This window comes from Vibrio makurazakiensis (genome assembly GCF_050337375.1).
GTDB lineage: Bacteria > Pseudomonadota > Gammaproteobacteria > Enterobacterales > Vibrionaceae > Vibrio > Vibrio makurazakiensis.
Genome location: NZ_JAKJSW010000020.1, coordinates 1 through 57671, shown reverse-complemented (window position 1 = coordinate 57671; position 57671 = coordinate 1). Strand labels below are relative to the sequence as shown.

General features: G+C 42.3%; 49 protein-coding genes and 1 other annotated feature (1 of these 50 running past the window's edge). Of the genes, 36 read left to right on the top strand and 13 right to left on the bottom strand.

What is annotated here, in order from left to right; translation table 11 throughout:
* Positions 1 to 2908: the 5' portion of a glutamate synthase large subunit gene (gltB, locus tag L4C33_RS02605; RefSeq protein ID WP_428810908.1), read on the bottom strand. It extends 1640 nt beyond the left edge of the window; the window shows 2908 of its 4548 coding nt (coding positions 1-2908); the start codon lies at positions 2906 to 2908; its stop codon lies off the left edge, out of view.
* A 530-nt stretch (positions 2909 to 3438) separates the two neighbouring features.
* Here gltB and mnmL point away from each other — a divergent pair.
* The 4 genes from mnmL to L4C33_RS02585 all read left to right on the top strand — a co-directional run bounded on the left by mnmL (position 3439) and on the right by L4C33_RS02585 (position 9173).
* A complete protein-coding gene (mnmL, locus tag L4C33_RS02600; RefSeq protein WP_428810907.1) occupies positions 3439 to 4398 on the top strand; it encodes a tRNA modification radical SAM protein MnmL/YtqA in 960 nt (319 codons plus the stop codon).
* Between the two features lie 45 nt (positions 4399 to 4443).
* The gene (locus L4C33_RS02595) at positions 4444 to 6195 is read left to right on the top strand and encodes a GGDEF domain-containing protein (protein ID WP_428810906.1); all 1752 of its coding nucleotides are present in this window, start codon (positions 4444 to 4446) and stop codon (positions 6193 to 6195) included.
* A 130-nt stretch (positions 6196 to 6325) separates the two neighbouring features.
* Positions 6326 to 8728 (top strand): aerobic respiration two-component sensor histidine kinase ArcB, encoded by a 2403-nt coding sequence (arcB, locus tag L4C33_RS02590; RefSeq protein ID WP_428810905.1) that lies wholly within the window; start codon positions 6326 to 6328, stop codon positions 8726 to 8728.
* Between the two features lie 4 nt (positions 8729 to 8732).
* Positions 8733 to 9173 (top strand): hypothetical protein, encoded by a 441-nt coding sequence (locus tag L4C33_RS02585; RefSeq protein ID WP_428810904.1) that lies wholly within the window; start codon positions 8733 to 8735, stop codon positions 9171 to 9173.
* Positions 9174 to 9251: 78 nt separating this feature from the next.
* Here L4C33_RS02585 and arcA read toward each other — a convergent pair whose 3' ends face one another.
* Positions 9252 to 9968, bottom strand: coding sequence for a two-component system response regulator ArcA (gene arcA / locus L4C33_RS02580; RefSeq protein WP_137358329.1), 717 nt, complete (start codon positions 9966 to 9968; stop codon positions 9252 to 9254).
* Positions 9969 to 10295: 327 nt separating this feature from the next.
* On the opposite strand from arcA, the gene L4C33_RS02575 reads away from it, so the two are divergent.
* A complete protein-coding gene (locus L4C33_RS02575; RefSeq protein ID WP_428810903.1) occupies positions 10296 to 10697 on the top strand; it encodes a DUF3293 domain-containing protein in 402 nt (133 codons plus the stop codon).
* Between the two features lie 94 nt (positions 10698 to 10791).
* Entirely contained in the window at positions 10792 to 11274 is a 483-nt protein-coding gene (locus L4C33_RS02570; RefSeq protein WP_428810902.1) for a putative 4-hydroxy-4-methyl-2-oxoglutarate aldolase, read from the top strand.
* On the opposite strand, the gene L4C33_RS02565 is transcribed toward L4C33_RS02570, so the two are convergent.
* A complete protein-coding gene (locus tag L4C33_RS02565; protein WP_428810901.1) occupies positions 11271 to 11735 on the bottom strand; it encodes a ribonuclease regulator in 465 nt (154 codons plus the stop codon). The two genes, L4C33_RS02570 and L4C33_RS02565, sit on opposite strands and share 4 nt — an antisense overlap.
* 334 nt (positions 11736 to 12069) lie before the next feature.
* Positions 12070 to 12188, top strand: a sequence feature (Thr leader region).
* A 30-nt stretch (positions 12189 to 12218) separates the two neighbouring features.
* Between L4C33_RS02565 and thrA the strand changes: the two genes are divergently transcribed.
* From thrA to thrC, 3 genes are read left to right on the top strand one after another with little or no spacing between them, the layout of a single operon-like run.
* Positions 12219 to 14678: a bifunctional aspartate kinase/homoserine dehydrogenase I gene (thrA, locus tag L4C33_RS02560; RefSeq protein ID WP_428810900.1), complete on the top strand. Its 2460-nt coding sequence runs from the start codon at positions 12219 to 12221 to the stop codon at positions 14676 to 14678.
* Positions 14679 to 14696: 18 nt separating this feature from the next.
* Positions 14697 to 15653, top strand: a complete 957-nt coding sequence (thrB, locus tag L4C33_RS02555; RefSeq protein ID WP_428810920.1) for a homoserine kinase — start codon at positions 14697 to 14699, stop codon at positions 15651 to 15653.
* Positions 15650 to 16933 carry a threonine synthase gene (gene thrC / locus L4C33_RS02550; protein ID WP_428810899.1) on the top strand — a complete coding sequence of 428 codons (1284 nt, stop codon included), beginning with the start codon at positions 15650 to 15652 and terminating at the stop codon, positions 16931 to 16933. The genes thrB and thrC overlap by 4 nt, the downstream gene beginning before the upstream one ends.
* A gap of 125 nt (positions 16934 to 17058) precedes the next feature.
* On the opposite strand, the gene grcA is transcribed toward thrC, so the two are convergent.
* Positions 17059 to 17436 (bottom strand): autonomous glycyl radical cofactor GrcA, encoded by a 378-nt coding sequence (grcA, locus tag L4C33_RS02545; RefSeq protein WP_428810898.1) that lies wholly within the window; start codon positions 17434 to 17436, stop codon positions 17059 to 17061.
* 326 nt (positions 17437 to 17762) lie between these two features.
* On the opposite strand from grcA, the gene nfo reads away from it, so the two are divergent.
* The 3 genes from nfo (at position 17763) to L4C33_RS02530 (ending at position 20260) form a co-directional block, all read left to right on the top strand.
* A complete protein-coding gene (gene nfo, locus L4C33_RS02540; RefSeq protein WP_428810897.1) occupies positions 17763 to 18644 on the top strand; it encodes a deoxyribonuclease IV in 882 nt (293 codons plus the stop codon).
* A 299-nt stretch (positions 18645 to 18943) separates the two neighbouring features.
* Positions 18944 to 19627, top strand: coding sequence for a uracil-DNA glycosylase (gene ung, locus L4C33_RS02535; protein WP_428810896.1), 684 nt, complete (start codon positions 18944 to 18946; stop codon positions 19625 to 19627).
* Between the two features lie 81 nt (positions 19628 to 19708).
* On the top strand, positions 19709 to 20260 hold the full coding sequence (locus tag L4C33_RS02530; protein WP_428810895.1) for a hemerythrin domain-containing protein: 552 nt from the start codon (positions 19709 to 19711) through the stop codon (positions 20258 to 20260).
* A gap of 98 nt (positions 20261 to 20358) precedes the next feature.
* Here the strand turns inward: L4C33_RS02530 and L4C33_RS02525 are convergent, their stop codons facing one another.
* Positions 20359 to 20544, bottom strand: a complete 186-nt coding sequence (locus L4C33_RS02525) for a DUF3545 family protein (protein ID WP_428810894.1) — start codon at positions 20542 to 20544, stop codon at positions 20359 to 20361.
* 712 nt (positions 20545 to 21256) lie between these two features.
* On the opposite strand from L4C33_RS02525, the gene L4C33_RS02520 reads away from it, so the two are divergent.
* Together L4C33_RS02520 and yaaA are read left to right on the top strand one after the other, a co-directional pair.
* Positions 21257 to 22684, top strand: coding sequence for an alanine/glycine:cation symporter family protein (locus L4C33_RS02520; RefSeq protein ID WP_428810893.1), 1428 nt, complete (start codon positions 21257 to 21259; stop codon positions 22682 to 22684).
* Positions 22685 to 22881: 197 nt separating this feature from the next.
* The gene (gene yaaA, locus L4C33_RS02515; protein ID WP_428810892.1) at positions 22882 to 23658 is read left to right on the top strand and encodes a peroxide stress protein YaaA; all 777 of its coding nucleotides are present in this window, start codon (positions 22882 to 22884) and stop codon (positions 23656 to 23658) included.
* Between the two features lie 155 nt (positions 23659 to 23813).
* Here the strand turns inward: yaaA and srmB are convergent, their stop codons facing one another.
* Both srmB and L4C33_RS02505 read right to left on the bottom strand, forming a co-directional pair.
* Positions 23814 to 25079, bottom strand: coding sequence for an ATP-dependent RNA helicase SrmB (srmB, locus tag L4C33_RS02510; protein ID WP_428810891.1), 1266 nt, complete (start codon positions 25077 to 25079; stop codon positions 23814 to 23816).
* Between the two features lie 107 nt (positions 25080 to 25186).
* Entirely contained in the window at positions 25187 to 25930 is a 744-nt protein-coding gene (locus tag L4C33_RS02505; protein ID WP_428810919.1) for a tRNA1(Val) (adenine(37)-N6)-methyltransferase, read from the bottom strand.
* A 292-nt stretch (positions 25931 to 26222) separates the two neighbouring features.
* Here L4C33_RS02505 and brnQ point away from each other — a divergent pair, with 292 nt between their 5' ends.
* Positions 26223 to 27536 (top strand): branched-chain amino acid transport system II carrier protein, encoded by a 1314-nt coding sequence (gene brnQ / locus L4C33_RS02500; protein ID WP_428810890.1) that lies wholly within the window; start codon positions 26223 to 26225, stop codon positions 27534 to 27536.
* A 106-nt stretch (positions 27537 to 27642) separates the two neighbouring features.
* Here brnQ and fldB read toward each other — a convergent pair whose 3' ends face one another.
* A complete protein-coding gene (gene fldB, locus L4C33_RS02495) occupies positions 27643 to 28164 on the bottom strand; it encodes a flavodoxin FldB (RefSeq protein WP_428810889.1) in 522 nt (173 codons plus the stop codon).
* A gap of 152 nt (positions 28165 to 28316) precedes the next feature.
* Here fldB and xerD point away from each other — a divergent pair, with 152 nt between their 5' ends.
* From xerD to L4C33_RS02455, 8 genes are all read left to right on the top strand, one after another.
* Positions 28317 to 29234, top strand: coding sequence for a site-specific tyrosine recombinase XerD (gene xerD / locus L4C33_RS02490; protein WP_428810888.1), 918 nt, complete (start codon positions 28317 to 28319; stop codon positions 29232 to 29234).
* Positions 29235 to 29259: 25 nt separating this feature from the next.
* Positions 29260 to 30090, top strand: a complete 831-nt coding sequence (locus tag L4C33_RS02485) for a thioredoxin fold domain-containing protein (protein ID WP_428810887.1) — start codon at positions 29260 to 29262, stop codon at positions 30088 to 30090.
* Positions 30091 to 30148: 58 nt separating this feature from the next.
* Positions 30149 to 31885, top strand: a complete 1737-nt coding sequence (gene recJ, locus L4C33_RS02480) for a single-stranded-DNA-specific exonuclease RecJ (protein ID WP_428810886.1) — start codon at positions 30149 to 30151, stop codon at positions 31883 to 31885.
* Positions 31886 to 32118: 233 nt separating this feature from the next.
* Positions 32119 to 33217 (top strand): peptide chain release factor 2 gene (gene prfB / locus L4C33_RS02475; protein ID WP_428810885.1). Its coding sequence is split into 2 segments (ribosomal slippage): positions 32119 to 32193 and positions 32195 to 33217, totalling 1098 coding nucleotides; the frame shifts between segments, so codons are not numbered across the junction.
* A gap of 81 nt (positions 33218 to 33298) precedes the next feature.
* Positions 33299 to 34831 (top strand): lysine--tRNA ligase, encoded by a 1533-nt coding sequence (gene lysS, locus L4C33_RS02470; protein WP_428810884.1) that lies wholly within the window; start codon positions 33299 to 33301, stop codon positions 34829 to 34831.
* Positions 34832 to 35173: 342 nt separating this feature from the next.
* On the top strand, positions 35174 to 36499 hold the full coding sequence (gene vpsR, locus L4C33_RS02465; RefSeq protein ID WP_428810883.1) for a cyclic-di-GMP-binding transcriptional regulator VpsR: 1326 nt from the start codon (positions 35174 to 35176) through the stop codon (positions 36497 to 36499).
* 510 nt (positions 36500 to 37009) lie between these two features.
* Complete coding sequence (locus L4C33_RS02460) at positions 37010 to 37261, top strand: DUF1127 domain-containing protein (protein WP_428810882.1); 252 nt, start codon at positions 37010 to 37012, stop codon at positions 37259 to 37261.
* Between the two features lie 224 nt (positions 37262 to 37485).
* A complete protein-coding gene (locus L4C33_RS02455; protein ID WP_428810881.1) occupies positions 37486 to 37797 on the top strand; it encodes a DUF6482 family protein in 312 nt (103 codons plus the stop codon).
* 33 nt (positions 37798 to 37830) lie between these two features.
* Here L4C33_RS02455 and mutH read toward each other — a convergent pair whose 3' ends face one another.
* Entirely contained in the window at positions 37831 to 38496 is a 666-nt protein-coding gene (mutH, locus tag L4C33_RS02450; protein WP_428810880.1) for a DNA mismatch repair endonuclease MutH, read from the bottom strand.
* Positions 38497 to 39111: 615 nt separating this feature from the next.
* Here mutH and rppH point away from each other — a divergent pair.
* From rppH to L4C33_RS02425, 5 genes are read left to right on the top strand one after another with little or no spacing between them, the layout of a single operon-like run.
* Positions 39112 to 39630, top strand: a complete 519-nt coding sequence (rppH, locus tag L4C33_RS02445; protein ID WP_167494704.1) for an RNA pyrophosphohydrolase — start codon at positions 39112 to 39114, stop codon at positions 39628 to 39630.
* 2 nt (positions 39631 to 39632) lie between these two features.
* Entirely contained in the window at positions 39633 to 41882 is a 2250-nt protein-coding gene (gene ptsP / locus L4C33_RS02440) for a phosphoenolpyruvate--protein phosphotransferase (RefSeq protein ID WP_428810879.1), read from the top strand.
* 39 nt (positions 41883 to 41921) lie between these two features.
* Positions 41922 to 42683, top strand: a complete 762-nt coding sequence (locus L4C33_RS02435) for a sulfite exporter TauE/SafE family protein (protein ID WP_428810918.1) — start codon at positions 41922 to 41924, stop codon at positions 42681 to 42683.
* A gap of 24 nt (positions 42684 to 42707) precedes the next feature.
* Positions 42708 to 43529, top strand: a complete 822-nt coding sequence (lgt, locus tag L4C33_RS02430) for a prolipoprotein diacylglyceryl transferase (protein WP_428810878.1) — start codon at positions 42708 to 42710, stop codon at positions 43527 to 43529.
* A 9-nt stretch (positions 43530 to 43538) separates the two neighbouring features.
* Positions 43539 to 44390 (top strand): thymidylate synthase, encoded by an 852-nt coding sequence (locus L4C33_RS02425; protein ID WP_428810877.1) that lies wholly within the window; start codon positions 43539 to 43541, stop codon positions 44388 to 44390.
* Between the two features lie 470 nt (positions 44391 to 44860).
* On the opposite strand, the gene L4C33_RS02420 is transcribed toward L4C33_RS02425, so the two are convergent.
* Positions 44861 to 46006, bottom strand: coding sequence for a Na/Pi symporter (locus L4C33_RS02420; protein ID WP_428810876.1), 1146 nt, complete (start codon positions 46004 to 46006; stop codon positions 44861 to 44863).
* A 384-nt stretch (positions 46007 to 46390) separates the two neighbouring features.
* Here L4C33_RS02420 and nhaR point away from each other — a divergent pair, with 384 nt between their 5' ends.
* Both nhaR and L4C33_RS02410 read left to right on the top strand, forming a co-directional pair.
* On the top strand, positions 46391 to 47281 hold the full coding sequence (nhaR, locus tag L4C33_RS02415) for a transcriptional activator NhaR (RefSeq protein ID WP_428810875.1): 891 nt from the start codon (positions 46391 to 46393) through the stop codon (positions 47279 to 47281).
* Between the two features lie 120 nt (positions 47282 to 47401).
* Entirely contained in the window at positions 47402 to 47695 is a 294-nt protein-coding gene (locus tag L4C33_RS02410; RefSeq protein ID WP_137358295.1) for an ArsR/SmtB family transcription factor, read from the top strand.
* A 121-nt stretch (positions 47696 to 47816) separates the two neighbouring features.
* Here L4C33_RS02410 and rpsT read toward each other — a convergent pair whose 3' ends face one another.
* Positions 47817 to 48077, bottom strand: coding sequence for a 30S ribosomal protein S20 (gene rpsT, locus L4C33_RS02405; protein ID WP_017035465.1), 261 nt, complete (start codon positions 48075 to 48077; stop codon positions 47817 to 47819).
* A 249-nt stretch (positions 48078 to 48326) separates the two neighbouring features.
* Here rpsT and murJ point away from each other — a divergent pair, with 249 nt between their 5' ends.
* The 6 genes from murJ to ispH all read left to right on the top strand — a co-directional run bounded on the left by murJ (position 48327) and on the right by ispH (position 56106).
* Complete coding sequence (gene murJ, locus L4C33_RS02400; RefSeq protein ID WP_428810917.1) at positions 48327 to 49889, top strand: murein biosynthesis integral membrane protein MurJ; 1563 nt, start codon at positions 48327 to 48329, stop codon at positions 49887 to 49889.
* A gap of 70 nt (positions 49890 to 49959) precedes the next feature.
* The gene (gene ribF, locus L4C33_RS02395; protein ID WP_428810874.1) at positions 49960 to 50895 is read left to right on the top strand and encodes a bifunctional riboflavin kinase/FAD synthetase; all 936 of its coding nucleotides are present in this window, start codon (positions 49960 to 49962) and stop codon (positions 50893 to 50895) included.
* Positions 50896 to 50958: 63 nt separating this feature from the next.
* Positions 50959 to 53799: an isoleucine--tRNA ligase gene (gene ileS / locus L4C33_RS02390; protein WP_428810873.1), complete on the top strand. Its 2841-nt coding sequence runs from the start codon at positions 50959 to 50961 to the stop codon at positions 53797 to 53799.
* Positions 53800 to 53928: 129 nt separating this feature from the next.
* The gene (lspA, locus tag L4C33_RS02385) at positions 53929 to 54435 is read left to right on the top strand and encodes a signal peptidase II (RefSeq protein WP_428810872.1); all 507 of its coding nucleotides are present in this window, start codon (positions 53929 to 53931) and stop codon (positions 54433 to 54435) included.
* A 146-nt stretch (positions 54436 to 54581) separates the two neighbouring features.
* The gene (fkpB, locus tag L4C33_RS02380; protein ID WP_428810871.1) at positions 54582 to 55013 is read left to right on the top strand and encodes an FKBP-type peptidyl-prolyl cis-trans isomerase; all 432 of its coding nucleotides are present in this window, start codon (positions 54582 to 54584) and stop codon (positions 55011 to 55013) included.
* A 136-nt stretch (positions 55014 to 55149) separates the two neighbouring features.
* A complete protein-coding gene (ispH, locus tag L4C33_RS02375) occupies positions 55150 to 56106 on the top strand; it encodes a 4-hydroxy-3-methylbut-2-enyl diphosphate reductase (RefSeq protein WP_428810870.1) in 957 nt (318 codons plus the stop codon).
* Between the two features lie 71 nt (positions 56107 to 56177).
* Here ispH and btsR read toward each other — a convergent pair whose 3' ends face one another.
* Together btsR and L4C33_RS02365 are read right to left on the bottom strand one after the other, a co-directional pair.
* On the bottom strand, positions 56178 to 56906 hold the full coding sequence (gene btsR, locus L4C33_RS02370) for a two-component system response regulator BtsR (protein WP_428810869.1): 729 nt from the start codon (positions 56904 to 56906) through the stop codon (positions 56178 to 56180).
* Between the two features lie 49 nt (positions 56907 to 56955).
* A partial coding sequence (locus L4C33_RS02365) for a sensor histidine kinase (protein ID WP_428810868.1) occupies positions 56956 to 57671 on the bottom strand: 716 nt, incomplete at its 5' end.

The following is a 57671-nucleotide window of genomic DNA, read 5'->3' as shown; positions in this document are numbered from 1 at the left end:
CTGGCTTAGCACCTTGTGCCATCTTAATCTGAAGTTCATCAGCATTAGATAGGTAGTAAGAGGTAACACCAAAACGACCTGAAGCTACTTGTTTGATTGCTGAACGTTCCCAATCGCCATTTTCTTTACGCTCGAAACGAACTGGGTCTTCACCACCTTCGCCTGAGTTAGATTTAGCGCCGATACGGTTCATTGCAACAGCAAGTGTTGAGTGAGCTTCGTGTGAGATAGAGCCAAAGCTCATCGCACCGGTAGCAAAACGCTTAAGAATATTCTCAATCGGTTCTACTTCCGCTAGAGGAATAGAGCCTGCCGGGTTTTTAATGAATGCTAGTTGGCTACGCAATGTTGCTGCGTTATCGCCTTGGTCATCAACTGCTTTAGCGTACTTCTTGAACTGTGCGTAATCTTTGTTACGAGTTGATTCTTGAAGTAGAGAAATAGTTTCAGGGTTGAATAAGTGTTTTTCACCGCGTTGTTTCCACTGGTAAACACCACCAACATCAAGAACTTGTACTGGGATCTCACGTGTCGGGTAACCAACACGGTGACGAACTAGCACTTCTTTTGCAATGTCATCAATCGTCAAACCTTGGATACGTGAAACTGTACCTGTGAAGTACTTTTCTACAACAGATTTGCTGATACCTAGTGCTTCGAAGATTTGAGCACCGTGGTAAGACTGAAGCGTAGAGATACCCATCTTAGAGAAGATCTTAAGAAGACCGCCGTTAACACCTTTACGGTAGTTATCGAATAGCTCATCAGAAGATAGTGTTGGATCTAGTTTCTTGGTGCGCTGTAGATCAATGATCGTTTCAGTCACTAGGTATGGGTTTACAGCGTTAGCACCGTAACCTACTAGAGTCGCAAAGTGATGTGTTTCACGTGCGTCACCTGTTTCAACTACGATGTCACACTTCGCACGTAAGCCTTTACGGATTAGGTGGTGGTGAACCGCGCCAACAGCCAGCATTGCTGGAATAGCAGCGTGGTTAGAGTTAACCGCACGGTCAGTTAGAAGGATGATCGAGTAACCATCGATTACAGCATCTTCTGCATACTGACAAACACGTTTAAGAGCACGTTCAAGTTTGCCTTCTTCTTCACTTGCGCGGAATACGATGTCTAGCGTCTTAGCTTGTAAGTGCTCGTTATCGATAGCGCGAAGTTTTTCAAGTTCAGCATTTGAAAGTACTGGAGATTCTAATTCTACTTTTTGACAATGCTCTGGTGTTTCAGCAAGTAAGTTCTGATCTTTACCTAGGTAAGTGTTCAGAGACATAACCATGCGCTCACGAATCGGGTCGATAGGCGGGTTAGTTACTTGAGCAAATAACTGCTTGAAGTAGTTAGATAGATGTTGTGATTGATGCGAAAGAATCGCTAACGGCCAATCGGCACCCATTGCAGAAAGTGGCTCGTAGCCAGTTTTAGCAAGAGGAACGATGATTTCATTTACTTCTTCAGAACTTACACCAAACGCTTGCTGGTGGTGCATTAGTCGTTCTGGAGAAGGTTGGCTGTGTGCGTTATCTGCTTCAGGCAACTCTTTTAGGCTTAGTAGGTTGTCTTTAACCCATTGCTCGTATGGCTGACCGTTGGCGATGCCATCTTTCACTTCTTCATCAGAAATGATGCGACCTTGCTCTAGATCGGCAACGAAAATACGACCTGGCTGTAGACGACCACGGAACTCAACGTTTTCTGGTTCGATTTCAACAACACCAGATTCAGAAGCCATTACTAGGAAGTCATCTTTCGTCACTGTATAGCGAGAAGGGCGCAGGCCGTTACGGTCAAGAGTTGCACCTACTTGAACACCGTCGGTGAAACATACTGATGCTGGGCCATCCCATGGTTCCATTACGTTTGCGTGATACTGATAGAACGCGCGACGAGTTGGATCCATGTTTTTGTTTTCTTGCCATGCTTCAGGGATCATCATCATTAACGCATGTGGCAGGCTGCGACCAGATAGAACTAGGAGCTCAAGTGCCATATCGAAGTTTGATGAATCCGAGCTGCCTTCCTGACAAATAGGAAGAAGCATGTCGATTTCAGCTTGAGTGAAAAGATCAGATTCAATGATCGCTTCACGTGCTTTCATCCAGTTCAAGTTACCACGAACCGTATTGATTTCGCCGTTATGAGCGATGTAACGGAATGGTTGAGCTAGACGCCAGCGAGGGAATGTATTGGTTGAGAAACGAGAGTGAACTAATGCAAGAGCCGTTACCATCGTTGGGTTTTGCAGGTCCAAGAAGTACTGAGGAACTTGCTCAGTTGTTAATTGACCTTTGTATACCAAAGTCTTGTAAGACATTGAGTTGATGTAAAAATCATCGCCAATGTTTGATACGCTTTCAAGACACACACGAACGGTATAGTTACGTAGAACGTAAAGTTTACGTTCTAGTTCTTCAGGGGTTGTGCTTGGGCCACCTGAAATAAATACATGTTCAAATTGAGGCTCAGTGCTTAACGGGTCAGCACCAATCATTGAGTTATCTGTTGGCAACTCACGGTAACCTAAAACTTCTAGCTCAAGACGCTGAGCGTTACGTTCTAGAATATCGCGACATTGTGCACGTTTGTGTTCATCTTTAGGGAAAAGTACTACACCTACACCGTATTTCTCGAAAGAAGGTAGCTTGATACCAAGCGACACTGATTCTTCAAGTAAAAATTCATGAGGTTTTTGTAGCAAGATACCAGCACCATCACCTGAGCAAGGATCACAACCTTGACCACCACGGTGTTCCATACGCGCTAGCATATCGAGTGCTTGAGTTACTACATCATGAGATTTACGGTTTTTGAGGTGAGCAACAAAACCGATACCACATGCATCATGCTCCAATTCCGGAGTATACATGCCCTGTGCACTCTGCTCTCTATCTACCATAGATACATCCTTCCAGTTCATTCTAGGTACAACTCGCCTAAGCCGTTGTGCCTTGTCCTTTTATAGTTATGAATCTAAACCAGCCCTAGGTGAGCCAGTTTGAGTCCTTTCCGTATCTCGCAGGAAAAATTTTGCGAGAAAAACAATCCATAGTGTTATTCGTCTTTTTTTAACCACAAACTAGTGGTTTATATAGGTTGGATTTGAATAACACCGATTTATCTACAATCCGTTATTGTAACTAAAGTCACAAAAAATGCAGATATGTGTAAGTATCCTACAATTTTGTACTGGGTAATTCCAACGAAACTTGCCTCATGTAGACCATTTTTTTCGCACTCGCATGAATAGTTTGTATAACAAATGCGCAACATTAGGCAAATAGTACCGATTTTTTGCATGTTTATTGATATTTGATAGGTTGCTCGCAAATCTATTTGAGTATTGTGTTTGGCTATTTTTTGCAGGGGTGTAATTAATTTTCAGAAATGGACTGAGATACATTCTTATTTAGTGGGCTTGYTTTATATATGCAGTTACATGAGTTGGTTAATACCATCGGTCAGGACTTACAACGTAGATACGGTGAGAAAGTTCATAAATTAACCTTACATGGTGGCTTTAGCTGCCCAAACCGTGACGGTACGATTGGGCGCGGAGGCTGCACCTTTTGTAATGTGGCTTCATTTGCTGATGAGCAAACTCAGGTAAAAAGCATCGTTGAACAATTAACTGACCGAGCCGGTGAGATAAAGCGAGCTAACAAGTATCTGGCGTATTTTCAGGCATACACTAGTACTTATGCTGAAGTTCAAGTCTTGAAAAACATGTATGAGGAAGCACTTAAAGCGGCGGACATCGTTGGCTTATGTGTTGGCACTCGACCTGATTGTGTGCCGGATGCAGTTTTAGAACTACTCTCTGACTATGTTAATCAAGGCTACGAAATTTGGCTGGAGTTGGGGCTCCAAACAGCAAATGATCAAACACTGAAGCATATTAACCGAGGCCATGACTTTGCTATTTATGAGTCAATTACTCAGCGTGCTCGTGCTCTGGGAATTAAAGTTTGTACTCATTTGATCGTTGGACTGCCACGTGAAACTCAGCAAGATAACTTAGAGACTTTGAATAAAGTTCTTAAAGTAGGTACTGACGGTATTAAATTGCACGGTCTACACATTGTTGAAGGCAGTACTATGGCAAAAGCTTGGAAGGCGGGGAGGTTAGAAGCCCCCAGCTTAGAAGAGTATGTAAAGATTGCAACGGATATGATTCAGAAAACCCCCAGTCATATCATTTTCCACCGTGTCTCCTCTGCTGCGCGTCGGCCAACACTATTGTCGCCACTTTGGTGTGAAAACCGTTGGCTAGCCATGACGGAAATTGGACGTTCGCTTGATCAAACTGGTGCTCAAGGATCTCAAATAAACGATGCTTTTCAGTATACGTTACCAATATTGCCTGCAGATAATATGAGCATTAAATGAWATATTTAGTAGTTATTAGGCAGGTAATTTGTATTTAGAGGTTCAATGGCGCAAATTTTTGATTGGTTATGGAACGTCGTTGCTTCGTATGGCGTTGATATTGCCTTCGCTCTAGTTTGTATTTCCATTTGTTGGTTGGTTTACTTTCGTTATCAAAGACACTTAGAAGACTTACTTTTGGATAGCCCTTCTGCGCTGTGTATTCTCGACCAAAAAAGTGGTGAGATTATTCATGCTAATCGACAGGCGATGCAGCTGCTTGGTATTCGAAGTATTGGTAGTGCCTACCGCTACCCGAAAGGAACGAACGCGGAATCTCTATTTCAGCTACTGACAAACCAATCTGAATCTCACTTCTCTGATGTTGATCTATCTTGGTCACTTTCTACTTTTGATGCTCTCCACTTATCTTTAACTGGCCGCCGAGTTATTTTCCGTGGTCAACGTGCTTGGCTGATGTTTGCCACCCAGAAACAAGCTTCTGATGACGAGCTACAAGCTGAAATAAAAGCACTAGGGATTGCTAAGACGGCTTTAGACTCTCTATCTGAACTTATTTATGTAAAAGATAATCAAGGTCAGGTGATTGCTTCAAACCGAGCGTTTAAAAAATTCTGGTACGGGCGCGAAGAAGAAGGGATGTTAGGTATTTCTGAGGGACCTTTAAAAGGCCGAGTGAGTCAACGTTCTTGGACTATAGATCATGAAGGGCGCAGCTGTCTGCTCGAAACTTATCAAGATGTCTTACTGTCCGATCAAGGAGAGAAGAACGGAGTCCTCTCTATCAGCCATAACGTTACAGATTGGCATGATACTCAGCAGCAGCTTCGTAATGAAATGGAGCGCCGAAAAGACACTGAAGTTGCCTTGGCCCAGCGTGACACTATCTTGCAGAATATTCTAGAAGCGAGCCCTGACTCTATAGGCATCTTCAATGAAAACATGGTTTATCAGGCGTGTAACCAACCATTCGTTAGTGCGTTAGGTATTAGTGATGTAAGTGAGTTGATGGGGAAACGACTTCAAGATGTATTGCCCGACAATATGTACGCACGTCTTTCAGAGACAGATAGTCAGGTTCTTCATCAGAATAAATCACTGCGCTATATTGATAAAACCATCTCTAGTGATGGCTCTTTCACTTGGTACGACGTAGTGAAATCACCTTTTAGAGACCCTGCGTCTGGAACTAACGGTGTGTTAATTATGGCCCGTGATGTTACAGAACGTTATCTAGCAGAACAAAAACTTGAGGCAGCCAATCTAGAGTTAGAGCGCTTAAGCTTTATGGATAGCTTGACTCAAGTTTCTAACCGTCGTCGCTTTGACGAACAGTTAACGACGCTTTGGCATCATCATGTACGCGAAAACTTACCTATCACTGTCATTCTATGTGATATCGATTTCTTCAAAGGTTATAACGACTTTTATGGACATCAACATGGTGATGAAGCCTTAGTGCAAGTATCACAAGCATTCCTTAGAGTTTTAAACCGTTCATCTGACTGTGTCGCCCGTTATGGTGGTGAAGAGTTTGCGTTTATTTTACCTAATACAACGGCGAGTGGTGCGGAGCTTGTTGCTGAGCGAATTCATGCAGAGATCGCAGCGTTGGAATTACACCATGAAACTTCGACTGTCTCTGAATTTGTCACGGTGAGTCTAGGCATCATTGCCTGTAAGCCAGTACCGGGTGACCTTATGGAATCGGCTGTTGCATTGGCTGATAGTGCGCTTTATCAGGCGAAAGCCGATGGTAGAAGCCAAACTTGTGTCCACCCATCATCAATTATGTAATCAGAACTGTGGCGATTTAGTTAGATATCCCACAGATTAGCGTTTCTTCGCGCTGACATGTGATTAAGCAAGTTACCTGCTGTAACTAAACAGGTTAGAATATTGCTAGTCCTATCGCATGGAGCGCTAAATGAAACCCATGAAAAACCTCGCCCAGTATTATGTCGATTTGCTCGTCAAACTGGGTATCGTCCGATTCTCTATTCTTCTGGCTTTAGCGCTTGTCGCTTTGGCTGTCGTCGTTCAAGTTGGTATTACACTGGCGCTCAAGGGCAATGTTGATGATATCGATATTGTTCGCTCGGTTTTCTTCGGCCTCGTAATTACCCCTTGGGCGGTATATTTCCTTTCCGTGGTTGTTGATCAACTCGAAGAGTCTCGTCAGCGTTTAGCTAAATTGGTTTCTAAGCTTGGTGATATGCGCTCTAGAGACCAAGAATTGAATACGCAGCTCCAGCTCAATATCGAAAAACTTAATCAAGAAATTGAAGAACGTGAGAAAGCTGAAGAAGCTCGCGAAGAAGCAATGAAAGATCTTGAAAATGAAGTTTTTCAAAGAGAGAGAACACAGCTCGAATTAGCTGAGCGTACCGCTTTACTTCGCTCCTTTATTGATGCCTCCCCAGACCTGATTTACTACAGAAATGAAGATGGTGTCTTTTCTGGCTGTAACCGAGCTGTGGAAGAATTGACGGGTAAAAAAGAGAAAGAACTCGTCGGTCTTACACCTTGGGATGTTTATAGCAAAGAAGTCGCTCAACAGGTTGTTGAGACGGATGAAAGAGTATTTGCTGATAATCAGGCTCTGACTTATGAGCAATGGCTAGAGTACCCAGACGGTCGTCAAAATTACTTTGAATTACGTAAAGTGCCTTTCTATAGCAAAGATGGTCGCCACTTAGGTTTAGTTGGCTTTGGGCGTGATATTACGGAACGTAAAGAACACCAAGAGTCATTAGAAAAAGCCAGTCGTGATAAGACGACTTTCATTTCTACTATTAGTCATGAATTGAAAACGCCTCTTAATGGGATCATTGGTTTGAGTCGAATGTTGCTTGATAGTCAACTGACTCAAGAGCAACGTAAACACATGCAAACCATCAAAGTGAGTGCGGTAACTTTAGGCAATATCTTCAACGATATTATCGATATGGATAAGTTTGACCGTAACAAGCTTGAGCTATTCCCAACACCATTAAACTTTGAAGACTTTGTCGCTGAAATGGAAAGTATTTCAGCATTGATGGCTGATCAAAAAGGGCTTCGTTTTGATTTAGAACGCTTATCTGAGTTACCAGGGGTCATTGAGGCGGATGGTACGCGTTTAAGGCAGGTTCTTTGGAACTTAATCAGTAATGCGATGAAGTTTACGAAAGATGGCGGCGTGGTGATGACTGTGAGTGCTGACGTTGAAGGTGACTTTGCGAACATTACAATGGAAGTTGAAGACACTGGTATTGGCATTCCTGACGGTGAGGTCGAAAAGATCTTTGCTATGTATTACCAAGTTAAATCAGGTAAAGACAACCTGCATGCGGTAGGTACTGGGATAGGGTTGGCGGTATCTAAACAGCTGATCAATATGATGGATGGCGATATCTTCGTCAGCAGTGAACAAGGGTTTGGTAGTACGTTCACCGTTTCGATTCGCGTTCCGGTTATTCAAGATCGCCAAGTGTTGAATAAAGTGATCCTAAAGCAACCAAAGCTTAAGATTTTCATGGTTGAAGATATCGAGCTTAATGTAACTGTTGCACGCTCTCTACTCGAAAGCTTAGGCCATGAAGTGACTGTCGCCATGACAGGTCAAGACGCACAAGTTGAGTTTGTTCCTGAGCTTTACGACTTAGTGCTACTGGATATTCAATTGCCCGACATGACTGGCTTTGATGTTGCGCACTATTACCGCGATAAATACGCGGAGCTTCCTCCACTTGTAGCGTTAACAGCGAATGTACTGAACAATAAGCAAGAGTATATTGAAAATGGAATGGATGAAGCTATTAGTAAGCCGCTATCAGTAAAAGCGATTCAGGGTGTGATTGCAGAGTTGATTGGCGGAGAAGTTGTTCAATCTTCATCTAGCCAAGGTGATGATAAGAAAACTCGCTCTATTGAATCCCAGTCATCGGCTACGCTAGATCCAAAAGTATCGACACCGAAAATTAAATCTGAAGTCTCGGTCGATACGTCATTACTCGACCTTGAGATGCTGGAGTCATATATTGATATCGTAGGTTCGAAGCCTGTATTCGACAGCATTACAATGTTTGAAGATATGATGCCTGACTATATGTCGATTCTAAATGCACATATGACAGCAAAAGATAAAAAGAACATTGTTTCTGAAGCCCATAAAATTAAAGGCGCTGCAGGATCTATTGGTTTGAAACGCATTCAACAAGTCGCTCAAAAAGCGCAATCGCCAGATCTACCTGACTGGTGGGAAAATGTGGCAGACTGGGTTAGCGAAATAAATAATAAATATCAGAATGATATCGAAGTTCTGAAAAGTTGGTTAAATCAAAGGTAATCGAATGAAAAAAATAGCATTAGTTTGTGCGCTTGCTTTAGCGGGCTGCGCGACAACCAACGTGAGTTGGGACCAAGATAGTCAAATTGAAGTGGCTCAATCGACAGTCACGCTGAAAAGTAATTTATGGTTGAACAAGATGCCAACGATTGGTGAGGCTTCGGAGCATAACTTACACGGTGCTCTGAATTTAGCTTCAACTGCAGATCTTCCTGCCGATTTAACCGTGAATAATGTTTCAATTAAGCAAGGTGAAAATACTTGGTTAATTGATGGCGACGATCTAGATTTACGAACTCATAATGAGAGTCAGTGGGAAGTGGCATTCACGTGGCAGCTAGGTGTTGATGTCGAGCAAACTGTCGACGTAGCTTTGGAAGTGGAACAAGCTGGAAAAACTCAATGGTTAGTTGAGAAAGACGTTAAGATTGACGCTGTTTACTAATCTCGCAGATTAATAACAGGCAATAAAAAAGGTGATGTTTGCACATCACCTTTTTTAATTTTACTTCGGTCTAAAAGGTTACTCTTCTAGATCACCACAGAAGCGGTAGCCTTCACCGTGGATCGTAGCAATGATCTCTGGCGTACCAGATACAGATTCAAAGTGCTTACGAATACGACGGATAGTTACGTCTACAGTACGATCGTGTGGCTTAAGCTCACGGCCTGTCATCTTCTTAAGAAGGTCTGCACGAGTTTGAATTTTGCCTGGGTTTTCACAGAAGTGAAGCAAAGCACGGAATTCAGAACGTGGTAGTTTGTAACCTTCACCATCAGGGCTAACAAGAGAGCGACTGTTAATATCTAATATCCAACCGTTGAACTCGTACTTTTCTACGCTACGCTTCTCTTCCGTTACGGCACTTGTGCTCATCGAACGGTTAAGAAGGTTACGTGCACGAATAGTCAGTTCACGTGGGTTAAATGGTTTGGTGATGTAATCATCCGCACCGATTTCAAGACCTAAGATCTTGTCAACTTCGTTATCGCGGCCAGTTAAGAACATTAGCGCTACATTTGCTTGTTCACGTAGCTCACGTGCAAGCAGTAAGCCGTTCTTACCAGGAAGGTTGATGTCCATAATCACCAAGTTAACTTGGTTGTCAGAAAGCACTTGGTGCATCTCTTCACCATCGCTAGCCTCAAAAACAGCATATCCCTCTGCTTCAAAAATACTCTTAAGAGTGTTACGAGTTACTTGCTCATCTTCTACGATAAGAATCTGCGGGGTTTGCATTTGGCGGTACCTAAATTTGTGACGAAACTGTGCTAATAGAATAAATTCTAGGCAAAAACATAACATACAGGTAATGTAATTTTGATAATAACTCAAAGTTTTCAAAAAAACACTTACTTCAGCTATCCGCCATCCTTGAAGCCTTGCCTGAAAACGTATTTCCGAGTACGTCGTTCATTATTCTTCTAGTAATTGCAGTGGATTCTATAATCTTAACAGCTTGCTAACAATGCGTGAATGTTAATTCCATTCACTTTGTTGATTTATATCAATTGCTGAAATGTAACAAACACTAATAGTATAAATACAAATATAACGGGTACTGCTGTGAGTATAGACTCGAATCTTTGGCATGCTTATGCATCATCGTTTTTTGATTTCGAACGGCTACCAAATCAACTAAGTTTCATAATAGTTACGGCTTGGAACCCAAGAAGTGCCATACTGTCTATAGATAAGAACGAAGAAAGAAATCAACAGCTTGTTAGAGACTTAGCTGGATACGAGTTCACTTCGGGACGTGTAGGTGATAAGGCCTTTAATTGGTATGAGAAAAGCATCGCCGTAGCGATAGACTTACCAAAAGCCATCGCGCTGGCTAACAAGTATCAGCAGAATGCTATTTATCAGGTATCTGGACAGCGATTATTTTTGCAGTCTTGCTTAGTCGATATGAAGCGAGAGTGCTTAGGCAATTTTGATTCATGGAGAGTCAAACGCTCTACGTGAATATTCGTAAACTAGCGAATAAAGGATTTTAAACAATATAGAGATGCATTAAGGGAAGCTGTCATTTGCAGTCCCCTTATCTCATGGAGGAAATATGCAAGATATAACACCAGACTTATGTGACCAGTTTGAAGAGCAAGTTACGTTGCTCAAACTACCTTTACAAACATTTGGTCATAAGGGCGCTTTTTGGGGAGAGATCGTAACGGTTCGTTGTTACCACGATAACTCAAAGGTCCGAGAAGTATTAGAAGGCGATGGTAAAGGTAAAGTATTGGTCGTTGATGGACACGGTTCCTGTCAGAAAGCACTACTTGGTGACCAACTCGCGATCTTAGCTATCGAAAATGGTTGGGAAGGTATTATCGTAAATGGTGCAGTTCGTGATGTAGGGATTATGTCGCAAATGGAGTTGGGTGTTCAGGCTTTAGGTGCGAGTCCATTTAAAACTGAAAAGCGCGGGGCAGGGGATATTAATGTCACATTATCGATTCATAATCAGCCAGTTCAACCTGGAGATTATATTTATGCTGACTGGAATGGAGTTTTGCTTTCAGCGCACCAGCTTATAGATTAGAAACGAAACCCTAATCCAAACTCAATACCTTGTTGCCACTCTTCATAATCAAGAGTGGCATGTATGTTTAGATTGTCGGTGAGCTGCATTTGGCTAGATACCTCAGCTGCAACCGTGCTGCTATTGTCGTTGTCCTCGTCATTTACATAGGTATGCAAGGTACTTTTTACTGAGATCTTATCGGATACCTGATAGCTCACTCCACTCAAGAAACCGTTATCATTCCCTTGAATTGAGTTATCAACTCGTGCCCCTACATAGAGATCGACACTCTTAAATACATTGTAAGAGTAGCCACCATCGACTTTCCAAATATCAAAGCTGTCTTCTGAGGGAGCGCTTTGACTAGAAACAAAAAACTTATGTGCGGATGGTTTTGTGTGGGATGGAAGCTCTGGAAGTGTATTGGCCTGACAAATTGCGGGCACAACCAAGGACAAAAAAAACAGCTGTTTTCTCATTTACCACTCCTTGGTTTCTTAAAATTATTATTGTATTACGTGACTAATTAAAGCATACAAATAAGCTTGCTGCAGAAAGATTAGCCGCCTAAGTTGCATAATGAGATAGGCATCTAGGTTCTTATTTGGTAAGTGGTTGAGTCGGAAAGAAGTTTATTTCTTCATCAAAAGTGAAAAAAACTCGAACTTTTCACGATTAATGGCGCTTAACTCCTAAAATTGGCCTGAATACGAAAAAAAACCAACTTTTCATTGACGTGACCTAATAAAAATTGGTACACGTAGAGATAAGCAAACGCAAAGAATTGATTGAATATTGATATGCAGACTATGAGCCACCTAGTAATGACCACAACCATTATTATTACCGACATTACAATTGTTGGGGCAGGCTGCTAAGTAACGGATTTAAAAGAAAAGGCCTGTATCCCACAAGATACAGGCCTTTTTTTGTACCAAATTTTACGATTTATGGAGGAAGGGATGCGAGTTCTTAAATTTGGAGGCTCATCATTAGCTGATGCAGACCGTTTTTTACGAGCGGCAGATATCATTGCTAATAATGCTCAGCAAGAAGAAGTGGCAGTAGTTCTATCTGCGCCAGGTAAGACAACTAACAAATTAGTCGCAGTTATTGACGGTGCGCTAAAAAATGGTGAAGCAGAGCTGCAAATCGGTGACTTAGAGTCATCATTTCAAGAGCTATTTGCTGGAATTAAAGCAGTATTGCCAAATGTTGACGGTTCTGCTTTTGATAACCAAGTAAAAACGTCGCTTTCACAATTGCGTCAGTTTGTTCACGGTATTAATTTATTGGGTATGTGCCCTAATAACGTGAATGCTCGCATCATCAGTAAAGGTGAGCGTGTTTCTATTCAACTGATGAAAGCAGTATTAGAAGCAAAAGGCCAACCAGCTAGCCTGATTGATCCAATCCAATACTTATATGCTCAAGGTGATCACCTAGAAGCGATGGTTGATGTTGAAGTTTCAACACAAAACTTCCGTCAATCACCACTGCCTGTCGGCCATGTCAATATTATGCCTGGCTTCACTGCCGGTAACGATAAAGGCGAGTTAGTGACACTTGGTCGTAACGGGTCTGATTACTCTGCAGCGGTACTTGCGGCGTGTTTACGTGCAGACTGTTGTGAGATTTGGACTGACGTAGACGGTGTCTATAATTGTGATCCTCGTTTGGTTGATGATGCACGTCTTCTTAAATCATTAAGCTACCAAGAAGCAATGGAACTGTCTTATTTCGGTGCATCTGTATTACACCCTAAGACTATTGCTCCTATCGCACAATTCCATATCCCTTGCCTGATTAAAAACAGCTTTAACCCGCAGGGGGCAGGCACTCTGATTGGTCAAGATACTGGTGAAGATAACCTAGCCATTAAAGGTATTACGACATTAAGTGACCTAACAATGGTTAACGTGTCTGGACCTGGTATGAAAGGTATGGTTGGTATGGCTAGTCGCGTATTTGGCGCTATGTCATCAGCGGGTGTTTCTATTGTCTTAATCACTCAGTCTTCTTCAGAGTACAGCATCAGTTTCTGTATTGAATCTGCAGACAAAGCTCAAGCTCAGCAAGTATTGTCAGAAACGTTTGAACTAGAACTTAAAGATGGTCTGTTAGAGCCCGTTGAGTTTATGAATGACGTAGCCATCGTAACGCTGGTGGGTGATGGTATGCGTACTTCACGTGGTGTCGCTTCTCAATTTTTCGCTTCTTTAGCTGAAGTGAACGTTAACATTGTGGCTATTGCACAAGGTTCTTCAGAGCGTGCAATTTCTGCGGTTATCCCAGAAGACAAGATATCTGAAGCTATTAAAGCATGTCATGAAAACCTATTTAACTCTAAGCACTTCCTTGATGTGTTTGTTGTCGGTGTTGGTGGTGTTGGTGGCGAGTTGGTCGACCAAATTAAGCGCCAACAGGTCAAACTGGCGGAGAAAGGGATAGTTATCCGCGTATGTGGTTTAGCGAACAGCAAGGGCTTACTACTAGATAGCGAAGGTCTTCCACTAGATCAGTGGCGTGACCGTATGTCTGATGCGTCTGAAGACTTTAGTCTCGCGCGCCTAGTCGCTCTGGTTCAGCGTAACCATATTATTAACCCAGTATTGGTTGATTGTACGTCGAGCGAATCTATTGCAAATCAATACGCTGACTTCTTAGCGGCTGGTTTCCACGTTGTTACGCCAAACAAAAAAGCGAACACATCAAGCATGGCTTACTACCATCAACTACGTGAAGTTGCGCGTAGCTCTCGTCGTAAGTTGATGTACGAAACAACGGTAGGTGCTGGTCTGCCAGTTATTGAAAACCTACAGAACCTAATTTCAGCGGGTGATGAACTAGAGAAATTCAACGGTATTTTATCAGGCTCTCTTTCTTACATCTTTGGTAAATTAGATGAAGGCATGACATTAAGCCAAGCAACAAATATTGCCAAAGACAATGGATTTACTGAACCTGACCCACGTGATGATTTATCAGGTATGGACGTTGCACGTAAGCTACTTATCTTGGCGCGTGAAGCGGGTATGGCATTAGAACTAGAAGACGTAGAAGTAGATCAAGCGCTTCCACCAGGTTTTGACGACTCAGGTAGTGTTGATGAGTTTATGGTTCGCCTTCCTGAAGCGGATGCTTACTTCCAAGAGCAATCAGCGATTGCAGCAGAAGAAGGTAAAGTTCTTCGCTATGTTGGTGAAATTGCAGACGGTAAATGTAAGGTTCGTATTGCAGCCGTTGATGGCGATGACCCAATGTTCAAGATTAAAGATGGTGAAAACGCATTGGCATTCTACAGTCGTTACTACCAGCCTATTCCACTTGTACTTCGTGGCTATGGTGCGGGTACAGAAGTAACTGCTGCAGGCGTATTCTCAGATGTGATGCGTACTCTTGGTTGGAAGTTAGGAGTTTAATGAATGAGTTCAAGTGATATGGATGTTGTAGTTTACGCTCCGGCTTCAATCGGTAACGTGAGCGTAGGCTTCGATGTGTTAGGAGCTGCGGTTTCCCCCATCGATGGCACGCTACTTGGTGACCGCGTTCTTGTGAAATCTGGTGATGAACCTTTCACATTAAAAACGGCAGGAAGCTTTGTTTCAAAGCTTCCAACTGAACCCAAAGAGAATATTGTTTACGATTGTTGGGTAGTGTTTGCTCGTGAGTTAGCCAAAAAAGGTGGTGAACTTAAGCCACTTGAAATGACTTTAGAAAAAAACATGCCTATCGGTTCTGGTTTAGGTTCAAGTGCATGTTCTATTGTTGCTGCTCTTGATGCTTTGAATCGTTTTCATGGTCAGCCGTTAAACGAAATGGAACTACTTGCCTTAATGGGTGAGATGGAAGGTCAAATTTCGGGTGGAATTCACTACGATAACGTAGCCCCTTGTTACTTAGGTGGCTTACAGCTGATGCTAGAAGAGCTAGGTATTATTAGCCAAGAAGTACCGTGCTTTGATGATTGGTATTGGGTAATGGCTTACCCTGGTATTAAGGTTTCCACAGCTGAAGCGCGTGAAATCTTACCGTCTCAATATCGTCGCCAAGATGTGATTGCACATGGTCGTCACCTGGCTGGCTTTATTCATGCTTGCCATTCAGGCCAACCTGAGCTTGCTGCGAAAATGATCAAAGACGTGATCGCAGAACCATATCGTGAGAAACTGCTTCCAGGGTTTGCTGGTGCTCGCCAATACGCGGCGTCAGCGGGTGCTTTAGCTACAGGTATTTCCGGTAGTGGCCCAACTCTTTTTAGCATTTGCAAAGAGCAAGATGTCGCTGAGCGTGTTGCACGCTGGTTAGAACAAAATTATGTACAAAATGAAGAAGGATTCGTTCACATTTGTCGTTTAGACAAACAGGGTTCGATCGTTACAGGAAGTGAGCTATGAAGCTGTACAACATCAAAGAAAATGACGAACAAGTATCTTTTGGCCAGGCAGTACGCCAAGGGTTAGGCCGTAATCAAGGTCTATTTTTCCCATCAGAGCTACCTAAGTTTGATGATATCGATGCACTATTAGCAGAAGATTTTATTTCTCGTAGTGGCAAAATTTTATCAGCATTGATAGGTGACGAGCTTCCAAAAGAGCAAGTTAACCAACTGGTTGATGCTGCGTTCCAATTCCCAGCACCAATTAACCAAGTAAAAGACGGCGTATATGCGCTTGAACTTTTCCATGGACCGACACTAGCATTTAAAGATTTTGGTGGCCGTTTTATGGCTCAATCTTTAGCGGCAGTATCTGACGGCGGAAAGATCACTATCTTGACTGCAACCTCGGGTGATACTGGTGCTGCTGTGGCTCATGCTTTCTACGGTATGGAAGATATCAATGTTGTTATCCTATACCCGAATGGAAAAATTAGCCCACTGCAAGAAAAGCTATTCTGTACTCTGGGTAAAAACATCCACACTGTTGCTATCGACGGCGACTTTGATGCGTGTCAGTCACTTGTTAAACAAGCATTTGATGATGCTGAATTACGCGAAGAGATTGGCCTAAACTCTGCTAACTCAATTAACATCAGCCGCTTAATGGCTCAGATCTGTTACTACTTTGAAGCAGCGTCTCAACTGACTAAAGAGCAGCGAGAAAACCTAGTGGTATCAGTACCAAGTGGTAACTTTGGTAACTTAACGGCTGGCTTACTCGCGAAAGCATTAGGTTTACCAATCAAACGCTTCATTGCTGCGACCAATGAAAACGACACAGTTCCTCGTTACCTAGAAACAGGTAAGTGGGATCCAAAGCCAACTGTAGCGACAACATCAAATGCTATGGATGTAAGTCAGCCAAACAACTGGCCACGCATAGAAGAACTTTGTCAGCTGAAAGGTTGGGGATTAGATACTTTGGGTAAAGGTAAAGTGTCTGATGAGCAAAGTGCTGAATCAGTTCGTGATCTTAAAGCTCAAGGTTATTTGTGTGAACCACACGGGGCTATCGCATACCGCTTGCTAGATGAACAGCTTCAAGAAGGTGAAACAGGCTTATTCTTATGTACAGCCCATCCTGCGAAGTTTAAAGAAGTAGTAGATGAGATTTTAGGCGGTGATATCGAGTTGCCAGCTCCATTAGCAAAACACGCGGCAATGGAACTACTTTCTGAAGAGTTAGCAAATGACTTTGATGCTCTTAAAAAAGTATTACGTCGAGTTCAGAAATAGGATTCGATAGATAAGGGGAATTAGGTTAGTGACTCTCCTTATTTTAGAAGCAAAACTTTCAAAATAAAACGGCGCTCAATGAGCGCCGTTTTTTTATCAATTTTAGTCTAAACTAAGGCTCTTAATTATAGAGACTCAGTGAAAGTACGTGCGATAACATCACGTTGCTGTTCAACTGTTAAAGAGTTAAAACGAACAGCGTAGCCAGATACACGGATAGTTAGCTGTGGGTACTTTTCTGGGTGAGCTACGGCGTCTTCAAGCGTTTCGCGCTTTAAAACGTTTACGTTAAGGTGTTGACCACCTTCGATGCGAGGTGCAGTTTCGATTGCAACTTCACGGCTTTCGTACTCGCCTAGATCTGCAGCTGTGATTACTTGATCTGCTTCGTAACCAGTAGTAGCAACAACACAACGAGCTTCGTTTTTCTCGCTATCTAGTAGCCAGATTGAGTTTAGTAGGTCGTCGTTTGCTGCTTTTGTAATTTGAATACCTTGGATCATCACTATCTCCTAGTCCACTAATGTGGGTTATTTGTGGTGTTAACTTTCGAATTTTGTTGAGCTGGTTAATATATACCTAACTAGAGGTATAGTAGTATTGATGTAAGTCAAAAAACAACCAAAAACCTTATTTTTATAGTGGTAATTTTATTGAGTTAAATCAATAAAAGCTTTGAAAACAAAGTGATTACAACTTATTTCAAACTATAAAGAAAAYTTAACAGTTCCATTTTGGTGTAATTTTACTACAAAGTGGAGTTTTAATTGAACTCACGCAGACAAACTTATGATGGTTGATGCGTATTCTGAAAGTACAAAGTGATTTAATGACAAATAATTTCTCATCTGGACATCAAAAATTTATCGGTGCTCATGTTTCGGCTGCTGGTGGTGTTGATAACGCTCCAATGCGTGCTCGCGAAATTGGAGCCAATGCATTTGCTCTCTTTACGAAGAACCAACGTCAGTGGGCTGCGAAGCCGTTGGAAGCTAAAACCATTAGTGCGTTTAAAGCCAATTGTAAAATGCTGGGCTTTTCGGCGGAAAATATACTTCCACATGACTCGTATCTAATAAATTTAGGAGCACCAGAAGAAGAAAAGCTAGAGAAATCTCGTGCAGCTTTTATTGATGAAATGGAGCGTTGCAATTTACTGGGCCTAACGTTGTTGAATTTTCATCCTGGGAGTCATTTGAAGAAAATCTCAGAAGATGAGTGCTTAGCGCGAATTGCAGAGTCGATTAACTTGGCTCACCAGGCGGTACCTGATGTGATTGCTGTAATTGAAAATACTTCAGGACAGGGGACTAACTTAGGTTGGAGGTTTGAGCACCTAGCGCAAATTATTGAACAGGTTGAAGATAAATCTCGTGTTGGTGTTTGTCTTGATACTTGCCACACTTTTACTGCTGGTTACGATTTWCGAACAAAACAAGCGTGTGAAGAAACCTTTGCAGAGTTTGATCGTATTGTCGGTATGCACTATTTAAGAGCGATGCACATTAATGATTCTAAAGCCGAATTTGCTAGCCGAGTCGACAGGCATCACGCTCTTGGTGAAGGAGAAATCGGTTGGGAATGTTTTGAGTATATTGCCGCTGATCCTAGATTCAATGGTATTCCATTGATTTTAGAAACCATTAAGCCAGAGCTGTGGAAAGCTGAAATTCAGGCCTTAAGAAAATTCCACGCAGAATCAATGGTGTAACCCTTACACTAAATAAGTTGGCATCTTTCTTTCATGAACTTTAATAGGTAATTCCAGTGTATTGCCTATTTTATTCCTACGGAGGGTGCCACTATGTATTCACTATCTTTTTCAAACGCTACATTATTGAATATTTCGAGTGTTGTCTTTGCGGGCGCTCCCCGCCTACCTATTCCCAATCGTCACATCCATAACCATGGTCATTATCGAACACCACAAAAAAGTGGATAATATTTACTGCTCCTAAAGAGTCAATGCAATCAGGTACACTAAGCATAGATTCGCTTTAGGAGTAGTATATGACCTCAACAACTTGGGATAACTTTATTCACGAGCAGCAGAACCAAGCTTATTTTCAGAAGACGTTAAGCTATGTTGCTGAGCAAAGGGCGTCAGGGAAAAATATCTACCCTGCTGATCATGATGTGTTTAACGCTTTCAACATGACGGCGTTCGAAGACGTTAAGGTGGTGATCTTGGGGCAAGATCCCTATCACGGGCCAGATCAAGCTCATGGCCTGTCTTTTTCTGTACTGCCAGGAGTAAAAATTCCTCCTTCATTACGCAATATGTATAAAGAGTTAGCACAAGACATTGCTGGCTTTGAAATTCCAGCTCATGGTTATTTAGATTCTTGGGCGAAGCAAGGAGTGCTGTTACTCAATACTGTGCTAACGGTAGAGCAAGGTAAAGCTCACTCTCATGCCAAGTGCGGTTGGGAGACATTTACCGATGCAGTGATTGCAAAATTAAATGCTCGTCAGGAACCTATGGTATTTCTGTTGTGGGGAGCACATGCGCAAAAGAAAGGTCAGGGTATAGATACCAGTAAGCACACCGTTCTAGCCTCTCCACATCCATCACCACTTTCTGCACGACGTGGTTTTTTTGGATGTCAGCACTTTTCTTTAACAAATCAAGATCTTGAAAAGCGTGGAATACAACCTATTGCGTGGAATTTGCCAATGACTGTATCTAATTGATTGTTTTTCGACCAGGATCAATACGATTTTAATTATGACCTTATACACTTACAAAAAGTAAGTGAAATGGAGGTCGTAACTATGATGATTGAAAGGATCAAACGCGAGCATGGGTATATGGTGCAATTGCTCGCCATTTTAAAGAAGAAACTCGTTCAGTTGAACAATGAGCAAGAGATCAACTATAGCTTAATAAAAGAGATAGTCAGTTACCTTGCTAGTCACTCTGAATCGGTTCATCACCCTAAAGAAGATATTATTTACCATCATTACTTAGAGACTTACGGGTCGTCGAAGTCGATCGATAATTTAGAGAGTGAGCATCAAATTTTATCTGATAAAACCGCTCAGTTTTTAGATGTGGTTGAGATGATCTTGCAAGATGCCGTAGTACCCCAACAAGTTTTCATTGACCAGTTAGATAGCTTTATTCAATTGCAGAAAAAGCATTTAGACTTAGAAGAGAGGTATATCCTACCGATCATTGTTGATGCTTTTACCATTGAAGATTGGCAGGTAGTGGAATCGAAATGGGCTCAACCAGAAGACGACCCAGTGTTTGGAGATACTATTGCAGAGCAATATAAGCAGTTGGCACAACGTGTTCGTGAAAGTGCGAAAGAATGCGTTTGATTCGCTTATTGCTTTATTTTGCTTCGTGAGCCGTCAAAAACAAAAAAGGCACTAATGATGAGTGCCTTTTTGTATCGTGGGTGATGTATTAGAACTAGTTAAAGCTCAATATCTTCTATTGAGAAATCGACGCCTATACCCATTTCTTTTAGTTCTTTTTGTAAGCGTCGACGATCATTAATAGCTTCTATTTCACGCCACTTACGTTTTACTGGTTTTGAACGAGTTTTTTGCGTTCTTGGTGCATCGATCTCTGCGATATCATCGAATTGAAAGCCTTCCATAAGCTACCTCTTTCCATGTTTGTGGTTCCATTCGAACCATTTAGTACCATATATGCAGCCAGAATATCTTTGATTTATTTCCCAATTGTTGCATTCACGTGAAGCTTTTGTTTGTGTTTTTTCTATGTGATCACGTTAGGTAGTGGTTTTAGTGGTTGTTTTTTGAGCAAACAAACTTAAGTAAACGATTAAATTAGCTATGGAAGAATGTTAATTATCGAGTCAGTTGTAATAGCATTTTGGTTACAATGCAATCGTAGACATATTGGTCTATATTTGTGGCTTGTAGAATACAGGAGTAGAAAAGCTATCAAGTGCGCCATACCTTATAGAGTCTAGCTTTGTGTGATTTTTATAAGATGACATTCTTATAAAGTGTGTATACAAACTCTTGTTGTAGACTTGTCTAGTTTATGTGCCTTTTGTTGGCGACCATTGGTTTGTATTATGTTAACACTTGGTAACTTCACAGTGAAAAGATGCAAATAAATGATACCTTTTGCATATTGATTTTTGGCGTAACTCGCTGCATTATCCGCCCGTCAAAAAATACACTGATACGTAAAATGGACGCATGAGGCGACGATTTACAATCTAAATTGCACAAATAACACGATATAACAAATGCCGACACAACATTGACAACTGGCATTGGCAATTTAGAGGAGGGCTTGGAGGCATGATCAGTGCTTACACTCAATACGAGGTTCACGTGACAGATTTAATTAATTTAATGAATGATCTTCTTTGGGGATCAATCTTAGTTTATCTACTGGTTGGTGTTGGTATCTACTTCACTGTACGACTAGGTTTCATTCAATTCCGCCATTTCGGCCACATGTTCTCTGTTCTTAGAAACAGCCGTAAAGCAGACAGCGCTGGTATCTCTTCTTTCCAAGCTCTTTGTACTAGTCTAGCTGCGCGTGTTGGTACAGGTAACATGGCTGGTGTTGCGGTTGCTCTAACGGCTGGTGGCCCTGGTGCTATCTTCTGGATGTGGCTAATTGCAATGCTGGGTATGGCAACATCGTTTGCCGAGAGTACTCTGGCTCAGCTATACAAAACTCGCGATAACGACGGTAACTACCGTGGTGGCCCTGCATATTACATGGAGAAAGGTCTTGGTATGCGTTGGATGGGGGTTCTATTCTCTATCTTCCTTATCATTGCTTTCGGCCTAGTATTTAACGCGGTTCAAGCGAATGCGATTGCAAGTGCAATGAACACAGCATTTGACCTAGAGCGTAGCTACGTAGGTGTTGGTATCGTTATCATCTCTGCTTTCGTTATCTTCGGTGGTATCCGTAAGATCGCTCGTACAGCAGAAATCATTGTTCCAGTAATGGCACTAGCGTACCTAGCAATTGCTATCTACGTAATGCTAATGAACATTGAGAAAGTGCCTGATGTATTGTCTCTTATCTTCAAGAGTGCATTCGGCCTACAGGAAGCAGCTGCTGGTGGCTTAGGCTACGCGATTGCTCAAGCAATGATTAACGGTATTAAACGTGGTTTGTTCTCGAACGAAGCTGGTATGGGTTCTGCGCCAAACGCTGCGGCGYCGGCTACTCCTTACCCGCCGCATCCAGCATCGCAAGGTTATGTGCAGATGCTAGGTGTGTTCATGGACACTATTGTTATCTGTTCTGCTACTGTTGCAATTATCCTGATGTCTGGTGAGTACGTGCCACATGGYGAAATCACAGGTATCGAGCTAACTCAGCGTGCGTTAACAGCTCAGGTTGGTGATTGGGGTGGCATCTTTGTTGCGGTTGCGATTTTCTTCTTCGCTTTCACATCAATCATTGCGAACTACTCTTACGCAGAAACTAACCTTATCTTCCTAGAGCACAATAACAAGAAAGGCCTAGTGCTATTCCGTATCGTTGTGCTTGGTATGGTGATGTTTGGTTCTCTAGCGACACTACCTACGGTATGGGCACTAGCTGACGTATCAATGGGTCTAATGGCGATTGTTAACTTGGTAGCGATTATCCTGCTATCAGGTATCGTTATTAAGCTAGCGAAAGACTACAACCGTCAACTAGCAGCGGGTAAAGTACCAACATTCGATTCGAATGACTTCCCTGAGCTTAAGTCTCAACTAGAAGATGGTATTTGGGATAACACTAAGAAGTAAGCTTCTTCTCTCAGCGAGAGTATCCTAAACACGACAAAGACCAAGGTATTACGCCTTGGTCTTTTTGTTTTTAGAGGCAAGCTTACGCCGTAAACCTATTGAAGTAATAGGAAGAGTCATAAAGACAAAGTGATGTTTTTTCTATACTCTAGCTCCATTCTCAAGTTTCRATTATCTAGCCTAATAGGATCAAAGTTATGTTAGTTGTCGTTTCCCCTGCAAAAACATTAGATTACGAGTCACCATTGGCGACTGAACGTTTTAGTCAACCTGAGTTTGTTGAGCATTCTGCAGAGCTAATCGAAGTGTGTCGCAAGCTGACGCCGGCTGATGTTTCTGCCTTAATGAAAGTGAGCGATAAAATAGCAGGACTTAATGTTGCGCGTTTCGAGCAATGGAGCGAAACCTTCACCCAAGAAAATGCGCGCCAAGCGATCCTTGCTTTCAAAGGTGATGTATACACAGGGCTAGACGCTGAAACACTAACAGACGAAGACTTTGAATACGCACAAGGTCACCTGCGTATGCTTTCAGGCTTGTATGGCTTATTGAAGCCGTTAGACTTGATGCAACCGTACCGCTTAGAGATGGGAACGCGCCTTGCTAACGAGCGTGGTACGAACCTGTACCAGTTCTGGGGCAACCTGATCACGAATAAGTTGAATGAAGCATTAAATGCTCAGGGTGATAATGTATTGATCAACCTAGCTTCCAATGAATATTTCAAAGCGGTGAAGCCTAAGAGCTTAGATGGTCAAATTATTACGCCAGTGTTTAAAGACTGTAAGAACGGTCAATATAAAGTGATCAGCTTCTACGCGAAGAAAGCGCGCGGCATGATGGCTCGTTATATTATTGAGAACAAAATCGATTCTGTTGAAGCTTTGACTCAGTTTGATACGGCGGGTTACTACTTTGTCGAAGATGAGTCGAATGCAAAAGAGCTTGTTTTTAAGCGTGAAGAACAGAAGTAATACCGGCTAAGTTTGTTTATTTCCAGTGATGGTGGCCGCGTACAATAAATAATAAATGTGGTACGTAACCAAGAGTATTAAGTACTAAAAAAGCCCCTTGCAGCGAACTGCAAGGGGCTTTTTATTGAATGTGTAAAATCATTCAAGCAACAAGGTTACTTCTTCTTTGCTGCTTTCTTTTTCTTCGCGATTTTCTTCTTCTTCGCGATTTTTTGTTTTTCTACGGCTTTTTTGTCTTCTTTTTTCGGCTTCTTCTTCTTAGTTACCGCCGCTTTCTTATGCGTTGGGCGCATACCTTCAATAAAGCGTTCTTTGATCGCCTCGTCAGTATAACGAGCTACACGTTCAATCATTAGTTGATCGTGCGCTTCAACGATAGAAACTGCATTACCTTTTTTACCTGCACGAGCAGTACGGCCAATACGGTGTAAGTAAACGTCAGCAGTACGCGGCATGTCGTAGTTGATTACATGGCTTACGTCTGGCAAATCAATACCACGAGCTGCAACGTCAGTCGCGAGTAGTACGTTCACTGAACCATCGCGGAAACGTGCAATCGCGTTATTACGGCGATCTTGAGGCATTTCACCTTGAATCCACGCACATGGGATTTGCGCACTTTCCAGTTGAGCACGTAGTTCACCTAGGCGATCACGTGTTTTCAGGAAGATGATGCTACGCTCAGCTTGCTTGGTGATGATGTGCTTAAGGATATCAAGCTTGTGCTCTGCTGTATCAGCACGGTGATACCATTGAGTGATCTTCTTACGTTCACGTAGTGAAGATTGCGCGTTGATTTCTGCTGGGTTCTTTAGAAGATCTTCTGTGAAACCTTCGACACCTTTACCTTCCAGCGTTGCTGAGAAAAGTAAAGTTTGTTTACGCCAGCGACACTCTGCTGATAGGCGGTCAACCACAGGGCCAAAGCCCATGTCTAGCATACGGTCAGCTTCGTCTAGGATTAACCATTCAATTGCACGGCAATCAAAGCGCTCTGCTTCAATGTATTCCATTAGACGACCTGGTGTTGCAACTACGATATCTTGAGTTGTTCCTAGGATGTCAGCGTGCTCTTGGTACATCACACCACCAGTGATGGTGAAGATGTTTAAGCTGGTGTACTTTGCAAGCTCACGTGCTTGCTCGGTAATTTGCATCGCTAACTCACGAGTTGGAGTTAGAATAAGCATACGTGCCGGGCCTGCTTTCTTACGTGGAAAATCCAGTAAGTATTGCAGAGCTGGAAGTACGAATGATGCAGTTTTACCAGTACCTGTTGGTGCAGAAGCTAAAACGTCTTTTCCATCTAACGCTTGTGGGATGGCTTCGGCCTGTACCTGTGTTGGGCGCTCGTAGCCCATTTCGTCAATTGCTTTCAGCAGGTCTTGGTCTAGATCGAGTTCTGCAAAGGTTCTGATCACTGTTGTTTCTCCACAAGCAATAAATGTTTTCTGCTCAACATGGCAGAAGATAAAAAAGAGTAGTCGGACATTATAGAAGCATTAGTGATTAGGATCACATGGTATTTCTACATCTTCAGATAAAAATCTTTAGTCAGTGCGATAAATTGGTCGCTATAGCCAGATTTATCGCGAATTGTAAGCTGATCGTAGTGACTATCTTGCGATTGTTTAGCTAATTCGCATAGAACGCGGCTTATCGGTTTCGTCGGGGTAGGTTGAACATCAAGGCGACGAGAAAGAAACCAACCAGATTTTTGTGCCAGTGCGATGAATTGCTCGCCTTCCGTGATTGGTAAAATAAAACTAGCAGTACCGGTGCTTGATGTTAAAGCAAAGCTCTGATCAATCAATAATTGGTGATCTAAAGTGTCAGTGTGCCTTGCCGTTGCTCGCTGTTGTTTCTGGGATTGTTCACCATTATTGAAGTAAGGAGGATTACAGATAATAGAGTCAAACAATTCTTGGTTGTTGAGGGATAGTACATCTCCATAGGTCAACTGTATGCGCTCAGACCATGGTGATTGGTTGAAGTTGAATTGGGCTGCTTCTATCGCATGTTTATCTATATCAATAGCTTGTACGCTGATGTGTGAATAACGCTGTGCGATCATCAAAGCAAGTAAACCTGTGCCTGTACCAATATCGAGAACTGAACGTAAAGAATCTAAGTTTGCCCATGCCCCTAGCATTACGCCATCGGTGCTGACAGGCATACCCGTTTGGCCACCCTCTATAGCGAAGCGTTTGAAATTAAACCCTTTGGTTTTTAATTCGTTACTTTTCATGATTATTCTGTTTATTGTCCTAATAGAAGTTTTAATCTCTATTGTTAATGTTTTGTTTGGTTAAAGGTGTCGCTTGTTTTGTGTTTGTTAATAAATATAACTAGTGCATGATTTTGGTTATTTTTATTAATCTAGTGATTTGCACTGCTTATTTGTTAAATATGCAAATTAATATAGTGTTTTTTTCTCTCGCCTTGCAGCTTGATGAGTGTTTCGTCATTATGCGCGACTATTTTATAGAGTGAATACACAGTTTTTAATTCGGGTATTCATGCAAACACAATTTTAATTTCAAAAATATAATTAAGGGTTATCTGTGAAACAGACTCTAAAACTAACAGATATAATGGCATTGGGCTTTATGCTTTTTGCGTTTTTCTTAGGTGCCGGAAACATCATATTCCCACCACTAGCGGGCCAATTGGCCGGTGACAGTTTATTACCAGCTATGTCTGGTTTCCTATTAACAGCGGTAGGCCTACCTCTTATTACTATCATTGCTATCGCTGTTGCTGGTGGAACTTGGGGTCACCTTACACAAGACCTTCCTAAGCGTGCGGCAACGATCATGGCTGTGTTGATTTTTATCATCATTGGCCCTGCATTTGCTGCACCACGTACAGGTCTTGTTGCTTACGAAATGGCTGTGAAACCGTTCTTCATTGATGCCGTTCAAGCACACCTAACGATTTTCTCAATTGCGTTTTTTGCTATTGCGATGTTCTTTGCTTGGTCACAAGGAAAGTTGATTGATGTCATTGGTAAAGTTTTGACACCTTTACTGTTCATCGGTTTGGTTATTCTTGCGATTGCTGTTTTCGCAAATCCTCAAGGTGAAATGATTGCTGCTCAAGGTGAGTACCTGACTCAACCGCTAACGAAAGGCTTCCTTGAAGGTTACAACACAATGGATACGTTTGGTTCATTGATGTTTGGTATGYTGATTGTGGATGCGATTCGTAACAAAGGCATTACTGACCGCGCAGCAACGACTAAATACCTAATCAGCGCTGGTTGTATTGCCGCTGCGGGTCTAGCTTTCGTTTACATTTCACTATTCTATCTTGGTGCTACAAGTGCAACGGTTGCCGCTGGCGCTGATAACGGTGGTGTAGTGCTTAGTTTGTATGTTCAATCGCTATTTGGCCCATCTGGTCAAATCGTTTTGTCGGTTATCGTATTGCTAGCGTGTCTAACGACTGCGATTGGTTTGATTTCTGCTTGTTCAGACTACTTCAGCTCTTTGACTCCATTGTCTTACAAAACTTGGGTGATCATTAATGGTGTAGCTTGTGCAACAGTTGCTAATGTTGGCCTTGCCCAGCTAATTTCACTGTCTGTTCCAGTGCTATTTGCTCTGTACCCTGTGGCTATTGCATTGGTTGCACTTACGTTCATTCGTAAGAAGTTACCAAACCCACAAGTAGCGTACCGTGTTGTTATTTTAGTCTCGCTACTGTTTGCTTTGATTGATGCAGCTAAAGTTGCGGGTGTTGATGTGTCTGCATTCAACATGTTGCCGCTGTTTGAGATTGGCATGGGTTGGTTAATTCCAACAGCTGCTGCGATTATCTGCATGTTCTTCATTGGTAAAGCACCACAAGAAGAATTGACGGAAGAAGCTGCATAAGTTTCAAACTTATATTAAAAAGGCCTCGTCATTGACGAGGCCTTTTTGTATCTATAATTCAGAATAAACTTATGCAAAGCCTAAGTATTAAATCGTGTTTAGTGAATTAAAGCTTGTCGTGAAACTCGACCAGCACTTGTTCTACCCATGCTTCAATACGTTGGTCACTGAGTTCGTATTGAGAGTCTTCATCTAAAGCTAAACCAACAAACTGAGATTTATCTTCAGTGAGTGCTTTTGATGCTTCAAATTCGTAGCTTTCATCATTTGGCCAGTAACCAATGAATTCTGCACCAACTGTTTTGAGCTCATCATGCAGTAAGCCCATCGCATCTAAGAACCACTCACCGTAGCCTTCTTGGTCACCTAAACCAAATAAAGCAACAGTCTTGCCTTTTACTTTTGTCGTGGCAACGTCGTCCCACGCTTCATTCCAGTCTTCTTGAATCTCACCAAAGTCCCAGGTTGAAATGCCTAATAGCAGAAGATCGTAGTCGGCCATTAATGACAGCGGCGTTTCTTTTACGTTATGAATATCGACAAGTTCTTCACCGATAATGGCGCGAATTTTTTCTGCTGCCATTTCTGTATAGCAGGTGGTAGAGCCGTAAAATAATCCAATTTTCATAGCATAGGGTCGGTTTTAGTTTGGGATTGCGAATTCTAACCATAAAACGCTTTTGATTGCAGCGATTATCCACACAAGTCGCAATTTTTATAGCAATCAAGGGTAGGGTGACTTACTCTCAAATCTGTTTTTTGATTGTAAGAGTAAACAGTATGCAGTCGCCATCTCAGGGGCAGAGTTTAGATTTCGGGTTGGTTGAACAATTCTTAGATACGATGTGGATGGAGCGAGGTTTGTCTGAAAATACGCTTGCCTCATATCGTGCGGATTTGACCAAGCTAGTGCTGTGGATGGAAAACCATAACTACAAATTAGACTTTATCAGCTTGTCCGGGCTTCAGGACTATCAAAGCTGGTTGGTCGACCAAGACTTTAAACAAACATCACGAGCGCGGATGTTGTCGGCAATTCGTCGTTTATTCCAATACCTTCATCGTGAAAAGGTGCGTGCTGACGATCCTAGTGCGTTATTGGTTAGTCCTAAGCTGCCGCAACGTTTACCAAAAGATTTAAGTGAAGAACAAGTCGATGCGTTATTAGAATCACCAGATCCTAACGACCCTATAGAGTTACGAGACAAAGCCATGCTTGAGCTTTTGTATGCGACAGGGTTACGTGTAACGGAGCTTGTTAGTTTAACCATGGAAAACATTAGCCTACGCCAAGGCGTAGTTCGTGTTATTGGTAAAGGCGGTAAAGAACGTTTAGTGCCTATGGGTGAAAATGCTGTCGATTGGATTGAAACCTTTATTGAACAAGGTCGCCCTGCATTATTAGGTGAAAATACTTCGGATGTGGTATTTCCGAGCAAACGAGCTCGTCAAATGACAAGGCAAACCTTTTGGTATCGAATTAAGCATTATGCCGTCATGGCTAACATCGATACCGAGTTGTTGTCGCCACACGTACTCCGTCATGCATTTGCAACTCACTTATTGAACTACGGCGCGGATCTCAGGGTTGTACAAATGCTTTTAGGGCATAGTGACTTATCCACCACTCAAATTTATACTCACGTGGCAACGGAAAGGCTTAAGCAAATTCATGCCGAACACCACCCACGAGCTTAATCGAATAAAAACTAAGGTGAAACTAATGAGCGTATTACGCCGTCTTCCTTTATTGACGCTTCCTCTATTACTTGCTGCTTGTAATGGTGCAGAAGAAACTACAACGACAGAAACAGCTAAGGCAGCAGAAAATGCGCCGGCTGTTACCGAGCAAGCCAACGACACGCAGGCTGATGCTACCGCAACGAGTTCCGATTTTGATCTACAAGCTTTGACCACTCGTTTTGAAAAAATCGGTATCAAAATAGTGAAAATAATTCCGTCAGATATCGATGGTCTACTAGAAATCCAAACGAACAGTGGCGTTATTTTTTCATCAAAAACGGGTGAGCACTTTATCGCAGGTACCTTGTACTCGTTAGATGAAAACGGCAAGTTCAGCGATATTCTAGCTGAGCGTCAAGCGCCACTAAATGCTCAAAAAATAGCTGCATTTTCTGATCAGTCAATTGAATACAAAGCGGATGATGAAAAATACGTGGTGACGGTCTTCACTGACATCACATGTGGTTACTGCGTAAGACTTCACTCTCAAATGGAAGGTTACAATGCTTTAGGCATTACCGTTCGTTACTTAGCATACCCTCGACAAGGTGCTACGGGCTCTGTTGCGAAACAGATGGCGACGATTTGGGCTGCAGATGATAAGCAAGCAGCAATGCATGACGCTAAAGTTAATCGTTCATTCCCAACACCTTCTGCTGATATGACCACGTTTGAGAAACAAGTTAGCGATCAATATCAATTAGGACGTGAACTTGGCATTAACGGTACGCCGGCTATTTTCCTACCAAGTGGTGAGTTAGTAAGTGGTTATGTTCCGCCGGCTCAACTACTGCAACGCCTAGAACCATAAATAGCGCTATTTAATAATAAACAGGAGAGGGCTTAGTTTCGATTAAGCCACAATCAATATGATAGAGATTCAACGTCGCCCTGAAGTCGACATTAGCGTATTGGCTGGCAACCAGTCTGATTTACTTAAGCGTATTTATGTTAGCCGTGGTATTTCGAGTGCGAGCCAATTAGAAACCGCTGCAAAAGGCTTACATTCTTACCAAAAGTTAGGTGGTATCGACGCGGCTGTTGAACTCCTGTTTAAAGCGATCCAACAGCAAAAACGCATCATTATCGTCGGTGATTTTGATGCCGATGGCGCGACGAGTTCTGCGTTGTCTGTACTTGCCTTGCGTATGTTAGGCAGCTCAAACGTAGATTATCTAGTCCCGAATCGATTTGAAGATGGTTACGGACTAAGCCCGGAAGTGGTTGAGCAAGCGATTGAGATCGGCGCGGAAGTTATCATGACCGTAGATAACGGAGTCTCTTCTATAGAGGGCGTTCGTTTTGCCAAAGAGCAAGGTTTGCAAGTGTTGGTGACCGATCATCACTTACCTGGTCATGAATTGCCAATGGTTGATGCCATGGTTAACCCAAATCTTGAAAGCTGCGCTTTCCCGTCGAAAGCCCTAGCGGGTGTTGGTGTGGCTTTTTACCTGATGATGGCACTGTGTGTTCACATGCGTAAGTTGGGTTGGTTTGCACAACACGGAATGACAGAACCTAAATTGATGGAACTGATTGACCTTGTGGCGTTGGGGACGGTTGCCGATGTGGTTCCACTTGATGAGAACAACCGTATTTTGGTTCATCAAGGTTTGCAGCGCATTCGTGCAGGTAAAGCTCGCCCTGGTATTCAGGCATTAATTGAAATAGCCAAACGAGATGCAAAACGCTTGGTAGCTTCTGACTTTGGTTTTGCATTAGGGCCACGTATTAACGCAGCCGGTCGTTTAGACGATATGTCTTTTGGTGTTGAGCTGCTAATGAGTAACAACATTCATGCTGCACGTCGAATGGCGAGCGAACTGGATGGCTTAAATCAAACTCGTAAAGAAATTGAAGAAGGCATGAAGCAAGAGGCGATGGCTTTTTGTGAAAGACTTCAGTTTGGAAAAGATGATTTACCTTGTGGTTTAGCTTTATTCCAACGTGACTGGCATCAAGGGGTGATAGGTATTTTAGCCTCTCGTATTAAAGATAAATATCACCGCCCTGTGATTGCTTTTGCTGATGGTGGCGAAGGGAGCATTAAAGGTTCATGTCGCTCGATTCCAGGTATGCACATGCGGGATGCATTAGATCGTATTGACACCCAGAACCCGGGGTTAATTCTCAAATTCGGTGGCCACGCGATGGCAGCTGGCTTAACCATCATGGAAAAAGACTTTGAGCGCTTTAGTCAATTGTTCAACGAAGCCGTTAAAAGAGAGCTAGGGGAAACTGCACTTAAGGGAATTATTTTATCGGATGGTGAATTGACGCCCGAAGAATTTTCAATGCATACCGCAGAAACACTTCGTGCTGGTGGGCCGTGGGGACAAGCATTCCCAGAGCCGATTTTTGATGGTGAGTTTAAAGTTCTGCACCAGAAACTGGTTGGTGAAAAGCACTTAAAATTGATGTTAGAGCCTCTGTTTAAAGGTCATCCAACCAACATCATGATAGATGGTATCGCGTTTAATGTGGATTTACGCCGTTGGCCTGATGCATCAGTTAAAACTGTTCATCTAGCCTTTAAACTGGATATTAATGAGTTTCGTGGTAATCAATCTTTGCAATTAATGATCGATCATTTAGACGCTAAGTAATTTTTAGTTTAATAATTTTTAACCAATGATAGCTTTACACAGTAAGCCTAGGTGCAATTCTGGGCTTACTTTTCTCTCTTTTCCTCACTCACTTCTGTCTACTTTGCCTTTTACCAAATTCATTTGAATTTAACTTGAGCATTCTGGCGCCTTAGCCTAAAAAATTCTGTATCTCCGTCACACTTTTGAGTACAATTCTTCGGTTAAATTCTACTCATAAATGATGAGCTAAAATGTTTGAAATCAATCCTATTAAAAACCGTCTGCAGGATGTGTCTGAACGCACAAATATCCTGAGGGGGTATCTTTGACTATGACGCTAAGAAAGAGCGTCTAGAAGAAGTAAACGCAGAACTAGAACAACCAGATGTATGGAATGAACCTGAGCGCGCACAAGCGTTAGGTAAAGAACGTGCATCACTTGAAGCTGTTGTAGAAACTATCGACCAACTTGACCTAGGTGTTGAGGATGTTGAAGGGCTACTTGAGCTAGCGGTTGAAGAAGAAGACCAAGAAACGTTTGACGAAGTTGAACCTGAACTGGCTGAGCTTGAAGCTAAGCTAGAGAAGTTAGAATTCCGTCGTATGTTCGCTGGTGATCACGACGCAGCAGATTGCTACATCGACCTACAATCAGGCTCGGGCGGTACAGAAGCTCAAGACTGGACTTCAATGATGCTGCGCATGTACTTGCGTTGGGCAGAAGCGAAAGGCTTTAAGACTGAAGTTATTGAAGTGTCTGATGGTGATGTGGCTGGCCTTAAAGGTGCAACAGTACGTATCTCTGGTGAGTACGCGTACGGTTGGTTACGTACTGAAACGGGTGTACACCGTTTGGTTCGTAAATCGCCATTTGATTCAAGTGGTCGTCGTCATACTTCATTTGCATCTGCGTTTATCTACCCAGAGATTGATGACAACATTACGATCGATATTAATCCTTCTGATCTACGTATTGATGTATACCGTGCCTCGGGCGCTGGTGGTCAGCACGTAAACACCACGGAATCAGCGGTACGTATTACTCACGTCCCAACGAACACTGTGGTTCAGTGTCAGAATGACCGTTCGCAGCATAAGAACAAAGATCAAGCGATGAAGCAGCTTCGTGCTAAGCTTTTTGAACTTGAGATTCAAAAACAAAATGCTGAAAAACAAGCGAACGAAGATACAAAATCAGACATCGGTTGGGGCAGCCAAATCCGCTCTTACGTACTGGATGATTCGCGTATTAAAGATTTACGTACAGGCATCGAAAACCGCAACACTCAAGCGGTACTTGACGGTGACCTAGACAAGTTTATTGAAGCTAGCCTGAAATCAGGCCTGTAAGCTTTACCAACTATATTTGTAAAAATGACTATATTTGCAAAGATATAGCTGTCCAAATTATAAAAGCAGGGTACATCTCTAATGACTGATGCTGTTCAAAACGAAAACGTACAAGAAGCTTCTTCACCTGAAGAGAACAAACTAATCGCTGAGCGTCGTAGCAAGCTGGATCACATCCGCCAAAACTGCAAAGCAAATGGTCACCCAAATGACTTCCGTCGTGAGCACCTAGCTGGCGATCTTCAAGCGGAATTCGGTGAGAAGACTAAGGAAGAGCTAGAAGAGCTTAACCACATAGTAGCGATCGCTGGTCGTGTTATGGCGAAACGTGGTCCTTTCCTTGCGATTCAAGAAACTTCTGGTCGTATCCAAGCATACGCAGCGAAAGACGTTCAAAAAGTACTGAAAGAGAAGTACCAAGGTCTAGATATCGGTGACATCATCGGTGTTAAAGGCGCGCTTCATAAATCWGGTAAAGGTGACCTTTACGTGAACATGGAAGAGTTTGAACTGCTAACTAAAGCACTTCGCCCTCTACCAGAGAAGTTCCACGGTCTAACTGACCAAGAAATGCGTTACCGCCAGCGTTACGTTGACCTAATCGTGAACGAAGATTCTCGTAACGCGTTCATCGTGCGTTCTAAGCTTGTTTCTTCAATCCGTAACTTCATGAGCTCAAAAGGCTACCTAGAAGTTGAAACGCCAATGATGCACGTGATCCCGGGTGGTGCAACAGCACGTCCATTCATCACTCATCACAATGCACTAGACATCGACATGTACCTACGTGTTGCACCAGAGCTTTACCTTAAGCGTCTAGTGGTTGGTGGTTTTGACCGTGTATTCGAGATCAACCGTAACTTCCGTAACGAAGGTCTTTCTCCACGTCACAACCCAGAATTCACTATGATGGAATTCTACCAAGCGTACTCTGACTACAAAGATCTAATGGATCTAACAGAAGAAATGCTAAGCACAGCAGCAATGGACGTTCTTGGTTCGACTTCTATGCCTTACGGTGACGAGACGGTTGAGTTCGGTGGCACTTATGCTCGTATGAGCATGTTCGATGCGATCAAACACTACAACCCTGAACACGCTGAAATTCAAGCGCTAACAGAAGCAGACCTACAAGATCGTGACAAGATGGTAGCGATCGCTAAATCTGTACACGTTGACGTAGAAACGTTCTGGACATGTGGTCAGCTTCTTGAAGAGATATTTGGTGAAACAGCTGAGCCTCAGCTAATTCAACCAACATTCATCACAGGCTACCCAGCGGACATTTCTCCACTGGCTCGTCGTAGCGACAGCAACCCATTCTTCACAGACCGCTTTGAGTTCTTTATCGGTGGCCGTGAAGTAGCGAACGGTTTCTCTGAGCTTAACGATGCACAAGACCAAGATGAGCGTTTTAAAGCGCAAGTTAATGCGAAAGATGCAGGTGATGACGAAGCTATGTACTACGATGCTGACTACATTACAGCACTAGAGCACGGTCTACCGCCAACAGCGGGTCAAGGTATCGGTATCGACCGCCTAGCAATGCTATTTACAAACACGCACACTATCCGTGACGTAATTTTGTTCCCAGCGATGCGTCCTCAAGCATAAGCTTATAGACGAATTAGAATCGATTAATAAAAACCACCTTCGGGTGGTTTTTTGCTTTTTATCGTTTAAAAATCGGCGATATAAAGCGTATGCAGTTAAGCAAACCCCGATCATTAAATGACAAATAGTGAAATCTAAATGAAAATTATTTGAATCTAATCTCATATCATATGGAAATTGTTCAATTACCTGAGTAGTCTTATTATTAAGACAGATTCTTTGCTTCAGTCTCTATAATGTAGCCCATTGTCTCAATGTGCTCTAAATGCCTATATGTTTTCAAAAGCTATATATGGCTTAAAAGCACTGGATTTGTGTTTTCTATAATAAGGAAGATGTTTCATGGGTAGTCAATTCCGAATGGACTCTGTTCCCGGCTCTCTCGTTGTAGTTGGGGGGACTTACGAACCATGGCTTTCTGTACTAGAGCAGGTAGGTTGGCGTTGCACTCAGTGCGCTGATTTACGAAAGGCCGATGCACTCATTTCTGAAACCGGCCCATGTATTGGGGTTGTCGATCTCAGTCACGATGAGTTTAGTTTAAATGGGATCGCCAATTTGGTGAGCACTCATAAACAAGTTCGTTGGATCGCTTTTATCCGTGAGTCCCAACTCAGTTCAGATACGATCTGCCAATTTATTGTTAACTTCTGTATCGATTTCTTTACCGCTCCTATCCCTGATGCCCAATTGCTTAGCACTATTGGCCATCAGCTTGGAATGCTTAAACTTGAGAAAAAAGTGTGGCCAAACTACGGCAGCAGTAGTGATATGAGGCTGTTTGGTGATTCAGTGCCGATCAAACGCTTACGAGACCAAGTAAAGCGCATCGGCCCAACGGATGTGAGTATTCTCATTTATGGTGAGAGTGGTTCTGGCAAGGAAACGGTGGCAAAGGCGATTCACACAACTTCTTCACGCGCACAGAATCAGTTTCTTACAGTTAATTGCCGAGCACTTTCTGAAATGAGGATTGAGTCTGACCTCTTTGGTATCAATAGTGATAAGCCTTCAATGCTAGAACAAGCTGATGGGGGAACGATTCTATTAAACGATATCTTAGCTATGCCTAAGTCTCAGCAGATGAATTTACTTAGGTTCTTGCAAGAAGGTACTGTGGATACTGTTCATGGCTTAAAATCGGTTGATGTAAGGATCCTTGCAGCGAATTCCTCTGATATAGAAAAAGCGCTGATTGAAGGTGAGTTCAATGAAGAGCTTTACCACTACATCAATGTACTGAGAATCAATGTGCCGAGCTTGAAAGAGCGAGCTGGTGATATTGGAGTGTTGGCTCGTTACTTCTTACAAGAATACTCTAAAGAGTTTAACGCTCAGGCTAGGAGTTTCTCTGAAGATGCATTGAAGGCATTAACCCGCTATCACTGGCCAGGTAACGTTCGAGAGTTAATGAATCAGATTAAACGTGTTGTGTTGATGTCTGACTCGGTGATGATAGATGAAGATCAGCTCGACTTACCTAAACGAAGTGATGCTAGACGAAGCTTGAAAAGTATCCGAGAAAGGTCTGAACGCGATGCCTTGTTGTTAGTCCTTGAGTCACACGGTGGTCAAGTATCATTAGCGGCAAAAGAGCTTGGTGTATCACGAGCAACCATGTACCGGCTTCTAAATAAACACAGTTTGATTTCTGAAGGTGCAATTTAAAGAGTCTCAGGAGTAATCAAAGCCACGTAATATACGTGGCTTTATCGTTTTTAGTTTAAAACTCTGTAATTTTATATAACCACAGTGAATAGATTATGATTGTTAGTATATGCAACCTGTTATGCGGGTGAATAAATTGTTTTCATAATGTTAATGAAATAGTGGTTGAATAATATTCTCATTTGAATAGAATTTAACCGTGAAAGCAGCAGTTTCGCTGCAAAAACACCCATCTTATTTTGGATTAATTAGTTAGCTTGGAGGCGCAAATGAATAATTTTGATTTTATTAAGCATATTTGCGTTTCGACCGCCCGTTCAGCCCATATGGTAGCTGTTATATCTGCTGCTTGTGGTATGGCCGATCGAACCTCACAAGATAAACCTAACTAACTAATCCGTAACCTTATTTGGCTGCGGAGAAATAGCAGCTGAATAAGAAGTTCTCTTCAATATTCACACCATATAAACGCTATTTCTCCCAGTCTGACTCTCAAACTGGAGAAACATTATGCGTCATTCTATTTACCTAAAACTAGCTACAGTACTTGTACGTGCAGACCTTCGTCGTGAAGAAAAAGCGTGGCAGAAAAAACTGCGTCGAAGCGCCTTTGATCTACCTTGGGGCAATGCCCACCTTCTAAGAGATATTGGCTTAGAAAGTGATGGTCGACCAATTGGATTTTCTGAGCCTGAAGCCGTAACAGCTGAACGCCGAGTTCGTCATCTACGTCGTGTCTTAAGCGCTCGAATACTAACGTAATGTAAGGGGCTAGTTATACCATTTGGCCCCATATAAACGCTCTGAATCAATTGTGGTGTCTATTTCAGTGATTGGAATATGAATTGATAAGGGGCTTAAAGGTAGGAAATTATCCACTTCCTACCTTTTTACGTTTTTCTTGGTATTTTAATTAATACAACAACTTTAAGTTTCTCAATTTGATGGGCTTCTACTAAGCTCTTAAAAAGATTTGGAGTTCAAATATGCAAAAACATCAACTTGATATGTGGTTACATGGGCACCACAAAGATTCTTACAACCCACCTAAAGTTTATGTTATTGGCTGCTCTGATGTATCTGAATATCTACTAGCAGTGGAATACAAACATAAGTTAGAACCAGTAAAAGAAGATGATGAGCCGATTCATTTCAATTCATTGGATAAAGTAAAAGAAGAGTTGCTTCGTCTAGGCATAACTAAAGCCTACTTAAGATTACATAATGCATACGACGAATTTGGAGAGACACCAACTCAAACTTATTGTGATATTGAATTATCCTTAACGACTCATTGAGTTTCCTGTATCCACGAACATTTGGATGAGGATCTAGGCGTAATGCTGGGTGAGGATCTTTGCTGTAAATTGAGTTCTTAAATAAAAACCTTTTGGCTTGGTCTTAATGGGCTTTCCCGTCGTTCCATAAGCTTCCGTTAGAACCTTGTTGTTGGCAGCTTTGGGTCTAAGGTGCAGTGCTTCACCGTGTCTAGCTGTGATTTGTCCAACATTTCCAAGTACGATCAGCTCCATTAATTCCTCCCAATCATTTCTCAGGATTTGCTCTTCTTCTTGATTAGGCTGCCATAAAAGAGGGGATCCAACGTGCCTTTCTGCTAAAGGGATTTCTCGTTCTCCTTCAACTGGGATCCAAAGAACCTTGGAAAGCTTATTTCGAACGTGGCTCGTTTCCCAAGTTAAACCTTGTACGCCAATTAATGGCGCCACGCATACAAAAGTGGTTTCTAGTGGCTTTCCAGAATAGCCGATAGGAATACTTTTTAGCTCGATCCCTAAGTTTGCAAAATCTTGTTCAGGCTTACTACCAGCAGGTGCCCCAAGGTGCCACTCTAATAGTTGTCCAACCCAACCTTTGTCTCGTTTGAGATCCGGTGGCACATCCATATGAGCTTCGTCAGCCAGTTCCTTAAATGTTAGCCCTGCAATGGCTTGAGCTCTTTCTAGAAGTTCAGCTTCTGACTTAGGTTCTGATTTCATTGATCTGATCGTTTTGGGAAAAGGATATTTTATCAGATTCTAGAAAATATTAGCTGGTGAATAATTGATCGTAGTGTGCGACTAATGATCAAATAAGAGGTTATCCACAGGAGATGGCAAAAATTTGAGGAAATTAAATTGTACTGAGTAAATAAACAGTGGTGTTAAGTGCAATAAATACTTGATAAATATCTTTAGAAATGGGTTTTGGATTGTTTAGTGTGGATAAACCCTTGCTTGGTTGATCTTTAACCGATCTGTTTTTTGGGTTGATCTAGTGCCTGTAAGTTAAGTTTATAATTGGCGGTTTTTGTTTTAAGTTGTTGTATAGTAATTATTATTTTTAATGTTTTTCTTTTTTGTCTTGTGGGGCGTCTGGTTAGTTATTGTTATCTTTGATAGTAAAACTAGAATTCTACACACAGTTATTCACAGAAAAGGTGAATAAATGTGGTCTATGTCTCACTCTTTTGTTGATAACTACTTTTTGAACAAAAGTTATCCAAAGTAACGTTAAAAACGATAAATATAGGTTTAATCACATCACTAAGTTTGCTCCGATTGGGGATATGTGGAAAAATCAGAGTAATTAAAAATTTAGATAGAGGTTGGCCAGTGATAGATGGCGATGGTTACCGATTAAATGTTGGTATTGTAATCTGTAACAACCATGGTCAGGTCTTCTGGGCTAAACGATACGGGCAACATTCATGGCAATTCCCTCAAGGTGGAATTGATGAGGGTGAAACTCCGGAACAGGCAATGTACCGTGAGTTATATGAAGAGGTTGGCCTTACAAAAAAGGATGTGAAGATCGTTGCGACAAGTCGCCATTGGTTACGATATAAGTTACCTAAGCGGTTAGTTCGTTGGGATTCCAAACCTGTCTGTATTGGACAAAAACAGAAGTGGTTTCTTCTACGCTTAGATTGCGATGAGTCGCGAATTAATATGCAGCGTGGAAGTACACCTGAGTTTGATGGTTGGCGCTGGGTGAGTTATTGGTACCCAGTTCGACAAGTGGTTTCTTTTAAGCGAGACGTATACCGTCGTGCAATGAAAGAGTTTGCTTCTTTAGCTATGCCTTTTAAAGAGCGAAAAGCCAAAGGAAAACGTAAACAACGTAGAGGTTAAACATGCTCAGTCAACTAAGGGAAATAGTTGAACAAGTATCTAGAGTAGAAGATGTACACACAGCATTAGATATTTTAGTAAAAGAGACATGTAACGCGATGCAAACTGAATGTTGCACCGTGTACTTAGCCAATGATGAAATGGAACGCCTTGAGTTAATGGCGACTCAAGGCTTAACGTTCCAAGGCGATAGCATTCATATTGGATACCATGAAGGCTTAGTCGGTTTAGTCAAACGCAGCGCTGAACCGATCAACCTTGCCGAAGTATCTCGCCATCCAAGTTTTAAATTCTTTCCTGAACTGGGAGAGGATATCTATCATTCTTTTCTCGGTACTCCGATCATATATCGTAAACAAGTGCTGGGCGTATTAGTTATTCAGCAAAAGTCCCCACGTTTGTTTAGCGAAATGGAAGAGTCTTTTTTAGTTACACTCGCCGCCCAGCTCGCTGTCATTGTTGCTCACGCGCAAACGCAAGGTCATTGGTTACTTGCAGAGCAAGAAACTCAAGCGACAAAAGGGATTGCTGCCTCTTCAGGTGTTGCTATAGGCCACCTATGGTGGGACAACACCCAGCCTGAACTTACAGAAATATACCCAGCCTCAACACTCAATATTGAACGAGAACATGAGTTGCTACTGGTCGCTATCGAAAATGCGCTTAATGATTTTCGTCGGATGCGTAAAAGATTAGATAGTGATATCAATAAAGATGCGCTAGCGATTTTTGATTTGTTTACTCACTTATTGAATGACCCGATGCTGCGTAACGATCTCAAGGCGCAGATTCAGAAAGGCGATCGCGCTGATTGGGCGTTGAGACAAGTTGTTGAAACTTACTCCAATCGCTTTGCGCGTATGTCTGATGTGTACCTGCGAGAGCGAGCTCAAGACATTCGAGAACTTGGGCAGCGTTTGCTGTATTTCTTGCATAATACAGAGCAAGAAACTCGGTCGATTGATCAGCCTATCATCCTAGTTGTACGTGAACTTACCGCTTCTGTTTTAGCATCTATCCCAAAAGAGAAATTACTAGCAGTGGTTTCTTTAGAGGGAGCTGCTAACTCCCATGCGGCGATTTTATCTCGTGCTTTGGGTATTCCTGCGGTCATGGGGCTGACTCTAAATTTAGAGCAAGTAAATGGCTTACAGGCGATTGTCGATGGTTATAGCGGCGATGTGTTCATTGAACCTAATGAAAGCTTGCTGCAAGAATATGGCGAACTGGTTTTAGAAGAGACAGAGCTTTCTTCTATGGTCAATAAGGATCTGTACCAACCAGCAATCACCGAAGATGGCAGAAAAATTGAAGTCATGCTAAATGCAGGCTTAAGTGCAGATACTAATATTGCCATTAACCAAGGTGTTGATGGTGTCGGTTTGTATCGAACTGAAATATCATTCTTGTTACAACACCGTTTTCCATCTGAAGATGAGCAGGTAAAGCTGTACCGTTCTGTTTTAGATACTTACCCTTCTAAACAAGTGGTGATGCGAACGCTCGATGTCGGTGGAGATAAAGCACTTCCGTATTTGCCTATTGAAGAAGATAATCCTTTCTTAGGTTGGCGAGGCATTCGTTTTACTCTCGACCATCCTGATATTTTTATTGTTCAGTTACGAGCAATGCTTAGAGCTAGCTGTGAACATCAGAACTTGAGTATCTTATTGCCAATGATCTCTAGCGCTCAGGAGCTAGATGATGCGTTACAGCTGATTGAGCAAGCCTACGAAGAAGTTCAAAAACTGGATAGCCGAGTCAGAATGCCGCGAGTTGGTATAATGATAGAAGTGCCTTCCATGCTCTATCTGCTGCCGCTTATAGCAGACAAAGTCGACTTTGTTTCCGTAGGCACTAACGATTTAACTCAATATTTATTAGCAGTTGATCGGAACAATTCCCGTGTTGCGAATGTCTATGAATCTATGCACCCTGCGGTGATTATGGCACTTAAGCAAATTCTGGATACGTGTAAGCAGTTTTCGCTTCCAGTTTGTATTTGTGGAGAGCTCGCTGGCGACCCTATTGGTGCTTTATTGCTAGTGGGACTGGGTTATGATGCACTTAGTATGAACACCTCGAACGTCGCCAGAATAAAGTATCTTATTCGTCAGTCGACTCATCAAGAGTTACAAAATCTTGCACATAGTGCTTTAACTCAGCCTTATGGAAGTGCTATCTATAGTATGATGCTCGATTATCTGGAAGAACGCGGTTTCTCTGGGTTTATCCGAGCTGGTAAAAAATAGGAAAACAGTGTGAGTGTTGAATTAATTGGCCTACTAGTAATGCTAGGCGCAATAGTTGGTGTATTAGCTGGGCTATTGGGTATTGGCGGTGGGTTATTAATTGTCCCTGCGTTACTATTTTTACTTCCTAAAGCGGGTATTGCGGCTGATATAGCGATGCAAATTGCTTTGGCGACATCTTTGTCGACGATCATCGTCACTTCTGGATCTTCTGCATTAAATCACTTGAAACTTGGCAACGTAGACATGTTTGTCATCAAGTGGTTAATGCCTGGTGTGGTCGTTGGGGGCTTTCTTGGTAGCTTTATTGCCGATGCTATTCCTGCCCAATACCTTCCTAAAGTATTTGGTGTGATTGTACTGGTCCTGGCTATTCAGATGCTGCTTTCGATACGGAATACTTCGCAAAAATCGATGCCGAGCTCACCTATAACTATGCTCTGTGGCAGTGGTATTGGTGTGGTGTCGAGTCTTGCTGGTATTGGTGGAGGATCATTGTCGGTGCCTTTTTTAAACCATCATGGAATCGAAATGCGTAAGGCCGTCGGATCTTCTTCTGTGTGTGGTAGTGTAATTGCACTGTCGGGCATGATTGGATTTATTTGGCACGGCAGAACCGTTGCTCACTTGCCTGAATATAGTGTGGGTTATGTTTATTTACCTGCGTTACTGGCTATTTCTTGTGCATCCATATTTACAACTAAGATAGGGGCGCGTTTGGCGACTCAATTGCCAACACCAATCCTTAAAAAAATCTTCGCTGTATTTTTAGTTTTTATTGCCAGCACAATGCTGCTGTAAGTTTATTTTAATAGAGAGCAAACTATGTCTTCGGGTTTGATTGAATTCCCCAATATTGATCCTGTTCTAATTGAATTAGGACCAATTTCTGTTCGTTGGTACGGCTTAATGTATCTAGTCGGCTTTATGTTTGCGCTGTGGTTAGCGAACCGTCGTGCAGACCAGCCTAATAGTGGATGGAATCGTGAACAAGTTTCCGATTTACTCTTCGCTGGCTTTCTAGGCGTGGTGATTGGTGGTCGAGTTGGTTATGTGCTTTTCTATAACTTTGACCTATTCCTTGCGGATCCTCTTTACCTGTTTAAGGTATGGACTGGTGGTATGTCTTTCCACGGTGGCCTATTAGGGGTTATCACCGCTATGTTTTGGTATGCCCGAAAGAATGGCCGTACCTTCTTCGGGGTTGCAGACATGATCGCTCCGTTAGTGCCTTTTGGCCTTGGGATGGGACGTTTAGGTAATTTTATGAACAGTGAATTGTGGGGACGTGTGACAGATGCACCTTGGGGAATCGTATTCCCGAACGGTGGACCATTGCCTCGCCATCCATCTCAACTGTATGAAATGGCGCTAGAAGGTATCGTACTGTTCTTCATTCTGAATTGGTTCATTAAGAAACCTCGTCCATTAGGCTCTGTATCTGGATTATTTTTAGCGGGTTACGGAACATTCCGTTTCCTAGTAGAATACGTGCGCGAACCAGATGCACACTTAGGCTTGTTTGGCGGATTTATCTCTATGGGACAAATCCTATCATTGCCTATGGTCATCATCGGTATTCTAATGATGGTATGGGCGTATAAACGCGGCCATTTCAAAGACGAAATTCCACAAAAAACGAAGTAAGGAACTGGTGTGAAACAGTATTTAGAACTCTGTCAACGTATTGTAGATGAAGGTACTTGGATTGAGAATGAGCGTACAGGCAAACGTTGCCTAACCGTTATCAATGCAGACCTCACCTATGATGTTGGTAATAATCAGTTCCCACTAGTTACGACTCGTAAAAGTTTTTGGAAAGCAGCCGTTGCTGAATTGCTTGGTTATATTCGTGGTTATGATAACGCGGAAGATTTTCGTAAGTTAGGAACTAAGACCTGGGATGCGAACTCAAACCTGAATGATGCATGGTTGAACAACCCTTACCGTAAGGGTGAAGACGACATGGGCCGTGTATACGGTGTTCAAGGAAGAGCTTGGGCTAAGCCCGACGGTGGTCATATCGATCAGCTTAAAAAGATTGTTGATGATTTGAAACGCGGTGTTGATGACCGAGGTGAGATTCTTAACTTCTATAACCCTGGCGAGTTTCACATGGGGTGCTTACGACCTTGTATGTACAGCCATCATTTTTCTTTGCTTGGCGATACTTTGTATTTAAATAGTACTCAGCGCTCTTGTGACGTGCCTTTAGGCTTGAATTTTAATATGGTTCAAGTGTATGTGTTCCTAGCAATCATTGCGCAAATCACCGGAAAGAAAGCTGGTGTGGCTTACCATAAGATTGTTAACGCTCATATCTATGAAGACCAACTTGCGCCAATGAGTGATATCCAGTTAAAGCGCGAGCCTCTTGCTCCTGCAACATTCCATATTAACCCTGAGATTAAGTCTCTTGAAGATTTAGAAACCTGGGTAACTATGGATGACTTTTGGGTGGAAGGATACGAATGCCACGATGCAATTAAATACCCTTTCTCGGTTTGATTTAGATAGCGTCGATTGAATAGAAGGCTGCCTTAGGGCAGCCTTTTTTATTGGTGAAATATGGTGACTCTATCACTCTCATTCTTCGTTCTAGCTTGTTATGACAGAGTGACTTTGGACAAGCCCATAATGTCATAGAGTTTGTTGCTATCGATATCATTACCATAGTTGCCCCTCAATGATGGCAACTACCAAGGTTTACAAGGTGTATACGGCGAAAAATCGTATTGGGATGTTCTATGGGGCTGAAGGGGGAGTCTATCTTGCTGAGTGCTGCAAGTTGGTCTTTGGTACTTGTGCTGTAGATAATTGAGTCTGAGGAGTGGTGGGAAGTTTGATGGAACAGATAGGAGCACTTTATCCATAAGCTTTCTTATGATTGTCTCCATTAATTAAAAAGAAAAAGCCCGTAACTTAAGTTACGGGCTTTACTATAAGCGATGTTTTTTAGCGGTTAAGCTATATAACTATTAAGCAGTCAGAGACAAGATTGTGCCTGGCAGTACAACGAATACTGCAATTAGGTAACCGGCAACAACAGCTTTGTTCTTCACTGCCATGTCAGAAATAATGTCAGCGGCTTTAACTGGTAGCTCACGTAAGAACGGGATACCAAAGATAAACACAGTTGCCATAATGTTGAACACTAGGTGTACAAGAGCAATTTGTAATGCGAATACTGCGAACTCACCAGATACTGCTGTAGCAGCAAGTAGAGCAGTAATACACGTACCGATGTTCGCACCTAGAGTGAATGGGTAAACATCACGAACTTTAAGAACGCCTGAACCTACTAGTGGAACCATTAAGCTTGTTGTCGTAGAAGAAGACTGAACAAGAACAGTAACAATAGAACCAGAAGCGATACCGTGTAGCGGGCCACGACCGATTGCATTTTTTAGGATTTCACGAGCACGACCAACCATTAGGCTCTTCATTAGCTTACCCATAACAGTAATAGCCACAAAGATAGTTGCGATACCTAAAACGATAAGCATGATGCCGCCAACTGTGTCACCAAATGTTGATAGAGGCTCTTTGATTGCGCTTACAACAGGCTTAGTGATTGGCTTGATGAAGTTTAAGCCCTTCATGCTCATGTCGCCAGTCGCTAGCATTGGAGATACTAACCAGTGAGAAATCTTTTCTAGAATACCAAATGCCATTTCTAGAGGTAGGAAAATTGCTACTGCTAATAAGTTGAAGAAATCATGAATAGTTGCACTTGCAAATGCACGCTTGAATTCATTGTTACAACGAACATGACCTAAGCTAACCAAGGTGTTGGTTACTGTTGTACCAATGTTTGCACCCATAATCATAGGGATAGCAAGTTCAACAGGTAAACCACCAGCCACTAGACCAACGATAATAGAAGTAACTGTACTTGATGATTGAATCAGAGCCGTTGCAACTAAACCAATCATTAAGCCTGCAACTGGGTGAGAAGCAAATTCGAAAAGAACCTTTGCTTGTTCGCCTGTTGCCCATTTAAAGCCTGTACCAACCATTGAAACTGCAAGTAATAGTAGGTAAAGCATGAATGCCAAGTTAGCCCAGCGTAGCCAGCGAGTAGTGCTCGAAATTGGCGCTGCTGCAGTAGTAGCTTGGTTCATAATGTTTTCTCCGTTGACTGTGTCAGTCTGTGTTTAGTCTGTATGTTTAATCTGAGCGTGATGTTAGAGGGGAAATATTTCAGTAATATTACACTTCTATGTAGGTGGGGTTATTTTGTAATTAATTGGTGGTAACTTATCTCACTAGTAAATAATGCTACCTTAAGTTTTTGTTTTTTAATGATTTAAATGTGGTGTGTTTTTTGTTGATAAGAAAAATAATTTAATTTTTTTCGAATTTATTTTTCCTAATGTGACAGTGCGAAAGATTAGACTTCGTAATTTTCGAGGTTTTTATGATTACTTATCGTTTTTACCGAAGTCTTTGAGGCTGTGTGACATATTTGCTATAAATAGGGTTCAAACACTAACGTTAAGATCACCATGTCTCACTTAAACTATAACCATCTGTATTACTTCTGGATGGTCTGTAAACAAGGCTCTGTAACAAAAGCGGCAGATGCTTTATTTCTGACTCCTCAAACTGTAACCKGACAGATTAAAGCGCTTGAAGAACGAATGGATGGCAAGCTAACGAAACGTAATGGGCGCAGTGTTGAGCCAACGGAGCTTGGTCAGCTAGTCTTCAAGTATGCTGATCGTATGTTTGGTTTAAGCTATGAAATGCTTGATATCGTTAATTACAGCCAACACTCGAATATTTTATTTGATGTCGGTGTCGCCGATGCTTTATCTAAACGTTTAGTAAGTAAGATACTGAGGTCGACTGTCCCGGCAGACAATAGTATCCACCTTCGTTGCTTTGAATCGACCCATGAAATGCTTCTAGAACAACTTTCCCAACATAAGTTAGATATGATTTTGTCAGATTGCCCTGTGGACTCAGGCAAGATCCCTGGCTTATTCAGCAAAAAGCTCGGTGAAAGTGGTATGAGCTTCTTTTGTTCTGGAAATGTAGAGGGGGTTAGTTTTCCTGCCGTATTGGAGGAAAGGAAGCTACTCATTCCTGGTAGCCGAACATCTATGGGACGGAAAGTCCTACAATGGTTTGATCGCCAGGGAATCAAACCCGATATTTTAGGCGAGTTCGATGATGCTGCTTTAATGAAAGCTTTTGCTCGCTACCATGATGATGTGATCTTTTTAGCTCCGACTTTATATATGTCAGAAGTCGCAGATGATACTTCGCTACAACTCATCGGTCATATTGAAGAGTTGAAAGAAGAGTATTATGTCATCTTCGCTGAAAGGATGATTCAGCACCCAGCGGTGAAAAACGTGTGTGACGCAGACTTTAGCCAATTGTTTGAATGATATCTTTTGTCGTTTACGATAGAACAGATTATCATCTGAAAAAACAATGCTAGTCAGTAGAGCCATTGAGTATTGCTATATGATGCACTTGATGGATAGTGGTAATTCAGGGGCCATCAAATGAATTTAAAAGAAATGGAGCAAAATTCTGCTCAAGCAGTAGTGTTATTAAAAGCGATGGCAAATGAAAGACGTTTGCAGATCCTATGTTTATTGCATAACACTGAATTGTCGGTTGGGGAGTTATGTGGAAAGCTAGAGCTTAGTCAGTCAGCTTTATCGCAGCATTTAGCGTGGCTACGTCGAGATGGGCTAGTTGAAACGCGCAAAGAAGCACAAACGGTTTACTACACATTAAGTAGTGATGAAGTAAAGGCAATGATTGAGTTGCTGCACGGGCTTTACTGCAAATAAATCATTTAATTGACTGGTAGATAGGGAAGTTACTGGTCAATTACTGGTCAATGGCAAATTTTAGATATAAAAAAACCGGCAGAAGCCGGTTTTTTTCTTTCACGTTGTAATCGCGGCGCTATTAAAGAGCTTTAATTGCAGCTGTGAAACGAGCCTTATGACGAGCAGCTTTATTCTTATGAATAAGGCCTTTAGTCGCCATACGGTCTAGAAGTGGTGTAACTTCTACAAGAGCAGCAGTTGCAGCTTCTTTATTGCCAGCTTCGATAGCTGCAATAGTTTTTTTCATGTAAGTGCGCATCATAGAACGACGGCTAGCATTGTGCTGGCGACGTTTCTCAGCTTGGATAGCGCGCTTCTTAGCAGATTTACTGTTTGCCAAGGGTCTAACTCCCAAAAACTTAGTTCGGTGACAATTTAAGGGCGAGGACTATCCCTCATTAGCGCTTAATTGTCAAATGATTTGTGCAAAAACCCACCTAAACCAAACAAACTTTGGAATGGAGAGGTCATCACGGTTAAGATGGCGGGGATTCTAACAGCATTTTTAGACCAATGCTAATAAATATGATTGCCAAAGAACGATCGTACGATTGAAATGGCAACTCTTCAACCAGCATCAGAGGTTTTTGTGAGTAAGCGACTCTTAAAGTCAGGGATGATAGTCAGTGCAATGACTTTTGTTTCTCGTGTGTTAGGGCTAGTACGTGATGTCGTAGTAGCTAACTTAATGGGAGCAGGAGCCAGTGCCGATGTTTTCTTCTTTGCTAATAAAATTCCCAATTTTTTACGTCGGCTTTTTGCTGAAGGAGCGTTTTCTCAAGCTTTTGTACCTGTATTAACGGAATATCAGGCCGCAGGTGATAAAGACAAAACCCGAGACTTGATAGCAAAGGTGTCAGGTACTCTTGGAGTTTTGGTTTCTATTGTTACGGTTGTTGGGGTGCTAGGCTCCGGTGTCATTACTGCAATGTTTGGTGCAGGTTGGTTTATCGACTGGCTTAATGATGGACCGTCAGCTCCGAAGTTTGAACTCGCAAGCTTCATGCTTAAAATTACTTTCCCATATTTATGGTTTATTACGTTTGTTGCCTTATCTGGTGCAATCCTTAATACCATGGGGAAATTTGCGGTTTCATCATTTACCCCCGTATTCTTAAACGTGATGATTATTGGATGTGCTTGGTTTCTTGCTCCCAATTTAGATCAACCTGAAATTGGCTTATCCATCGGTGTCTTTCTTGGTGGGTTAGTTCAATTCCTTTTTCAAATGCCTTTTTTGATTAAAGCCGGCGTATTGGTTAAACCTAAGTGGGGATGGAAAGATCCTGGCGTAGTTAAGATCCGCACTTTAATGATACCTGCGCTTTTTGGTGTATCGGTTAGCCAAATTAATTTGCTGTTTGATACCTTTATTGCGAGCTTTTTAGCTACCGGCTCTATTAGTTGGCTTTATTACTCTGATCGCTTACTCGAATTTCCACTTGGTTTGTTTGGCATCGCCATTGCGACTGTGATTTTGCCGGCTCTCTCTCGTAAGCATGTTGATGCTCACAGTGAAGGGTTTGCGAATACGATGGATTGGGGGGTCCGCATGGTGCTATTACTTGGTATTCCAGCAATGCTTGGTTTGATCGTATTAGCTAAGCCAATGCTGATGGTACTGTTTATGCGTGGAGAGTTTACAGCTCATGACGTGAATCAAGCCTCTATGTCTCTGGTGGCTTACGCATCTGGCTTGTTAAATTTCATGCTGATTAAAGTATTAGCTCCAGGTTACTATTCTCGTCAAGATACCAAAACGCCAGTGAAGTACGGCATTATCGCCATGGTGACTAACATGGTATTCAATGCAATCTTTGCATATTTCTATGGTTATGTTGGTTTAGCTATTGCTACTGCTCTTTCTGCTTTCGTTAATATGGCTCTGTTATACAGAGGCTTACATATCTCAGGTGTTTATCATTTAACGAAAACAACATTATTGTTCAGCGTAAAACTATTGCTCGCTGGCAGTGCAATGGTTGCAGTGATCCTTTGGCAGCTAGAAAGTATGCAACAATGGTTGCAGTGGAGTTTTGCTCACCGAGCAGCAATGCTTAGTGGGTTAATAGGCTTGGGAGCTATTGCTTATATAGCCACAGTGCTTATTCTCGGTGTCCGAGTAAAAGATTTAAAAGCAGCGACAGATTAATACTGATTAGTATATAATCCGTCGGTTTCACACAATAAATGATGAAAATTACAGATTTTAGCTGGTAACAATGGAACTGATCCGAGGCATTCACAATATAAAAGCGCAGCATCATGGCTGTGTATTAACCATTGGTAACTTTGATGGTGTTCATTTAGGGCATCAAGAAGTATTGAATCAAGTGGCAGCACAAGCAGAGCAATTAAGTTTGCCCTCCGTTGTGATGACATTTGAACCTCAGCCGATGGAGTTATTTGCGAAAGGTAAAGCACCGGCTCGTTTAACTCGTTTACGAGATAAATTTGTTCAGCTCAGCAAACTGGATATCAATCGTTTGTTGTGTGTGAATTTCAATAAGCATTTCGCTAACCTAACGGCAGAAGCATTTATTGAAGAGTTATTGGTTAAAAAGCTAGGCATTAAGTTTTTAGTGGTTGGTGATGACTTTTGTTTTGGCAAAGGTCGTACTGGTAACTTTGCAATGCTTCAAGAAGCAGGCAAAAAATATGGTTTTGAAGTGGTTAGCACTCAAAGTTTTTGTCTGAATAAGTTAAGGGTTAGCAGTACTGCAATTCGTAACGCATTAGCGAAAGACGAATTGAATTTAAGTGCAGAGATGCTAGGGCGTGATTACAGCATTAGCGGCCGTGTTTCTCATGGTCGTAAATTAGGTAGAACAATCGGTTTTCCTACAGCAAATATCCCCCTTAAACGTTGTGTTTCACCTGTGTCAGGCGTCTATGTTGTTCAAGTTTTGAATTTGGATGGTTGTGTCGTTGGTGGCGTGGCTAATATTGGTCAGCGCCCTACAGTCGGTGGTGTAAGACAACAATTAGAAGTGCATTTTTTTGACTTTAAAGCCAATTTGTATGGTAAACMGTTAGAAGTAATACTTTTGCACAAATTGCGTGACGAGATAAAGTTTGAATCGTTTGACGCATTAAAAAATCAAATAGAATTGGATGCTGAAGCCGCAAGGGTGTGGCTGCTTCAGCTAAAGAATTAATCGGATGATTCCACCGATTAACATAATGTCTAACTTCGCCCAATATAACGGAATTAAGAATCGATGAGTGATTATAAAGATACCCTGAACTTACCTGAAACAGGGTTTCCAATGCGCGGCAATCTGGCAAATCGTGAGCCAGAAATGCTTAAACGTTGGTACAAAGAAGATCTTTACGGTGAAATCCGTAAGGCAAAGAAAGGTAAAAAATCTTTCGTATTGCACGATGGCCCTCCTTATGCGAATGGTGATATCCATATTGGTCACGCGCTAAATAAGATTCTTAAAGACATTATTATTAAATCTAAGACTTTGTCTGGCTTTGATGCACCGTACATCCCAGGTTGGGACTGTCACGGCCTTCCAATCGAGCTAATGGTTGAGAAGAAAAAAGGTAAGCCAGGTCAGAAAATTTCTGCATCTGAATTCCGTGAAGAATGTCGCAAGTACGCTGCTGGTCAAGTTGAAGGCCAAAAAGAAAGCTTTAAGCGTCTTGGTATCATGGGCGAGTGGGACAAACCTTACCGCACTATGGACTTCGGAACAGAAGCAAACATCATCCGTGCACTAGGTAAAATTGCAGATAACGGTCACCTACTGAAAGGTTTTAAACCTGTTCACTGGTGTACAGACTGTGGTTCAGCACTGGCTGAAGCGGAAGTTGAATATAAAGATAAAGTATCTCCGTCTATCGATGTGAAATTCACAGCGGCAGATGAAGCAGCACTTCTAGAGAAATTCACATTTGCTGAAGGTCATACAGGCCAAGGCGAAATCTCTATCGTTATCTGGACTACCACGCCATGGACACTGCCAGCTAACCGCGCAGTATGTGTACGTGACGATCTTGAATACGTATTGATCCAAGTTGAAGCTAATGGTGAGCAACCTGCTCAACGTATCCTTGTTGCTTCTGAACTAGCGAAAGATGTTATGGATCGTGCGGGTATCGAGCACTTCCACAACTTAGGTTTTGCGAAAGGTGCTGATCTTGAGCTTTCTCAGTTCAACCACCCGTTCTATGACTTTACTGTTCCTGCGGTTCTTGGCGATCACGTAACAACTGATTCTGGTACTGGTGTTGTTCATACTGCACCGGGTCACGGTCAAGAGGATTTCGTGGTTGGTAAAAAATACGACTTAGAAATCGCTAACCCAGTAGGTTCAAACGGTGTTTATCTACCGGATACTGAGCTATTTGCTGGTCAACACGTATTTAAAGCGAACGACTCTGTTTTAGAAGTCCTAAAAGAGAAGGGTGCATTATTGCATCATCACGCTTACGAGCACAGCTACCCACATTGTTGGAGACACAAAACTCCAATCATCTTCCGTGCAACACCACAGTGGTTCATCTCTATGGATCAAGCTGGCCTACGTGCAAAAGCACTAGAGTCAATTAAAAGTGTTGAGTGGATGCCTGAGTGGGGTCAAAGCCGCATCGAAGGTATGGTTGAAGGTCGCCCTGAGTGGTGTATCTCTCGTCAACGTACATGGGGCGTGCCAATTGCTCTATTCGTTCACAAAGAAACAGCTGAGCTTCACCCTAATTCACTAGAGCTTATCGAAAAGGTAGCAAAACTAGTTGAAGAGAAAGGTATTCAAGCTTGGTGGGATGTAGACGCAGCTGACCTTATGGGCGCTGAAGATGCAGACAAATACGAGAAAGTTCTTGATACACTAGATGTATGGTTCGATTCTGGCGTAACTCACTACTCGGTTGTTGATTCTCGTGAAGAGTACAACGGCAACTCTGCTGATCTTTACCTTGAAGGTTCAGACCAACACCGTGGCTGGTTCCAGTCTTCTCTAATTTCATCTATCGCGATGAAAGATGAAGCACCATACAAGCAAGTGCTAACGCACGGTTTTGTTGTTGATGGTAACGGCCGTAAGATGTCTAAATCAATCGGTAACGTTGTTGCACCTAAAGATGTAACCAACAAGCTAGGTGCAGATATCCTGCGTCTATGGGTTGCTTCTACAGACTACACGAACGAAGTTGCGGTTTCTGATGAAATCCTTAAGCGTTCTGCTGATGCATACCGCCGTATCCGTAACACCGCTCGTTTCTTCCTAGCTAACTTGAACGGTTTCAACCCTGAAACTGATCTAGTTCCAGCTGAAGAAATGGTTGCTTTGGATCGCTGGGCAGTAGGCCGTGCACAAGCTGCACAAGCTGAAATTGTTAAAGCATACGAAGAGTACAACACGCATGGTGTAACTCAGCGTCTAATGCAGTTCTGTTCTATCGAAATGGGCTCTTTCTACCTAGACGTAATTAAAGACCGTCAGTACACAGCTAAGCAGGGCGGCCACGCTCAACGTAGCTGCCAAACTGCGCTTTACTACATTGTAGAAGCACTAGTTCGTTGGATGGCTCCAATCATGTCATTCACAGCAGATGAAATCTGGAATGAAATGCCAGGTGAACGTGATAAATTCGTATTCACCGGTGAGTGGTTCGAAGGTCTATTCGGTCTTGCAGAAGGTGAAGAACTAAGTAACGAATTCTGGGGTGAAATCCAGTCTGTTCGTGGCGCAGTGAACAAGCTTCTTGAAGATGCTCGTAAAGAGAAAACCATTGGTGGTTCTCTACAAGCTGAAGTGACACTTTACGCAGACGACGCTCTAGCATCTAAGATCAACAAGCTTGAAGATGAGCTACGTTTCGTACTTCTAACTTCAGCGGCGGTTGTTAAACCTCTAAGCGAAAAATCAGATACAGCTCAAGCGACAGACTTTGAAGGTCTATTCGTTGAAGTGGCTGCGATTGAAGCAGAGAAGTGTGACCGTTGTTGGCACCACACGCCAGACGTTGGCACAATTGAAGGTCACGAGAAAGTATGTGGCCGTTGTGTAACAAACGTTGCTGGTGAAGGTGAAGCGCGTAAATTCGCTTAATCTTATAGTTAACGATTGAACTTTATTGAGTTTTTATAGCCCCAGTATCTACTGGGGTTATTTTTTAGGTTTTAGGAACGTCTGCTTTGATAAGCACTGTTTAAGAAATTTTTAATTTTAGGAACATAGATGAGCGAACAATCATTAGCATTGAAACAATCGGGTGTACGTTGGTTATGGCTAGCTCTAGTCGTCTTTCTAGCAGATATCGGTATTAAGTTATTTGTGATGGACAATATGGGTTATGGCTGGGCGAACCGCATTGAGGTTCTACCTTTCTTTAACTTCTTATATGTTCATAACTATGGTGCTGCATTTAGCTTTTTGAGTGACCAAGGTGGTTGGCAACGTTGGCTGTTCACAGGTATTGCATTTGGTGTGACGGGAATGCTGACCTACTGGATGAGTAAACTGCCAGCAACGGAAAAGTGGAATAATGTGGCTTATGCCATCATCATTGGCGGTGCTGTTGGTAATGTTTTTGACCGAGTAGTACATGGCTTTGTTGTCGACTATTTAGATTTCTATTGGGGCACATATCATTGGCCTGCATTCAACTTAGCCGATATGGGTATCTGTATTGGTGCAGCTATGATCATCTTAGATGGCTTTCGTAAGAAAGATGAAAGCAAATAGGGTTATGACGCACCTATAGATTGTCTCGAAGTCACTTTATGACTCACATATTAGAATAGCCCTAAGCGCTGTCGGTTGATCCCGGTAGCGCTTTTTGTTTATTCTGCGTCTGCAAAATAATAATTATCCAGTCTAAGGAAAGTAACGTGGCAGCAATTAAAAATGATTCAGCAGTAACCCTACATTTTACGATAAAAATGAAGGATGGTTCAGTTGCCGACAGTACAGAAAGTATGGGTAAGCCGGCTAAATTTATTATGGGTGATGGTAGCCTGAGTGAAAACTTTGAGCAGTGCTTAATTGGCCTGGAAGCCGGAACGGAAAAGTCTATCGAGTTGAAAGCGGAAGATGCTTTTGGTATGCCAAACCCAGATCATATTCACCATATGGATCGTGCTAAATTTGTTGGTGATGCTGAAGTAGAAGTTGGCACGATAATGGCATTTTCTGGCCCTGACGGTATGGAAATCCCGGGCATCATTACTGAAATTGCAGGCGACTCTGTAACGGTTGATTTCAACCACCCTCTTGCAGGCCAAGATGTAACTTTTGATGTAAATATTTTAGCTGTTGAATAACGCCGCTTGAATCCGGTTTACGCCAAAGCTTCACTGTAATAGCGCTTCACTGTAGAATACTTGGCTTCGCTGAATGCGAACTGTGTAGTTATGACTTTGTAGCGCTTTAAGCGATTGGCAATAAAGTGAAAATTAATTGAGCAATAAAATGAAAATAATGTTAGCTAACCCTCGGGGCTTTTGTGCTGGTGTCGATCGTGCGATCAGTATTGTTGAACGTGCGCTAGAAATGTATCAGCCACCGATTTATGTTCGTCATGAAGTGGTGCACAACCGTTTTGTCGTTGAGGGGTTGAAGCAACGTGGTGCTATTTTCGTTGAAGAGTTGCATGAAGTTCCTGACGATAATATTGTCATCTTCTCTGCTCACGGTGTATCTCAAGCTGTTCGCAAAGAAGCAAAAGAACGAGACTTAACAGTATTTGATGCGACCTGCCCATTGGTGACAAAAGTTCATATGGAAGTTGCTCGTGCGAGCCGAAAGCATATGGAAGTGGTTCTGATTGGTCATGCGGGTCACCCTGAAGTTGAAGGTACTATGGGTCAGTATGCGAGTAATACTGGCGGCATGTATTTAGTTGAGAAACCAGAAGACGTAGAAGCGTTAGTAGTTAAAGATCCAAGTAACTTACACTATGTTAGCCAAACAACACTGTCGGTCGATGAAACGGCGGATGTAATTGAAGAGTTACGTCGTGTATTCCCTGAGATCCAAGGCCCTCGTAAAGATGATATTTGCTATGCAACGCAAAACCGTCAAGATGCAGTACGTGAAATGGCAAACGATGTAGATGTAGTTATCGTTGTTGGTTCTAAAAACTCATCGAACTCTACTCGCCTCAAAGAGCTTGCTGAAAAGCTGGGCACTCCAGGGTATTTAACAGATTGCCCTGAAGATATTGATGCTGCTTGGATTGAAGGTAAAAAGAAAATTGGTGTAACCGCCGGTGCTTCTGCGCCTGAAGAGCTTGTTAATCAAATTCTAGATCGCATCCGTGAACTTGGCGCAGATGAAATAGAAGAAATTCAAGGTCGTGAAGAAAACATGTTCTTCGAAGTGCCAAAAGAGCTACAAATTAAACAAGTCGATTAATCAATTAAGTCACTCGATAAGCGAAAGGCCAGCCATATAGGTTGGCTTTTTTGATCCATGTTTAAGTGAGGCTACTGAAATCCGAGTTGCTCTTTGAGAGGCTTGAGGTAACGACGGCTTACCGGGATCTCAAAGCCTGACTGAGTGATTATCTCAGCCAGTCCGTTTTCTAATAGCTTTATCTCATTGATCAGGCGGATATTGACTAAGTATTGGCGATGGCAGCGGAGCAGGGAGGTTTTCTCTTCTAACGTTTTAAGTGTCATTTGAGATGTAGCTGTTAATGATGCGCTACGCACGTGAACACYACTGATATCTGAGTATGCACTTTCAACAGTGTCGGCAGCCATAATCACAATCCGGTTGTGGCCAATACAAGGAATTTGGTCTAGTCGCTCTGGAGCAATCGCTGCAATATTCTGACTTGGCTTCGCTGACTCTCTGACTAACCTAGCTAACCGTTTTACACTCTTTTGAAGGCGGCAAGGTTCTACAGGTTTTAATAGGTAGTCAAATGCATTGTCTTCAAATGCTTGGATCGCATATTGATCGTAGGCGGTAACAAATACAACATAAGGCATGTCATCGGGGTTGAGCATACTTAACAACTCAATACCTGTGACTTGTGGCATTTGAATATCCAGGTATACGACGTCGGGTTTTAACAGGTTTATTTGCTTAAGCCCTTCGATCGCATTACTTGCTTGACCAATGACTTCAACTTCCCCTGTTTCAGCCAAAAGCTCCATTAACTCTTCACGAGCAAATAGCTCATCATCTATAACAAGTGCCTTTAACATAGCTCAACCTTGATGCTCTGGTTATCCATATATTGCCTCTGCTTCATTGTTATGACTTCCCTAAAGGAATAATAAAGCTCATACGAGTAAATTGCTGTGGTTCGGATTTTATTTTTAGTGCTGACTCTTGTCCAAAGAAGCTTTCTAATCTTTTATTAACGATCTCTAACCCCAGGCCTACATGATCTTTATCTGGCTTTTGATAGCTGCCAGCATTGTCTTCGACGGTGATTCTATAGTCTCCTTCATAAGGTTCGCTATAAACCCTCACGGTACCGCCTTCTAGCATATTAGAAATCCCGTGCTTAATCGCGTTTTCAACCAGAGGCTGCAAGGTAAAGCTAGGAAGCTCTAATTCATACAACTGTGAGTCGATATCCCACTCAACTTCTAGCCTATCGGTGAAGCGTGCTTTTTCTATAGTTAGATACGCATTGACGTGTGCTAACTCGTCTTTGAGTTTCACTGTATTAATGTTCTGCTTCAAGTTACTTCTAAAGAAGTGAGATAGGTGTTGAATCAACYCTCGTGCCTTATCTGGGTCACGTCGTGTTACTGCGCTGATGGTGTTGAGTGCATTGAACAAAAAGTGAGGGTTCACCTGAGCGTGTAGCAGTTTTATCTCAGCTTGGGTGAGGAGTGTTTGCTGCTGCTGATAGTTGCTGAATAGGATCTGGCTAGATAAAAGCTGAGCGATACCTTCGCCCATAGACATGTTGATGGTCGAAAACAGTTTCAGCTTTGGTTCATACAATTTGATAGTAC

Excerpts from the sequence above, each read along its gene's own strand:
- L4C33_RS02530 (WP_428810895.1), top strand. The coding sequence starts at position 19,709 with ATGATGATTGAAAGGATCAAACGCGAGCATGGGTATATGGTGCAATTG.
- L4C33_RS02525 (WP_428810894.1), bottom strand. The coding sequence starts at position 20,544 with ATGGAAGGCTTTCAATTCGATGATATCGCAGAGATCGATGCACCAAGA.
- vpsR (WP_428810883.1), top strand. The coding sequence starts at position 35,174 with ATGGGTAGTCAATTCCGAATGGACTCTGTTCCCGGCTCTCTCGTTGTA.
- fldB (WP_428810889.1), bottom strand. The coding sequence starts at position 28,164 with ATGAAAATTGGATTATTTTACGGCTCTACCACCTGCTATACAGAAATG.
- thrB (WP_428810920.1), top strand. The coding sequence starts at position 14,697 with ATGGATGTTGTAGTTTACGCTCCGGCTTCAATCGGTAACGTGAGCGTA.
- L4C33_RS02585 (WP_428810904.1), top strand. The coding sequence starts at position 8,733 with ATGAAAAAAATAGCATTAGTTTGTGCGCTTGCTTTAGCGGGCTGCGCG.
- thrC (WP_428810899.1), top strand. The coding sequence starts at position 15,650 with ATGAAGCTGTACAACATCAAAGAAAATGACGAACAAGTATCTTTTGGC.
- mnmL (WP_428810907.1), top strand. The coding sequence starts at position 3,439 with ATGCAGTTACATGAGTTGGTTAATACCATCGGTCAGGACTTACAACGT.
- grcA (WP_428810898.1), bottom strand. The coding sequence starts at position 17,436 with ATGATCCAAGGTATTCAAATTACAAAAGCAGCAAACGACGACCTACTA.
- L4C33_RS02485 (WP_428810887.1), top strand. The coding sequence starts at position 29,260 with ATGAGCGTATTACGCCGTCTTCCTTTATTGACGCTTCCTCTATTACTT.
- ung (WP_428810896.1), top strand. The coding sequence starts at position 18,944 with ATGACCTCAACAACTTGGGATAACTTTATTCACGAGCAGCAGAACCAA.
- arcA (WP_137358329.1), bottom strand. The coding sequence starts at position 9,968 with ATGCAAACCCCGCAGATTCTTATCGTAGAAGATGAGCAAGTAACTCGT.
- L4C33_RS02420 (WP_428810876.1), bottom strand. The coding sequence starts at position 46,006 with ATGAACCAAGCTACTACTGCAGCAGCGCCAATTTCGAGCACTACTCGC.
- recJ (WP_428810886.1), top strand. The coding sequence starts at position 30,149 with ATGATAGAGATTCAACGTCGCCCTGAAGTCGACATTAGCGTATTGGCT.
- L4C33_RS02565 (WP_428810901.1), bottom strand. The coding sequence starts at position 11,735 with ATGAGAAAACAGCTGTTTTTTTTGTCCTTGGTTGTGCCCGCAATTTGT.
- L4C33_RS02570 (WP_428810902.1), top strand. The coding sequence starts at position 10,792 with ATGCAAGATATAACACCAGACTTATGTGACCAGTTTGAAGAGCAAGTT.
- lgt (WP_428810878.1), top strand. The coding sequence starts at position 42,708 with ATGTCTTCGGGTTTGATTGAATTCCCCAATATTGATCCTGTTCTAATT.
- yaaA (WP_428810892.1), top strand. The coding sequence starts at position 22,882 with ATGTTAGTTGTCGTTTCCCCTGCAAAAACATTAGATTACGAGTCACCA.
- mutH (WP_428810880.1), bottom strand. The coding sequence starts at position 38,496 with ATGAAATCAGAACCTAAGTCAGAAGCTGAACTTCTAGAAAGAGCTCAA.
- lspA (WP_428810872.1), top strand. The coding sequence starts at position 53,929 with ATGAGCGAACAATCATTAGCATTGAAACAATCGGGTGTACGTTGGTTA.
- L4C33_RS02455 (WP_428810881.1), top strand. The coding sequence starts at position 37,486 with ATGCAAAAACATCAACTTGATATGTGGTTACATGGGCACCACAAAGAT.
- xerD (WP_428810888.1), top strand. The coding sequence starts at position 28,317 with ATGCAGTCGCCATCTCAGGGGCAGAGTTTAGATTTCGGGTTGGTTGAA.
- L4C33_RS02410 (WP_137358295.1), top strand. The coding sequence starts at position 47,402 with ATGAATTTAAAAGAAATGGAGCAAAATTCTGCTCAAGCAGTAGTGTTA.
- L4C33_RS02460 (WP_428810882.1), top strand. The coding sequence starts at position 37,010 with ATGCGTCATTCTATTTACCTAAAACTAGCTACAGTACTTGTACGTGCA.
- L4C33_RS02435 (WP_428810918.1), top strand. The coding sequence starts at position 41,922 with ATGCTAGGCGCAATAGTTGGTGTATTAGCTGGGCTATTGGGTATTGGC.
- arcB (WP_428810905.1), top strand. The coding sequence starts at position 6,326 with ATGAAACCCATGAAAAACCTCGCCCAGTATTATGTCGATTTGCTCGTC.
- ptsP (WP_428810879.1), top strand. The coding sequence starts at position 39,633 with ATGCTCAGTCAACTAAGGGAAATAGTTGAACAAGTATCTAGAGTAGAA.
- thrA (WP_428810900.1), top strand. The coding sequence starts at position 12,219 with ATGCGAGTTCTTAAATTTGGAGGCTCATCATTAGCTGATGCAGACCGT.
- L4C33_RS02595 (WP_428810906.1), top strand. The coding sequence starts at position 4,444 with ATGGCGCAAATTTTTGATTGGTTATGGAACGTCGTTGCTTCGTATGGC.
- ileS (WP_428810873.1), top strand. The coding sequence starts at position 50,959 with ATGAGTGATTATAAAGATACCCTGAACTTACCTGAAACAGGGTTTCCA.